Source organism: Spirillospora sp. NPDC000708, from assembly GCF_040299565.1.
Classification (GTDB): Bacteria; Actinomycetota; Actinomycetes; order Streptosporangiales; family Streptosporangiaceae; genus Spirillospora.
In genome coordinates this window covers 1-56154 of sequence record NZ_JBEPCJ010000004.1, presented here as the reverse complement: position 1 = coordinate 56154, position 56154 = coordinate 1, and the positions used below count along the sequence as shown (strand labels likewise).

General features: G+C 73.9%; 54 protein-coding genes, 1 tRNA gene and 1 riboswitch (1 of these 56 only partly in view). Of the genes, 33 read left to right on the top strand and 22 right to left on the bottom strand.

All coding sequences use genetic code 11. The features are described from left to right. Positions 1–242, bottom strand: the beginning of a protein-coding gene (locus ABT299_RS04580) for a putative cobaltochelatase (RefSeq protein ID WP_500249758.1). 1810 nt of this gene lie to the left of the window's left edge; 242 of the gene's 2052 nt are visible here — the first part of the coding sequence; the start codon lies at positions 240–242; its stop codon lies off the left edge, out of view. Between the two features lie 56 nt (positions 243–298). Beyond that, a riboswitch (cobalamin riboswitch) is annotated at positions 299–422 on the bottom strand. Between the two features lie 116 nt (positions 423–538). Between ABT299_RS04580 and ABT299_RS04575 the strand changes: the two genes are divergently transcribed. Next, complete coding sequence (locus ABT299_RS04575) at positions 539–1321, top strand: TetR/AcrR family transcriptional regulator (RefSeq protein WP_500249757.1); 783 nt, start codon at positions 539–541, stop codon at positions 1319–1321. On the opposite strand, the gene ABT299_RS04570 is transcribed toward ABT299_RS04575, so the two are convergent. Beyond that, positions 1232–1978: an ATP-binding protein gene (locus tag ABT299_RS04570; protein ID WP_500249756.1), complete on the bottom strand. Its 747-nt coding sequence runs from the start codon at positions 1976–1978 to the stop codon at positions 1232–1234. The two genes, ABT299_RS04575 and ABT299_RS04570, sit on opposite strands and share 90 nt — an antisense overlap. 193 nt (positions 1979–2171) lie before the next feature. On the opposite strand from ABT299_RS04570, the gene ABT299_RS04565 reads away from it, so the two are divergent. From ABT299_RS04565 to ABT299_RS04545, 5 genes are all read left to right on the top strand, one after another. Further along, the gene (locus tag ABT299_RS04565; protein WP_387029068.1) at positions 2172–3014 is read left to right on the top strand and encodes a helix-turn-helix domain-containing protein; all 843 of its coding nucleotides are present in this window, start codon (positions 2172–2174) and stop codon (positions 3012–3014) included. Continuing rightward, a complete protein-coding gene (locus ABT299_RS04560) occupies positions 3011–3211 on the top strand; it encodes a DUF397 domain-containing protein (RefSeq protein ID WP_190868450.1) in 201 nt (66 codons plus the stop codon). The genes ABT299_RS04565 and ABT299_RS04560 overlap by 4 nt, the downstream gene beginning before the upstream one ends. A 196-nt stretch (positions 3212–3407) precedes the next feature. Beyond that, the gene (locus tag ABT299_RS04555; protein ID WP_500249755.1) at positions 3408–4427 is read left to right on the top strand and encodes an LLM class F420-dependent oxidoreductase; all 1020 of its coding nucleotides are present in this window, start codon (positions 3408–3410) and stop codon (positions 4425–4427) included. 263 nt (positions 4428–4690) lie between these two features. Beyond that, positions 4691–6346: an acetolactate synthase large subunit gene (locus ABT299_RS04550; RefSeq protein ID WP_500249754.1), complete on the top strand. Its 1656-nt coding sequence runs from the start codon at positions 4691–4693 to the stop codon at positions 6344–6346. An 87-nt stretch (positions 6347–6433) separates the two neighbouring features. Then, positions 6434–7285 carry a hypothetical protein gene (locus tag ABT299_RS04545; protein ID WP_500249753.1) on the top strand — a complete coding sequence of 284 codons (852 nt, stop codon included), beginning with the start codon at positions 6434–6436 and terminating at the stop codon, positions 7283–7285. Positions 7286–7443: 158 nt separating this feature from the next. On the opposite strand, the gene ABT299_RS04540 is transcribed toward ABT299_RS04545, so the two are convergent. Further along, positions 7444–8688 carry an MFS transporter gene (locus ABT299_RS04540; RefSeq protein ID WP_500249752.1) on the bottom strand — a complete coding sequence of 415 codons (1245 nt, stop codon included), beginning with the start codon at positions 8686–8688 and terminating at the stop codon, positions 7444–7446. A gap of 89 nt (positions 8689–8777) precedes the next feature. Between ABT299_RS04540 and ABT299_RS04535 the strand changes: the two genes are divergently transcribed. Beyond that, on the top strand, positions 8778–9359 hold the full coding sequence (locus tag ABT299_RS04535; RefSeq protein ID WP_500249751.1) for a TetR/AcrR family transcriptional regulator: 582 nt from the start codon (positions 8778–8780) through the stop codon (positions 9357–9359). A gap of 41 nt (positions 9360–9400) precedes the next feature. On the opposite strand, the gene ABT299_RS04530 is transcribed toward ABT299_RS04535, so the two are convergent. From ABT299_RS04530 to ABT299_RS04510, 5 genes are all read right to left on the bottom strand, one after another. Continuing rightward, on the bottom strand, positions 9401–10207 hold the full coding sequence (locus tag ABT299_RS04530; RefSeq protein ID WP_500249750.1) for a methyltransferase domain-containing protein: 807 nt from the start codon (positions 10205–10207) through the stop codon (positions 9401–9403). Positions 10208–10433: 226 nt separating this feature from the next. Beyond that, positions 10434–10676: a hypothetical protein gene (locus tag ABT299_RS04525; RefSeq protein WP_500249749.1), complete on the bottom strand. Its 243-nt coding sequence runs from the start codon at positions 10674–10676 to the stop codon at positions 10434–10436. Between the two features lie 185 nt (positions 10677–10861). Beyond that, entirely contained in the window at positions 10862–12838 is a 1977-nt protein-coding gene (locus tag ABT299_RS04520; RefSeq protein ID WP_500249748.1) for an FtsX-like permease family protein, read from the bottom strand. Next, the gene (locus tag ABT299_RS04515) at positions 12838–13545 is read right to left on the bottom strand and encodes an ABC transporter ATP-binding protein (protein WP_500249747.1); all 708 of its coding nucleotides are present in this window, start codon (positions 13543–13545) and stop codon (positions 12838–12840) included. Before ABT299_RS04515 ends, ABT299_RS04520 begins: the two co-directional genes overlap by 1 nt. Next, positions 13542–13775 carry a hypothetical protein gene (locus ABT299_RS04510; protein WP_500249746.1) on the bottom strand — a complete coding sequence of 78 codons (234 nt, stop codon included), beginning with the start codon at positions 13773–13775 and terminating at the stop codon, positions 13542–13544. The genes ABT299_RS04515 and ABT299_RS04510 overlap by 4 nt, the downstream gene beginning before the upstream one ends. 120 nt (positions 13776–13895) lie before the next feature. Here ABT299_RS04510 and ABT299_RS04505 point away from each other — a divergent pair, with 120 nt between their 5' ends. From ABT299_RS04505 to ABT299_RS04490, 4 genes are all read left to right on the top strand, one after another. Further along, a complete protein-coding gene (locus ABT299_RS04505) occupies positions 13896–15140 on the top strand; it encodes a sensor histidine kinase (protein ID WP_500249745.1) in 1245 nt (414 codons plus the stop codon). A gap of 48 nt (positions 15141–15188) precedes the next feature. After that, entirely contained in the window at positions 15189–15836 is a 648-nt protein-coding gene (locus ABT299_RS04500) for a response regulator (RefSeq protein WP_190868439.1), read from the top strand. A 92-nt stretch (positions 15837–15928) separates the two neighbouring features. After that, complete coding sequence (locus ABT299_RS04495) at positions 15929–16261, top strand: hypothetical protein (protein ID WP_347257147.1); 333 nt, start codon at positions 15929–15931, stop codon at positions 16259–16261. A 120-nt stretch (positions 16262–16381) separates the two neighbouring features. Then, positions 16382–17059: a DUF4328 domain-containing protein gene (locus ABT299_RS04490; RefSeq protein WP_190868438.1), complete on the top strand. Its 678-nt coding sequence runs from the start codon at positions 16382–16384 to the stop codon at positions 17057–17059. A 3-nt stretch (positions 17060–17062) separates the two neighbouring features. Here the strand turns inward: ABT299_RS04490 and ABT299_RS04485 are convergent, their stop codons facing one another. From ABT299_RS04485 to ABT299_RS04475, 3 genes are all read right to left on the bottom strand, one after another. Next, positions 17063–20449, bottom strand: coding sequence for a DNA polymerase III subunit alpha (locus tag ABT299_RS04485; protein WP_500249744.1), 3387 nt, complete (start codon positions 20447–20449; stop codon positions 17063–17065). 1 nt (position 20450) lies between these two features. Then, the gene (locus tag ABT299_RS04480) at positions 20451–20726 is read right to left on the bottom strand and encodes a DUF6504 family protein (protein WP_190862441.1); all 276 of its coding nucleotides are present in this window, start codon (positions 20724–20726) and stop codon (positions 20451–20453) included. Between the two features lie 464 nt (positions 20727–21190). Continuing rightward, positions 21191–21493 (bottom strand): hypothetical protein, encoded by a 303-nt coding sequence (locus ABT299_RS04475; protein ID WP_190862443.1) that lies wholly within the window; start codon positions 21491–21493, stop codon positions 21191–21193. Between the two features lie 233 nt (positions 21494–21726). Between ABT299_RS04475 and ABT299_RS04470 the strand changes: the two genes are divergently transcribed. From ABT299_RS04470 to ABT299_RS04455, 4 genes are all read left to right on the top strand, one after another. Beyond that, positions 21727–22428: a TetR family transcriptional regulator gene (locus ABT299_RS04470; protein ID WP_500249743.1), complete on the top strand. Its 702-nt coding sequence runs from the start codon at positions 21727–21729 to the stop codon at positions 22426–22428. Positions 22429–22493: 65 nt separating this feature from the next. Beyond that, positions 22494–23456, top strand: coding sequence for a quinone oxidoreductase family protein (locus ABT299_RS04465; RefSeq protein WP_387029090.1), 963 nt, complete (start codon positions 22494–22496; stop codon positions 23454–23456). 54 nt (positions 23457–23510) lie between these two features. Then, on the top strand, positions 23511–24857 hold the full coding sequence (locus tag ABT299_RS04460) for a DUF4389 domain-containing protein (RefSeq protein WP_500249742.1): 1347 nt from the start codon (positions 23511–23513) through the stop codon (positions 24855–24857). Positions 24858–25004: 147 nt separating this feature from the next. Continuing rightward, positions 25005–26723: a serine/threonine-protein kinase gene (locus tag ABT299_RS04455; protein ID WP_500249741.1), complete on the top strand. Its 1719-nt coding sequence runs from the start codon at positions 25005–25007 to the stop codon at positions 26721–26723. 28 nt (positions 26724–26751) lie between these two features. On the opposite strand, the gene ABT299_RS04450 is transcribed toward ABT299_RS04455, so the two are convergent. Further along, positions 26752–27711 (bottom strand): alpha/beta hydrolase, encoded by a 960-nt coding sequence (locus tag ABT299_RS04450; RefSeq protein WP_500249740.1) that lies wholly within the window; start codon positions 27709–27711, stop codon positions 26752–26754. A gap of 174 nt (positions 27712–27885) precedes the next feature. Between ABT299_RS04450 and ABT299_RS04445 the strand changes: the two genes are divergently transcribed. Next, positions 27886–29289: an amino acid permease gene (locus tag ABT299_RS04445; protein ID WP_387029096.1), complete on the top strand. Its 1404-nt coding sequence runs from the start codon at positions 27886–27888 to the stop codon at positions 29287–29289. On the opposite strand, the gene ABT299_RS04440 is transcribed toward ABT299_RS04445, so the two are convergent. Then, a complete protein-coding gene (locus tag ABT299_RS04440) occupies positions 29286–29930 on the bottom strand; it encodes a LysE family translocator (RefSeq protein ID WP_190862457.1) in 645 nt (214 codons plus the stop codon). The two genes, ABT299_RS04445 and ABT299_RS04440, sit on opposite strands and share 4 nt — an antisense overlap. 43 nt (positions 29931–29973) lie before the next feature. After that, positions 29974–31005: a saccharopine dehydrogenase family protein gene (locus ABT299_RS04435; RefSeq protein WP_500249739.1), complete on the bottom strand. Its 1032-nt coding sequence runs from the start codon at positions 31003–31005 to the stop codon at positions 29974–29976. Positions 31006–31133: 128 nt separating this feature from the next. Here ABT299_RS04435 and ABT299_RS04430 point away from each other — a divergent pair, with 128 nt between their 5' ends. Together ABT299_RS04430 and ABT299_RS04425 are read left to right on the top strand one after the other, a co-directional pair. Further along, positions 31134–32081, top strand: coding sequence for an AraC family transcriptional regulator (locus ABT299_RS04430; protein WP_500249738.1), 948 nt, complete (start codon positions 31134–31136; stop codon positions 32079–32081). A gap of 38 nt (positions 32082–32119) precedes the next feature. Continuing rightward, positions 32120–33658 (top strand): glycosyltransferase family 39 protein, encoded by a 1539-nt coding sequence (locus tag ABT299_RS04425; protein ID WP_500249737.1) that lies wholly within the window; start codon positions 32120–32122, stop codon positions 33656–33658. Positions 33659–33687: 29 nt separating this feature from the next. On the opposite strand, the gene ABT299_RS04420 is transcribed toward ABT299_RS04425, so the two are convergent. Then, positions 33688–34890: an MFS transporter gene (locus tag ABT299_RS04420; RefSeq protein WP_500249736.1), complete on the bottom strand. Its 1203-nt coding sequence runs from the start codon at positions 34888–34890 to the stop codon at positions 33688–33690. Between the two features lie 134 nt (positions 34891–35024). Here ABT299_RS04420 and ABT299_RS04415 point away from each other — a divergent pair, with 134 nt between their 5' ends. Then, positions 35025–35492 (top strand): MarR family winged helix-turn-helix transcriptional regulator, encoded by a 468-nt coding sequence (locus tag ABT299_RS04415; protein ID WP_387029105.1) that lies wholly within the window; start codon positions 35025–35027, stop codon positions 35490–35492. Between the two features lie 12 nt (positions 35493–35504). Here ABT299_RS04415 and ABT299_RS04410 read toward each other — a convergent pair whose 3' ends face one another. Beyond that, complete coding sequence (locus ABT299_RS04410) at positions 35505–36155, bottom strand: DUF1444 domain-containing protein (protein WP_347256928.1); 651 nt, start codon at positions 36153–36155, stop codon at positions 35505–35507. Positions 36156–36310: 155 nt separating this feature from the next. Between ABT299_RS04410 and ABT299_RS04405 the strand changes: the two genes are divergently transcribed. The 4 genes from ABT299_RS04405 to ABT299_RS04390 are packed head-to-tail and all read left to right on the top strand — an operon-like array spanning position 36311 to position 39951. Beyond that, positions 36311–36958, top strand: a complete 648-nt coding sequence (locus tag ABT299_RS04405; RefSeq protein ID WP_190862470.1) for an ABC transporter permease subunit — start codon at positions 36311–36313, stop codon at positions 36956–36958. Then, positions 36951–38159 carry an ATP-binding cassette domain-containing protein gene (locus ABT299_RS04400; protein ID WP_500249735.1) on the top strand — a complete coding sequence of 403 codons (1209 nt, stop codon included), beginning with the start codon at positions 36951–36953 and terminating at the stop codon, positions 38157–38159. Before ABT299_RS04405 ends, ABT299_RS04400 begins: the two co-directional genes overlap by 8 nt. Further along, complete coding sequence (locus ABT299_RS04395) at positions 38156–38977, top strand: ABC transporter permease (protein WP_387029109.1); 822 nt, start codon at positions 38156–38158, stop codon at positions 38975–38977. The genes ABT299_RS04400 and ABT299_RS04395 overlap by 4 nt, the downstream gene beginning before the upstream one ends. After that, the gene (locus tag ABT299_RS04390; protein ID WP_500193759.1) at positions 38977–39951 is read left to right on the top strand and encodes a glycine betaine ABC transporter substrate-binding protein; all 975 of its coding nucleotides are present in this window, start codon (positions 38977–38979) and stop codon (positions 39949–39951) included. The genes ABT299_RS04395 and ABT299_RS04390 overlap by 1 nt, the downstream gene beginning before the upstream one ends. Positions 39952–39960: 9 nt before the next feature. Here ABT299_RS04390 and ABT299_RS04385 read toward each other — a convergent pair whose 3' ends face one another. From ABT299_RS04385 to ABT299_RS04375, 3 genes are read right to left on the bottom strand one after another with little or no spacing between them, the layout of a single operon-like run. Beyond that, positions 39961–41460 (bottom strand): cobyric acid synthase, encoded by a 1500-nt coding sequence (locus ABT299_RS04385; RefSeq protein WP_500249734.1) that lies wholly within the window; start codon positions 41458–41460, stop codon positions 39961–39963. Beyond that, positions 41457–42359 carry a cobalamin biosynthesis protein gene (locus ABT299_RS04380; RefSeq protein WP_387029114.1) on the bottom strand — a complete coding sequence of 301 codons (903 nt, stop codon included), beginning with the start codon at positions 42357–42359 and terminating at the stop codon, positions 41457–41459. Before ABT299_RS04380 ends, ABT299_RS04385 begins: the two co-directional genes overlap by 4 nt. Then, complete coding sequence (locus ABT299_RS04375) at positions 42334–43122, bottom strand: phosphotransferase (protein ID WP_500249733.1); 789 nt, start codon at positions 43120–43122, stop codon at positions 42334–42336. The genes ABT299_RS04380 and ABT299_RS04375 overlap by 26 nt, the downstream gene beginning before the upstream one ends. Positions 43123–43250: 128 nt before the next feature. On the opposite strand from ABT299_RS04375, the gene ABT299_RS04370 reads away from it, so the two are divergent. The 6 genes from ABT299_RS04370 to ABT299_RS04345 all read left to right on the top strand — a co-directional run bounded on the left by ABT299_RS04370 (position 43251) and on the right by ABT299_RS04345 (position 48410). Beyond that, positions 43251–43327, top strand: a tRNA-Arg gene (locus tag ABT299_RS04370). A gap of 209 nt (positions 43328–43536) precedes the next feature. After that, complete coding sequence (locus tag ABT299_RS04365; protein WP_500249732.1) at positions 43537–44004, top strand: MarR family winged helix-turn-helix transcriptional regulator; 468 nt, start codon at positions 43537–43539, stop codon at positions 44002–44004. A gap of 223 nt (positions 44005–44227) precedes the next feature. After that, on the top strand, positions 44228–45028 hold the full coding sequence (locus ABT299_RS04360; RefSeq protein WP_500249731.1) for an IclR family transcriptional regulator: 801 nt from the start codon (positions 44228–44230) through the stop codon (positions 45026–45028). 71 nt (positions 45029–45099) lie between these two features. After that, the gene (locus ABT299_RS04355; RefSeq protein WP_500249730.1) at positions 45100–45717 is read left to right on the top strand and encodes a TetR/AcrR family transcriptional regulator; all 618 of its coding nucleotides are present in this window, start codon (positions 45100–45102) and stop codon (positions 45715–45717) included. A 35-nt stretch (positions 45718–45752) separates the two neighbouring features. Then, positions 45753–47744 carry an NAD-dependent DNA ligase LigA gene (gene ligA / locus ABT299_RS04350; RefSeq protein ID WP_500249729.1) on the top strand — a complete coding sequence of 664 codons (1992 nt, stop codon included), beginning with the start codon at positions 45753–45755 and terminating at the stop codon, positions 47742–47744. Further along, the gene (locus ABT299_RS04345; protein ID WP_387029183.1) at positions 47745–48410 is read left to right on the top strand and encodes a metallophosphatase domain-containing protein; all 666 of its coding nucleotides are present in this window, start codon (positions 47745–47747) and stop codon (positions 48408–48410) included. 5 nt (positions 48411–48415) lie between these two features. Here the strand turns inward: ABT299_RS04345 and ABT299_RS04340 are convergent, their stop codons facing one another. After that, positions 48416–49231 carry an SAM-dependent methyltransferase gene (locus ABT299_RS04340; protein WP_190862489.1) on the bottom strand — a complete coding sequence of 272 codons (816 nt, stop codon included), beginning with the start codon at positions 49229–49231 and terminating at the stop codon, positions 48416–48418. 197 nt (positions 49232–49428) lie between these two features. Here ABT299_RS04340 and ABT299_RS04335 point away from each other — a divergent pair, with 197 nt between their 5' ends. Further along, entirely contained in the window at positions 49429–50436 is a 1008-nt protein-coding gene (locus tag ABT299_RS04335; RefSeq protein ID WP_500249728.1) for an ATP-dependent DNA ligase, read from the top strand. A 1-nt stretch (position 50437) separates the two neighbouring features. Here the strand turns inward: ABT299_RS04335 and ABT299_RS04330 are convergent, their stop codons facing one another. Both ABT299_RS04330 and ABT299_RS04325 read right to left on the bottom strand, forming a co-directional pair. Then, positions 50438–52465 (bottom strand): SpoIIE family protein phosphatase, encoded by a 2028-nt coding sequence (locus ABT299_RS04330; protein WP_500249727.1) that lies wholly within the window; start codon positions 52463–52465, stop codon positions 50438–50440. An 80-nt stretch (positions 52466–52545) separates the two neighbouring features. After that, entirely contained in the window at positions 52546–53466 is a 921-nt protein-coding gene (locus ABT299_RS04325; RefSeq protein WP_500249726.1) for a LysR substrate-binding domain-containing protein, read from the bottom strand. Between the two features lie 72 nt (positions 53467–53538). On the opposite strand from ABT299_RS04325, the gene ABT299_RS04320 reads away from it, so the two are divergent. The 3 genes from ABT299_RS04320 to ABT299_RS04310 are packed head-to-tail and all read left to right on the top strand — an operon-like array spanning position 53539 to position 56113. Next, on the top strand, positions 53539–54726 hold the full coding sequence (locus tag ABT299_RS04320) for a thiolase family protein (protein WP_500249725.1): 1188 nt from the start codon (positions 53539–53541) through the stop codon (positions 54724–54726). Further along, positions 54723–55418: a 3-oxoacid CoA-transferase subunit A gene (locus ABT299_RS04315; RefSeq protein WP_387029195.1), complete on the top strand. Its 696-nt coding sequence runs from the start codon at positions 54723–54725 to the stop codon at positions 55416–55418. The genes ABT299_RS04320 and ABT299_RS04315 overlap by 4 nt, the downstream gene beginning before the upstream one ends. Positions 55419–55420: 2 nt before the next feature. After that, entirely contained in the window at positions 55421–56113 is a 693-nt protein-coding gene (locus ABT299_RS04310) for a 3-oxoacid CoA-transferase subunit B (protein ID WP_500249724.1), read from the top strand. The last annotated feature ends 41 nt before the right edge of the window (positions 56114–56154 follow it).

Below are 56154 nucleotides of genomic sequence, written 5' to 3'. Positions count from 1 at the left end.
CAGGAGAACCGGCAGCCCGGCACGGCCGGCACCGGGGGCAGCAGCCCGGCCAGCGCGCGCACGATCGTCGACTTGGCGGTGCCCTTCTCGCCGCGGACCAGCACGCCGCCGACGCCCGGCGACACCGCGTTGATCAGCAGGGCGAGCTTCAGATCGGCCATTCCGACGACGGCGGAGAAGGGGTAGCGCGCGCGGGCGCGCCTCTCCGGCCGGCCGGTGTCCGGCGCCGACGCAGGTCGCACGTCTCGTCATCCTTCCTCGGGTGTCCACGCCCGTGGCGGTGCCTGTCCGACGGCCGGAGTCTCCTGGCTCCCGGATCACCGCTCCCCCTCGGCCTTCCAGCACCGCGTGCCGTGGCCGTGTCGAGGGGGGCTCCCCTGGTCACAGTTGCGGGACAGCCCCGGATTCGCACCGGGTTCCTCCGCGTCCGTCGCCCGCCCAGGATCGCACACCGGCCGGACGCGCTCGACCCGGCCATCTATCGGCGGAGTGCCGGTCAATGTTGGCGATACGCCAATGAGATGGTCTACTGGTCGGTATGGAGCGACGCGCAGCCCCGCGCGGCGAGGCCGCCGGAGCCGCGACGCCGCACCCGGGCGACACCAGGAGCCCGAAGGCCCGCTACCAGCGCCTGCCGCGCGACGAGCGGCGCGACCAGATCCTCGACGTCGCGCGCCGCATGTTCACCGAGCTGCCGTACGCGGAGGTGGCCACCGCGGCGATCGCCCGCGAGGCCGGCGTCCAGCGCGGGCTCATCCACTACTACTTCGGCACCAAGCGGGAGCTGTTCCTCAAGGTCGTCCAGGGCCTGACGGCCACCGCGGCGGTGCAGGCGCCGCCCCCTGACGAGCGGATGACGCTGCCTGAGACGGTCGAGCTGTGCGTGAACCTGTTCCTCGACACCGCCGAGCGGAACGCCACCACCTGGTTCGCGGCGCTGGACGCGGAGGGCTTCGGGCAGGACCCCGAGCTGCTCCACCTCGTCAACCGGTTCCGCGACCGGACGGTCGAGCACATGCTCGCCGTTCTGCGGGTGCCCGCGCCGACCGGCACGCTGCGGGCCGTCCTGCGCGTCTACTCCGGGCTCGCGGACGCGGCGACGCGGCAGTGGCTCCAGGAGCGGACCCTCGACCGCGCGCAGGTGCAGACGCTGCTGACCAGGTCGCTGCTGTCGATGGTCACCGACATCGCCCCCGCGCTGGAGGCCCAGGACGCGGCGGGCGGAGGGCGCCTAGAGGCCGGGGACCGGCTGCTTCACGCCGCCGCGCACCGGGACGGCGAACCAGACGGCCTTGCCGCGGACGCCCGGGCCGAGCCGTGACAGCGTCCGCAGCATGCCCCAGCGGCCCCGCGACAGCTCCCGGACGATGCTGAGACCGCGCCCGCAGTCCCCGGACGTCCACGAGTAGCCGGGCAGCGACGCGTCGACGTAGGCGTCGAAGACGGCGCACCGCACCTCGGCACCGACCGGAGCGCCCGCGAGGCCGGGACCGGCCAGGGCACCCGGGCTCGCCGGGGCGCCGGACGGCCGGGACTCGGCGCCGGGCGGGTCGCCCAGGTAGAGCCACAGCTCGTGCGGGCCGTGGTCGCCGGCGTGCTGGTGCGCGTTGGTGGCCAGCTCGCTCACCATCAGCTGCGCGTCGCCGATCGCCTCGTCCCGCACGCCGAGCGAGGCGAGCGCGTCGCGCAGCACGCGGCGGGCGTGGCTCGCGCAGCCGGGGCCGCCGGGGAGCGCCCACACCCAGCCCGGCCTGGCGCCGCCCGGCCCGCGCGCGCCCCCGGCGGCCATCGCGTCGGCCATGGCGGCGGCGTCGGTCATCATGTCCGCGGCGAGGTCGGCCGCCTGGTCGGAGGGGGCGCCGGGCGGCGCCGCGGGGTCGGCGGCCGGGGCGGCCGACCGGTCGTGCCCGGCGCGCGGCCCGGCGGTGCGCCGCGGCGCGCGCTGGCTCGCGTCGGTGGTCTCAGGCGGGGTCTTCACGAGTGCCTCCCGCGGGCCGCCTGCCGGGAGCGCGGTCCGGTCGCCGTCACTATCGGTCCCCGAGCAGTCACGCATTCAAGACTCTCGTGAGATTCTCACGTTCGCAAGCGCCTTGATGGAATTGCCCTGCCCTTCGTGCCGGGTTCGCCAATCGCGTTGTGGCGCGGCCCGAGAGCGGCGAGACTTCGCTCCCATGACCTACCGCCCCACCGTTCGTGGCCGCCGTCTGGCGCGGGAGCTCCGCAAGCTGCGCGAGGAGCAGGGACTCACCCTGCAGGAGGTGGCGGACCGCCTCGACTGGTCCCGGGCCACCGTCTCCCGGCTGGAGACCAGCCAGACCCGGCCGCGCCCCGGCGACATCGCCGACATCCTCGACCTGTACGGCGTTCCGAGCCCCGACCGCGACGCGCTGATCACGCTGGCCAGGCAGGCGGGGCAGCGCGGCTGGTGGACCGCCTACCAGGACGTCTTCGCGGGCAGCTACGTCGCGCTGGAGGACGAGGCGTCGCACATCCGCACCTGGGACCCGCAGCTCATCCACGGCCTGCTGCAGACCGAGGAGTACTCCCGCGCCGTCATCACGGCCGGCCGGCTGCTGCCCGCGCAGGAGGACATCGAGCGCCGCATCGCGGCCCGCAAGATCCGCCAGGCGCTGCTCGACCGCGAGAGCGCGCCCCGGCTCCAGGTGATCTTCGACGAGGCGGTGCTGCGCCGGCCCATCGGCGGCCGCGAGGTGATGCGCGCCCAGCTGGAGTCCCTGGTGGAGGCCGTGAAACGCCCGACGGTGACCGTTCAGGTCCTCCCGTTCACCCAGGGGGGACATGCGGGCCTTGACGGACGTTTCACCATTTTGTCGTATCCGGACCCCGCAGACCCCGATATCGCCTACGTAGAGGGGACCATGGGCGACGTTTACCTTGAGAGCAGCGAGGCAATAGCAAAACATAGGGACCGCTTCGATCGGATCGAGGCGGCCGCCTTGTCCCCCGAGGAATCCGCGCACCTCATAGCCGAGGCAGCAAGGAGCAGCCTGTGACCAACCTGCAGCGCGAACTCAACGGAGCCACCTGGCGCACGTCCTCCCACAGCGGGAGCGGCGACCAGTGCGTCGAGGTGGCCCCCCTCTCCAGCGATCTGCGCGCTGTTCGCGATTCGAAGGACCCCGGCGGACCGGCCCTGGTGCTGACGCCGGACGCCTGGCAGACCCTCCTCGACTCCATCCGGGAGGTCTGAGCACGATTCCGGAGGGCCGCGGCGCACGTCGCCGCGGCCCTTCGCCGTGCCCGCACGCCGTACCGCGCCCATGCCGGGGCCGGAACCGGGACCGGGGCGGTGACCCCGCCCTTCCCTGGAAAGTAGAACGTGTTCTAGTATCGCCCGTGCGGCGCCGACCCGGCGACGCGGCCCCGGCGACCCGGAGGATGGCATCGTGACCGCGGAACTCAAGCTCGGCATCAACGTCGGCTACTGGCAGCAGCACCCCGACGACCAGACCGAGACGGTGCTGGCCGCCGAGCGCTGCGGATACGACTCGGTCTTCACCGCCGAGGCCTACGGCTCCGACGCGTTCACCCCGCTCGCCTGGTACGCCGCCCGCACGTCCCGGATCAAGCTCGGCACCGCCGTCGTCCAGATGTCGGCGCGCACCCCCGCCGCCACCGCGATGCACGCGCTCACCCTCGACGCACTGTCCGGCGGGCGCGTGATCCTCGGCCTCGGCGCGTCCGGCCCCCAGGTCGTGGAGGGCTGGTACGGGCAGCCGTTCCCCAAGCCGCTCGCCCGCACCCGCGAGTACCTCGACATCGTCCGGCAGGTCTGGCGGCGCGAGGAGCCGGTCACCAGCAAGGGCCCGCACTACCCGCTGCCGTACCCGGGCGGCGCCGGCCTCGGCAAGCCGCTGAAGTCGATCGTCCACCCCGTCCGGCCGGAGATCCCCGTCTACCTCGGCGCCGAGGGGCCGAAGAACGTCGCGCTGTCCACCGAGGTCGCGCAGGGCTGGCTGCCGCTGTTCGTCGACCCCGAGCAGATCGAGCCGGTGTTCGGCGCGTCGCTGGCGAACCGCCCGGACGGCTTCGAGATCGCCGCGACCGTCACCACGATCGTCACCGACGACCTGGCGTCCGCGCTGGAGTTCGCCAAGATCCCCCTCGCGTTCTACATCGGCGGCATGGGCGCCAAGGACCGCAACTTCCACCTCGACCTCATCGGCCGGCTCGGCTACGCGGAGCAGGCCAAGCGCGTCCAGGAGCTGTTCCTCGACGGCCGCCGCGACGAGGCGATCAAGGCCGTCCCCGACGACCTCGCCGACTCGATCTCGCTGCTCGGCCCCCTCGGCCGGATCAAGGAGCGGCTCCAGCAGTGGCGCGACAGCCCGGTCAGCACCGTGCTGATCGCCGGGGTGAAGGACGAGCCGACGCTCCGCGCGATCAGGGAGATGGTCGACGGCTGAGCAAGAGGTTCGTACCTTTTCGCCCAGAATTATTACGTAACGGAAAGTTCCCGCCGTCGAGGCGCGGGTTCTACGTTCGTGATCAGACCACCCCGAGTGACCGGGGCATGGGGAGGGGCGGTCCGGTTCAGGCCGGGCCGCCCCTCCCCATTTCGGGGTGGGTCGCCCGTAACCGATCACACACGACGCGGTGGAATGGAGGCGGCGAACCGGGTGCTGCACCGAAGGCACCCGGAGATCAGAGACTGGAGATGGGACACACGATGTCCACGCAGGAAGACGCCGCCCGGCTGCTCGTGAGGACCCTCGAGGCGGAGGGCGTCGAATACGTCTTCGGCATACCCGGCGAGGAGAACATCCACTTCGTCCACGCCCTGAACGACTCCCCCATCCGCTACATCCTCGTCCGCCACGAGCAGGGCGCCGCGTTCATGGCCGAGATCTACGGCCGCCTCACCGGCAAGGCCGGCGTCGCCTCCGCCACCCTCGGCCCCGGCGCGATCAACCTGCAGCTCGGCGTCGCGGACGCCACCACCAACAGCACCCCCGTCGTCGCGATCTCCGCGCAGGTCGGCCTCGACCGCATCTACAAGGAGTCGCACCAGATCGTCGACCTGGTGTCGCTGTTCCGCCCCATCACCAAGTGGTCCGAGCTGGCCCCGACCGCCGAGGCACTGCCGGAGATGGTCCGCAAGGCGTTCAAGACCGCGCAGACCGAGCGTCCCGGCGCCGTCTACCTCGCCATCCCCGAGGACGTCGAGTCCGCGAAGGTCTCGGACGCGCTCAAGCCGCTGCCGGTCAACATCGTCCGGCCGCAGGAGCCGTCGCCGTCCCAGATCGCCCGCGCCGCCGACGTGATCGCCCTCGCCCGGCAGCCGATCGTCCTCGCCGGCCACGGCGCCACCCGCGACCGCGCGAGCGACGCGCTGATCCACTTCTCCGAGCGCCTCGGCCTGCCCGTCGCCACCACCTTCAACGGCAAGGGCGTCTTCCCCGACGACCACCGCAACGCCCTCGGCGCCGTCGGCTTCATGCGCCACGACTACGTGAACTTCGGCTTCGACGAGGCGGACGTCCTCATCGCCGTCGGCTACGAGCTCCAGGAGTTCGACCCCGTCAAGATCAACCCGAGCGCCGACAAGAAGATCATCCACATCCACCAGTCGCCCGCCGAGGTCGACGACCACTACCCCGTCACCGTCGGCATCCAGGGCGACATCTCCCGCTCCCTGCGCGCCCTCGCCGACAGCGTCCACCGCCGCTGGGACGTCAACGGCACCGGCGAGAAGATCCGCCGGATGATGCGCGACGAGCTCGCCGAGGGCGCCACCGAGGACGGCTTCCCGCTCTCGCCCCGCCGCATCGTCGCCGACGTCCGCTCCGCGATGGGCCGCGCCGACATCGTCCTCGCCGACACCGGCGCGGTGAAGATGTGGATGGCCCGCATGTACCCGACGTACGAGCCGAACACGCTCCTCGTCTCCAACGGCCTGTCGTCCATGGGCTTCGCCGTCCCCGGCGCCATCGCCGCCAAGCTCGCCCACCCCGACCGCAGGGTCCTCGCCGCCACCGGCGACGGCGCGTTCCTGATGAACTCCCAGGAACTGGAGACCGCCGTCCGCGAGAACATCCCGATCACCGTCCTGATCTGGGACGACTCCGCGTACGGACTGATCGAGTGGAAGATGGACCTCGACATGGGCACCAGCTCCCACATCAAGTTCGGCAACCCCGACTTCGTGAAGTACGCCGAGAGCTTCGGCGCCCGCGGCTACCGGGTGGAATCCGCCGCCGAGCTCCTCCCCACCCTCCGCAAGGCCCTCGCCGAGGACACCGTGTCCGTCATCACCGTCCCGGTGGACTACTCCCACAACCTGCAGCTGACCGACAAGCTGGGCGATCTGACCGGCCCGTTCTGATCACCCGCCGCCGCGTTCATGGTCTCGAATGACCATTCGAGACCATGAACGCGGCGTGACCGTTCGATTACCCTTAGCTTGTGCTCCATGCCCACAAGCGCACACGAGCTGCCGCTGGAGATGGTCCGCAACCGGCCCCAGCTCGTCCCGACCATCCTGCGGACCGTCTTCGGCCTGGACATCCTCGGCGAGCCCAGCATCACGTCCGAGTCCTTCGCGGATCTGAGCCCGGCCGAGCTCCGGTGCGACGCCACCGTCCTGTTCGACACTCGCGACAAGCGCACCCACGGCGTCATCGTCGAGTCGCAGCAGCGGTTCGACGACGGCAAGCGGTACAGCTGGCCCGCCTACATCGCCCTGCTCCGGCTACGCCACAAATGCGGGGCGACGCTGCTCGTCCTCTGCCCGGACGAGAACAGCGCCCGCAGATGCGCCGCCCCCATCGACATGGGCCATCCCCGCTGGGTGCTCGAACCCCTCACCGTCCACCCCGGCATGCTCCCCCCGATCACCGACCCCGACGAAGCCGCCCGCATGCCCGAACTCGCCGTCCTCAGCGCCCCCGCGCACGCCGACGGCCCGCACGCATCCGCCGTGGTCAGCGCCGTCGCGGCGGCCATCGACACGCTCACCGGAGACACCGGCCCTCTGTACCATGACTACCTGAGGACGCTGCTCTCCGACGCTGCCCGCAAGCTCCTGGAGGACACTGTGAAGACCGCCGGCTACGAGTGGCAGTCAGACTTCGCCAAGACCCACATCGCCGAAGGCCGAGCCGAGGGCGAGGCCGACGCGGTGCTGTCGGTGCTGGAGACACGAGGCATCACCGTCCCGAACGACATCCGCGACAAGGTCACCGGCTGCACCGACATCGACCAACTCAAGCGCTGGGTCCGGCGAGCCGTGGTCATCGACCACGCCAAGGAACTCTTCGACTGACGCCCCCGGCCGCCCCTGCCGTCGAGCGGGGGCGGCCTCTTCGATTGACGCGAATCCGGCCCCGTCCTGTTGGGCGGGGCTGGTTCGCGTGGTGGGGGCGGCTGATGATGGGGAGTGGCTGGTGTCGGACGAGGGGCGGTGGATCACCGGGCAGGTGATCAACTCTGCGGGGGGTTTTCGGGGGTGGAGCGGGTGAGGAGGAGGCCGGCGGCGGCGAGGAGGGCCAGGACGATCACCGCGCCGCCGTAGATGTCGGCGGTCTCGCGCAGGCCGATGTGCGTGGTGGCGAAGCCGGCGGCGATCGCGGGGAGGCTGAACGCGAGGTAGCTGAGGGTGTAGACGGTCGCGAACAGGGCGGCGCGGCGGGCCGGTTCGGCGAGGGACGCGGCGATGCGGAAGGCGCCGAGGAACGCGGCGCCGAAGCCGAGGCCGGAGATCACGGTGGCGGTGAAGAACAGCGGTGTGGACGCGGCGGCCAGCGCGGTGAGGGTGAGGGCGAGGCCGGCCGCGAGGACGACGGAGCCGCCGATCATCATGGGGCGGGGGCGGCGGGCGCCGGTCGCGATGACGGCGGTGGCGCTCGCGGCCATCAGCGCGAAGACGACCAGGCCGCCGACGAGGTGGCTGCGGACGCCGAGGACGCCGGCGGCGAGCGACGGGCCGAGCGACATGTAGAGGCCGACGACGCCCCAGGTGGCGATCAGGCTGGGGACGATCAGCAGGAACGTGCCGCGGGCGCCGCGGGGGACGCTGATCTGGGGGCGCAGCGACGCGAGGGCGCCGGGGCGGCGGGCGGACGTCTCCGGCATGAGCAGGATGCCGGCGACGGCGAGGGCGCACAGCGCGGCGAGCAGCCAGTAGACGAGGGTGGTCGGCGCGGGCGCGTACTGGACGAGCAGGCCGGAGCCGAGGGCGCCGGCGCCGAGGCCGATGCCGGGGGTGGCGCTGTTGACGAGGGAGGCGAGGCGCTGGTCGTGCGGGGGCTGCAGGTCGACGAGGCCCGCGCTGATCGCGCCGGTGGCGGTGCCGGTCGCGAGGCCCTGCAGGATGCGGGCGGCGATGAGCCAGCCGACGCCGTCCGCGGAGACGAACATCAGCATCGCGGCGACCTGGGCGACCAGCGCGGCGGCGAGCACGGGGCGGCGGCCGATGTGGTCGGAGAGGGCGCCGACGGTGACGAGCGCGGCCAGCAGCGCGAGGGCGTAGACGGCGAAGACGACGGTGAGCGTGGTCGCCGAGAACTTCCATTCGGCCTGGTAGACGACATAGAGGGGGGACGGTGCCGCGGCCGCGGCCATGAAGGCGAGGAGGGTGGCGGCGAGGGTCCAGAAGGCGGCGGCGCGGGGAAGCCGGCGGGCGCGCGGGCGCGCGGCGGGTTCGGCGGCCGGGAGGGCGGTGGTCACGGCGAACTCCTAAAGCAAAGTTATTGGCTTTAAGAGACCGTACCCGCCTCCCGGCTCTAAAGCAAAGAATATTGCGTTAACCTGACGTCATGACCACCGCCACCCGTCCCGCGTCGGCGCGGCCCGGCGGGCGCAGCGCCCGCGTCCGGGACGCGGTGCACCGCGCGGTCACCGAGCTGATCTGCGAGCGCGGCGCCGACCGTGTCACGATCCCGCTGGTCGCGGCGCGCGCGGGCGTCAACCCGACGACGGTCTACCGGCGCTGGGGCACCGTGCCCGCGCTGCTGGCCGACGTGGCCGCCAAGGAGCTGGACGCCGACGCGCCTCCGCCGCCGACCGGCGACCTGCGCGCCGACCTCGCGGCGTACGCCGAGTGGGACCTGGCGCATCTGTCGCGTCCCGGCGGCATCGCGTTCTTCCGCGCGGAGGTCGCGGACGACCTCGACGAGCGCAAGGCGGGCCTGCGCGAATGCCTGCGGCAGGTCGACGACGCCCTGGAGGCGATCGTCGCCGCGGCCCGCGCGGGCGGCGAGGCCGACCCGCCGCCGGTCGAGGAGATCATCGACCGGGTGGTGGCGCCGCTCTACTTCCGGGTCGTCTTCTCGATCCCGGGCACCGACGCCCGGTTCGCCCGGAGGCTGGCCGAGGAGTTCCTCGACGGGCGGTCCTGACCGGGACGCGGCCGCCCCCGGCGCCGCGTCCCGGACGCGGATCAGGCGCGGCAGACGATCTCGCCGTGCGTGACGGAGTACCAGCCGTCCTCGGCGGCGGCCCACTCCTTCCAGCCTTGATAGATGCGCTGCAGTTCCTCGCGGGTGGCGTGGCCGGCGGCGACGGCCTTGTCCGCGACGGACGAGTCCCGCATCCGGCCGCCCCACGACTCGCTCCACCACTCGCGCTCCTCCGGGGTGGCGTAGCACCAGGCCGACGCGGACGCGGCGACGTCGGTGAACCCGGCCCGCCGCGCCCAGGAGACCAGCCGGCGTCCGGCCTCGGGCTCGCCGCCGTTGCCGCGCGCCACCTTGTAGTAGATGGGCAGCCAGGGGGCCATGGCCTCGGGTTCCGGGTACCAGATCATGGTGCCGAAGTCGGCCTCGCGGGCGGCGACGATCCCGCCGGGCTTGGCGACGCGGCGCATCTCGGCCAGGGCCCGGACGGGGTCGGCGATGTGCTGCAGGACCTGGTGGGCGTGGACGACGTCGAAGGTGTCGTCGGGGAAGTCCAGGTCGTGGACGTCGGCGACGGCGAACTCGACGTTGGTCGCGCCCTTGGCCTCGACGTTGCGGCGCGCCTCGGCCAGAACGACCTCGGCGGCGTCGGTGGCGACGACGCGTCCGGGCGCGACCAGTTCGGCCATGCCGGCGGTGATGGTGCCCGGGCCGCAGCCGACGTCCAGCACCGAGAGCCCGGCGCGCAGGTGCGGGACCAGGTACGCGGCGGAGTTCTCGACGGTGCGCCACTGGTGCGCGCTCAGCACGGTCGCGTGGTGGCCGTGGGTGTAGGTCGCGTTCGCGGACATCGCAATCACCTCTCTGTCGATGCCCGCACCCTACGCCGACTTCTCAGATTTTGAGAACTGCATCTCATGATATGAGACGACAGTGCGCGGACATGCGAAAGGGGGCCGAGGCGTGATGCCTCGGCCCCCTTTCGGAGCCGGTTCGCCAGGCGGTCGCCGTCAGGCCGCCTCGCCCGTCACGCGGCCTTGCTCGTGAGGCCGCACCGCTCGTCGGGCCGCCTTCTCGTCATGCGGCCAGGGCGATGCGCCGGCCGGCGACGCGCCGCGCGGCGGGGACCGCCGGGACGGGCGCCGGGACGGGCACCGGGGCGGGCAGGGGTTCGATCACGGCCAGCGCCGGCGGAACCTCGGCGTAGGCGTTCAGCGTCGCGTGGGTGAGTTCGGTGAGCCACGGCTGCACGACGGTCCGCTCGGCGGGCCCGTCCAGCCGCGGGTGGGTGAGATGGAATGTGCCGGTCGCTTCGCTCACTGCCAACACCCCTTCCTTGACCCGGCGGCCCCGCGCCTGTGCGACGGCCACCGGTTGTCACATACCCCTAGGTACGTAGGCACAAGCCACTCGGTTCGGCGGCTGTTCCCAATCGCCCCAGGTTGTCCCCTAAGTCACATCCCAACCTAGAGCCCCCCTCGGACATTTCTCGAACAGATATTCGGTTAGTCCGGGGTGGGCGCGGGGTCGGTCGTCACCGAGCGGAGCAGCGGCCGGCTCAGCGCGCTCGCGCCGGCGATCCCGCCGAACCCCAGCGCCACGAAGGCGGTGAGCGTCACCGCCCCGGACGCGCCGAACCCGATCGCGAACGGCGAGGCGAAGAACAGCCCGGTCGCCAGCGAGCCGCCGCCCATCACCACGAGCGGGATGAGCGTCTCCTGCCGCCGCGCCCGGTCCAGCACCCGCAGCGGGGTGCCCGCGAGGCGCAGCATCGCGTAGGCCTGCCGCCGGTCCAGCACGGCCGACGCGCCGGTGATGCCCGCGCTGGTGATCGCGATGAGGAACGACACGGCCAGCACGGTGAGCGCCCCCGTCCTCAGGTCGGCGAGCAACTGGTCCCGGCTCCGCTCCTCGTCGGCGGGGGTGGTGGCGACGTGGCCGGGAACGGCCGCGGTGAGCGCCGTGCGGGCCCGGTCGACGGCGGCCGCACCGCCGCGCACGGTGATCGCCACGACGGCGGTGTCCGCCGCCGGGCCCCCGGCGGCGGGCGGCCGCACCGCGACGCCCGCGCCGGTCCCGTCCAGCCTGCCCTTGACCTGCTCGGCGACGGCGGCCGCGCGTCCGGGCGGGACGTTCAACCGCAGTTCGCCGGACGCCTTCGCCCCGGACGACGCCCCGCCGAGCAGGGCGAGGAACCCGGCGACGAACCCGGTCAGCGCGACGCCGGCGACCGTCCGCCAGGCCGAGCGCGGGTCGTCCATCAGCCGGCGCCCGGCCAGCAGCCGCGCCGGGCTCCGCGCGAGGCCGACCGTGATCCGGCCGATCAGCGCGACCACCCACGGCCCGGCGAGGTTGATCGCGAGGAACGCCAGCACCAGGAACGCCAGCATGATCACCAGGCCGAGCCGGCCGAGGCCGGTGAGCCCGCCGCTCGTCGCAGCGAACGCGACCACGACCGCGGCGAGCAGCAGCAACCGGACGGCGCGCAGCGCGGGCGGCGTCTCGCGCCGGGCCACGCCGAGCGGGCTCACCACGACGCGGCGCAGCCCGGCGACCGCGCTGACGCCGACGAGGACGGGCACCGCCGCGAGCACCGCCCCGGCGACGGGGAGGCCCGGCCACAGGTCGGAGGCGTACCAGCCGCCGCCCGCGATGGTGATGCGGGTGAGCGCCGGGATCGCCGCCGCGTACAGGGCGGTCCCGGCCAGCGCGCCCGCCGCCGCGGTGAGCACGGCCTCCGCGGTGGTGATCGCGACGACCTGCCCGGGGGTGGCGCCGACCAGCCGCAGCGCGGCGAGCCGCCGGTCGCGGCGCGCGACGGTCAGCCGGGCGGCGGCGCCGCCGAACACCAGCAGCGGCACGACCATCAGCACCGACGCGATCGCGACGAGCGCCTGGTAGACGCCGGAGAACGCGGTGGCGCCGGTGGAGTAGCGGGCGATCCGGGTGGGCGCGGCGGTGCCCTCCACACCCGAGAGGCCGTCGCGGTCCGCCGTCATCGCGGGGTCGCCGGGGGCGTGGCCGACCACGGCGACGAGCTCGCCCGGGTGGACGAGCGCGTCCCGTCCGAGGGTCCCGGCGCGGGCGGGGAACCGGCCGGCGAGCTGGTCGGACGGCAGGTCCTTCAGCAGCCGGGCGAGGGCGGGCGAGGTCCACGTCTCCCCCGGCCTCGGGAAGCGCGGCATACCGGGCGGCGCGGGTGCGTCCGGCTTCAGCGCCGCCAGGTCCACGACGGTGATCGGCTCGCCGCGGACGTGGTCGGTCGCGAGCGCCTCGATCATCACGGCGTCCGCGTCCGCCTTGCCGGGGTGCCGCCACGAGTCGGCATGGGTGCGCTGCGCGAACGCGAGGTTGGCCGTGACCGCGAACAGCAGCAGGCCCGTCGAGACGGCCACCGCGGCGAGGGTGAGCCCGGAGCCGAGCAGGTTGCGGCGGCCCCCGCCGCGCAGCAACCGCCAGGCGAGGTCCAGGGTGCCGGGCATCACACCGCCCCGGGGACCGGCTGCTGGACGCGGCCGTCGCGGACCTGCACCGTCCGGTCGCACCAGCGCGCCACGGACGGGTCGTGCGTCACGACGACCAGCGACGCGTCGTTGTGCCGGGTCGCCTCGGTCAGCAGCCGCATCGTCTCGTGGCCGGTGGCCTGGTCGAGCGCGCCGGTCGGCTCGTCGGCGAAGACGACCGCCGGGCGCGGTGCCAGCGCGCGGGCGATCGCGACCCGCTGCGCCTGCCCGCCGGACAATTCGCCCGGCCGCCGGCCTTCCATCCCGGCGAGCCCGAGCGGGCCGAACCAGCTCCGGGCGGCCTTGACGGCCTCGCGGCGCGGCGTGCCGTTCAGCATGAGCGGGAGCGCGACGTTCTCCTCGGCGGGCAGCTCGGGGAGCAGCTGCCCGAACTGGAACACGAACCCGAACCGGGTGCGGCGCAGCCCGCTGCGGCGGCGCTCGCCGAGCGCGTCGATGCGCTGCCCGAGCAGGTGCACCTCCCCCGCGTCCGGGCGCATGATCCCGGCGAGGCAGTGCAGCAGAGTGGACTTGCCGGACCCGCTCGGGCCCATGATCGCGACGGCCTCGGCGCGGCCGACCGCGAGGTCGACGCCGTCCAGCGCGACGGCGGCGCCGAACCGCTTGACCAGGCCGCGGCCCGCCAGGACCGGCTCCGGCCCGGCGAGGGGACGGGGCTCGCTCACGCGGCGGCCCTCCGCCGCTCCCCGGCCGACCGCAGCTCGATGACGCCACCGGACGCCGAGCCGGCCCCGGCGTCGGATCCGGCGTCGGGGCCGGGCTCGCCGCGGTCCGACGGGCCCCGGGAGCGCCGGTCCCGGATCGACTCGACGATCTCCCGTACGGGGATCACCAGCCCGCCGTAGATCACGAAGACGGCGAACACGACGATGAGGGGGGTGTAGATCGGTTCCATGGCTCCAGCGTGCGCGCGGCGGGGGCGCGCGCACATCGGGCACAGGTCCGGTCCCCGGCGGCAGCCCATCGGCCGAACGGCCGATCCCAGGATCCGCTCCGGGTCGTAACCTGCATAATCGTGAGCGATACGGGAACGGGGCTGGACCGCGTCCACTCGGTGGGCGGGTGCCTCATGCGCATCGCGTACGGCGGTTTCGCCTCGCTGTACCTGCTGGCCGGGCTGATCGCGGTCCACCACGAGCTGCCGCAGATCTGGCTGATCGCGTTCGCCGCGGTGGCCAACGCCGCGGCCCTCGCCCCGGACCGGTGGCGGATCCGCGCGGCGGTCGGCGCGGGCGCGCTGTCCCTGCTCGGCACCCTCTACATCAGCACCGCCGTCGACCTGCACCACAGCAACCCCGGCGTGGCCGCCGAGATCGGCGGGCTGCTCATCGTCATCGCCCGGGCGGTCTGGAAGGCGCCCCGGGACCGGCTCGTACCGCTCGCGGTGCTGCTCGGCGCGGCGGTGCTGGCCCTCCCGCTGCGCTGGGCACCGGTCGCCGCGCTGGTGTTCACGGCGCCGCTCGGCATCACGGTCGCGGTCGCCCTCGGCGTCGGGCTCTACCTGCGCGCGGTCGACGCCCGCCGGGCCCGGTCGCTCGCGGCGGCGCGCCGCGACGAGCGGCTGGAGCTGGCCCGCGACCTGCACGACTTCGTCGCCCACCACGTGACCGGCATCGTCGTCCAGGCGCAGGCCGCGCGGTTCGCGGCGCGGTCGGGCGCCGCGCAGTCGCCCGAGCGGCTCGACACCATGTTCGCCGGGATCGAGAAGGCGGGCACCGAGGCGCTGACGTCGATGCGGCAGATGGTGGGGCTGCTGCGGGACGCGCAGCACACCGGCGCCGCCGACGGCGAGGCGTTCGGCGCCGCGGGCACGACGGCGGGCGCGACGGGCACGGCGGGCGGGGCGGCGGGCGAGGCGGCGACCCGGCCGGTCGGCGACCTCGGCCGGCTCCGCGACCTGGTCGCCGGGTTCGCCGACCCGCCCGCCACCCTCGCACTCGCGCCCGACCTCGGCCCGCTGCCGCCCGAGGTCGCCGCCTCGGTGCACCGGGTGGTGCAGGAGTCGCTGACCAACGTGCGCAAGCACGCCGCGGACGCCGCGTCCGTCCGGGTCGCGGTCGCGCGGGCGGCCGGCGGGTCGGTCGAGGTGAGCGTCCGCGACGACGGGCAGGGCCGGGGCCGGCGGCTGCCGTCCTCGGGATTCGGGCTGGCCGGGCTGTCCGAGCGGGTGGACGCGCTCGGCGGCCGCCTGCGCGCCGGCCCCCGCCCGGAGGGCGGCTGGGAGGTCGTCGCGCTCCTCCCCGCCGCCGCGAAGGAGTGACCCGCGGCCGTCGGCCGCCCGGCGCCGAGAGCAAGGCAAAATGATCCCGTGACCATCCGCGTACTGATCGCCGACGACCAGGAGATGGTCCGGACCGGGTTCCGGATGATCGTCGACTCGCAGCCCGACATGGAGGTGGTCGGGGAGGCGGCCGACGGCGCCGCGGCCGTGGCGCTGGCCCGGCGGCTCCGCCCGGACGTGTGCCTGTTCGACATCCGGATGCCGAGGATGGACGGCCTGGAGGCGACCCGGCTCGTCGCGGGCCCCGACGTGGCGGACCCGCCGCGGGTGGTGATCGTCACGACGTTCGACATGGACGAGTACGTGTACGGGGCCCTGCGCGGCGGCGCGGTCGGGTTCCTGCTCAAGGACAGCGGGCCGGCGCTGCTGGTCGAGGCGGTGCGGGCGGCGGCGAACGGGGAGGCGCTGGTGTCGCCGTCGATCACCGTCCGGCTGCTGGAGAACCTGGCGCGCCCGCCCGCCGCGCCCGCGCCGCCCCGCGAGCAGCCGACGGAGCGGGAGCTGGAGGTGATCCGGCTCGTCGCGCGCGGCCGCACGAACGAGGAGATCGCCGGGGAGCTGTTCGTGTCGCTGTCCACGGTGAAGACGCACCTCGGCAGCGTGCACCGCAAGCTGGGCGCGCGGAACCGGGTCGAGGTCGCCGCGTGGGCGTGGGAGTCTGGCCTGATGGCCTAGCGGCTTCCGGACGGCGGCACGGCGCCGCGGCGCGCACATCGGAGGAGCACGGGGGAACGGCACTGGCACCGGAGTCGATCGACGGCATCCCCGTGACCGTGGTGGTCATCTGGATCCTGTGCGCGGCCGGCTGGGGCGTGGTCCTCGCGGGGCTGCGCCGCGGGCTGCGCGGCCGGGAGCGGGGCCCGGCGCTGTTCGCGCACACCGTCACCCCGGCGGGCGTCGTCCTGACGTTCGCGGTGCTCGGCTACGGGTCGCTGTACGCGACGATCGCACTGGCCGCGGAGTGGTGGTCGCTGGCGGCGGTGACGGGGTTCCGGCCGGCCCGGCTCGTGGCCGGTGGCGGCCTGCGGCGGCTGGCCGCGTGGCTGCTGGTGACCGCCGCCGTGACGTATGTGACGGGACGCCTCGTCCTCGGCCGGTAGCGGCGGGCCGCTCCTGAAGATCCCCTGGAAGAGCGCGAACCCTTCCGGGTCCAAGGCGGTCAAAGATACGTAGTATCCGAAGCAGCGAACGGTAAAAAAGGCCCCTCGGAGGTGAGAACCATGCCGTGTGCGCTATGCGGCGACATCATCCCGTCCGAGGTCGCCCGGTGCCCGGCATGCGGGGCCTGGGCGCGGCGCCGCGACTTCCGCGCCGTCGGGGTGGCGGTGTTCATGCTGCTGGGCTTCGACGCGTTCGTCTCGCTCGGGTCGGGGATCAGCCTGCTGCGGATGGCGCGCCCGCTGCACGACGCGACCCATGACACCTACAACGCGTCCGTGACGGACAAGGCCCTCGCGCCGTACCAGGACGTGTTCCTGATCGGCGCGATCATGGCGGCGGTCACCGGGATGCTGTACCTGGCGTGGCTGTGGCGCGCGTACGGGCAGTCGCCGGGGCCGCACCGGCATCACCGCGCGTGGGTGCTGTTCGGCTGGTTCTGCCCGGTGGTGAACCTGTGGCTGCCGCCGCGCATGGTCTACGAGGTGTGGGTGAACAGCGGCCGGTACCGGACGACGGAGCGGCACGCGGCGGGCCTCGTCGTGGCCGGCTGGTGGGCGTGCGCGCTGGTCGCCCTGCTGCTCGCCCGGATGTTCGGGCACGGCAGCGTCGACACGCTCGCCGACGCCCGGTTCGACGTGCACGTGGGCGTCGCCGCGTCCGCGTTCCAGGCGCTCGCCGCCGCGCTGTGCATGGCCACCGTCTTCCAGATCACCCGCCTCCAGGTGAAGAGCGACTAGCGGCTAGTTCGGGGGCGGGCCGGACGACCCTCCGCTGGTGTGCCAGAGGGGCGCGCGCGGGGGACGTTTGACGGCGGGTCCGGCATGGCCGATGTCGGAGTACGGGGACATCGCGAAACCGGTCGGCTGGACGACGCGGCGGCCGACCGGGCGGGCCTGCGGTCCGCGGCGGGCCATGGCGGCGCGGACGGCGTCCGGGCCGCCGCGCCGCCACTCCTCGGCGAGGGTGTTCAGGTCCCAGCAGGCGGTCGCGGTGATCGAGACGGCGCGGGCCCCGGCGCGCCGGACGCGGCCCCGGACGACCAGCAGCCACGAGCCGAACACGGTCGCGGCGCAGCGCTCCTGCACCGACTCGAAGAAGGCCAGGTCGACGGGGCCGGTGGAGTCGTCCAGCGTGGCGAAGATGACACGCTGGCCCGACCGGACCGCCGGGGTCTGCGTCGCGACCTTCACCCCGGCGACCAGGACGTCGGATCCGGCGGGACGGTCCGGCAGCGCGGCGGCGCGGACGATCCCGAGGCCGTCGAGGAGCCCGTCGTAGAAGCCGAGGACGTGTCGGCTGACGTCCATGCCGAGGACGTCCAGCTCGGCCTCGACGATCTCGGCGGGCGTCATCGGCGGCAGCTCGCCGAGGGGGACGGGTTCGGCGAGGCCGAGCTCGACGCCGGACAGGTCGCCGTCGCCGTCCTCGTGGCCGAGCGGCAGCTGCCCCTCGACGGGCGCGGCGCCGGAGCGGCGGGGCCGGGAGGTGACGCGGTCGAGGGCGCCGACCCGGCAGAGCAGGTCGCGGCGGGGCACCGGCCCGCCGCCGGGGCCGGACGGGTACAGCGCGTCGAACGCCCCGGCGAGGACGAGCCGCTCGGCGGTAGGGCGGGACACCCGGGCGCGCCGCCAGAAGTCGGTCAGCGACGCGTATGGCCGCGCGCCGACGATCGCGCCGACCTCGGCGTCGCTGATGCCCCTGACCTCGTTCAGCGCGACGCGGATCCCGGTGGCGCCGCCCGCGGAGACGGGTTCGGCGTGCCATTGCGGCGCGGACCGGTTGACGTCCAGCGGCAGGATCGGGACGCCGAAGTGCCGCGCGTCGTCCAGGATGACCCGCTTGGGGTACATGCCGGGGTCGTGGGTGAGGACGCCGGCGTAGAACGCGGCGGTGTGGTGCCGTTTCAGCCAGGCGGACTGGTAGGTCGGCAGCGCGAACGACGCGGCGTGCGCCTTGCAGAACCCGAACGCGCCGAACGCGGTGAGCGTCCGCCAGACCCGTTCGACGGTCGGCTCGTCATAGCCGCGCGCGAGGGCCTTCTCGCGGAACCAGGCGCCGACGACGGCCTGGCCGCGCTCGTGGTTCAGGCTGCGCCGCGCCGCCTCCGCCGTCGACAGCCCGCAGCCGGTCATCACGTCGAGGACGCGCAGCACCTGCTCGTGGAAGACGACGACGCCGAGGCTCTCCCGCAGCACCGGTTCGAGGTCGGGATGCGGGTAGTCCGGGGCGCGGGTCCCGGCGCGGGCGTCCAGGAACGGCGACACCATGTCGGAGTTGACCGGTCCGGGGCGGAACAGCGAGATGTCGATGACGAGGTCGTCGAGGTTCCACGGCTGGAGCCGGCCGATCAGCTCGCGCTGGCCGGGCGACTCGATCTGGAAGCAGCCGAGCGTGCGGGACGTGCGGATCAGCGCGAAGGTGTCGGGGTCGTCGCGAGGGACGGCCTCCAGGTCGATCTCCTCGCCGGTGGTCCGCGCGACCTCGGCGACCGCGTGCGCCATCGCCGACTGCATCCGGACGCCGATGACGTCGAGCTTCAGCAGGCCCATCGCCTCGACGTCGTCCTTGTCGAACTGGCTCATCGGGAAGCCGAGCGCGCTCTGCTCCACCGGCACCCGGTCGCGGAGCGTCGCGTTGGACAGCAGCACCCCGCACGGGTGCATCGCGATGTGCCGGGGCAGGCCGTCCAGGCGCTCGGCGATGCGGAACAGCACGTCGAGGCGGCCCTGCGACAGGTTGCTCTGCCGCAGCTCCGGCAGGTCCCGCAGGGCGGCGCCGATCTGGCTCGCGCGGATGTGCGGGAACGCCTTGGCGATCGCGTCGATCTCCTGCGGCGGCAGCCCGACGGCGTTGCCGACGTCGCGGATCGCGCTGCGCGCCCGGTAGGTCTCCATCATCGACACGCACGCGGTGCCGTCGGCGCCGTACCGGTCGAACAGCGCCTCGTACGCCTCCAGCCGCCGCGCCGACTCCACGTCGAGGTCGATGTCCGGCAGGCCCTCGCGGCTGTCGGCGAGGAACCGCTCCATGACCAGGTCGTGCCGGAGCGGGTCGAGGTCGCCGATGCCGAGGAGGTGGTTGACCAGGCTGCCCGCGCCCGAGCCGCGGATCGCGCAGCGGATGCCGCGCGACCGGATCAGCGCGGCGGCGTCGGCGACCGTGAGGAAGTACGAGGCGAGCCCCTTGCGGGCGATCACGCCCAGCTCGTCGGCGAGCCGCGCCTCCGCCCGCCGGGACCCTTCGAGCCCGCGCCGGGCCATCCCCTCCGCGCAGCAGGCGGCGAGCCGGGCGTGCGGGTCCGCGCCCGCGTCGGGCAGATGCACCGCGTCCATCCCCAGGTCGCGGCCCGGATCCAGGACGCACCGCTCCGACAGCCGCCGCGTCTCGGCGAGCAGCTCGTCCGCCTCGTCCGGGCCGCAGGCGAGCTCGGCGACCCGGCGCATCTGCGGCACCGACTTCAGGTAGGCGTGCCCGGTGCGGTCGTCGAGGTGCCGGCGGTCCAGCGGGACGAGCCGCCGGGTCACGTCCAGCACCTGCGCCACCGGATGGTCGGCGGGCTCCAGGTACCGGACGGCGTTGGCGAGCACCGCGGGCACCCCGGACGCGCGGGCGAGCGCGAGCGTCCGCGCCGCCCGGTGCCCGTCCCCCACGTCGTGGTGGTCCACGATCTCGATCACCGTCTCGGCCGTCGCGCGCCAGGCGTCGAGGAGCCGGGACGCGAGGTCGGGGCGCCGCGCCGCGACGGCCTTTCCCACGTCGGAGGCGGGGCCGAGGAGGACCACGAGGCCCTCGGCGTGCGCGCCGATCATCTCCCGGGTCGTCACCGGGTGCCCCCGCTCGCCCGCCGCGTGCGCCGCGGTGACCAGCCGGCACAGCGACCGCCATCCGGCGCGGCCCTCGGCCAGCACCACGACCCGCTCGCCGCCGGCGAGGCCGAGGTCGGCGCCCACGACCGCGCCGATCCCCGCGGCGTCGCACGCCTGGACGTGCCGCACCGCGCCGTACAGGCCGTCCCGGTCGGTCAGCGCGAGCGTCTCCAGGCCGAGGTCGGCCGCGCGCGCGGCCAGCGCGGCGGGCGGCGCCACGCCGTACCGGAGCGAATACGCCGAAGCGACGTGAAGGTGCACGTCAATCCCATACCCGGGATAGCAGCCAGCTGTCGGACGCCGCGTCGTAACGCAGCTCGTAGACCCCGATCTCCCGGTCCGGGGTCGCCTCGACCCGCCAGAACTCCCGCTCGCCGGTGGCCTCGCCGTCGGGATGCTGCTCCCGCCACCAGTCGCGGGTCGTGACCCAGTGCTCCAGGACCCGCCGGACGCGGTAGAGCCGGCCACGCCAGACGAACCGGACCGGACGCCCGTCGCTCACCCAGACGTCCACCGGGTCGCCGAACACGCGTGTCATCTGCCTCCCCCTCGTGCTCGCCGCACGGGGGAAGGAGCATGCGGCCGTTCGAACATACGTTCGCGACCGAGTCTAGAGACCCCGGCGACCACCGGGCAAGGCGGGGTCCGCGCGACCGCCGGCACGGCCCCCGGCCGACGCCCTGGTCACGCCACCGACGCGCTCCACCTCGACCGATGATCCGGCCCCGCGCCACCAAGGCCCGACGCGCTCCCGGCCCGCCGCCGAGGCCGGCGCTCCCGGCGCCCCCCAGCCAGCGATCCCGACACAACCACCTAGACCGGCGGACCGGCGGACCGGCGGGACCACCTCAGCCGGCAGCCCAGCCACGCGGCGACCAGAACCGTCGCGATCGCGAGCGAAGCCGGATTCGAGCGGAGCGAGAATCCGATCGCGCAGCGAGCCCCCAGGGCGAGTCGAAGCGATGCAGCGATCGCACGCAGCGCCCGTTGAAGGAAGGCCCTCTAGGGCCTGACGCCAAGGGCGATGCAAATAGACACAGCGACGTCGGGGGCGGTGGTGACGTCGGCCATGCCGCCGCCGGGCCAGAGGTAGGACCAGCCGGTGCCGACCGGGGTGGCGACGACCATGACCTGCCGGTCGGCGCCCGCGCCGTGGACGCTGAGCACGCTCTCGCCGGGTCCGGCGAACCGGCAGGTCAGACCCCGGGCATGGAGTTCGCCCGCCAGGGCCGCCAGGTGCCGGCGACGCACCTCGGCGATCTCTCGTCCCTCGACTACAGACACCCGTATCAGCCGCCTCAGCATGGACCGGACCGTCTTGCCGGGCGACCTTGGGCGATCGGGCGGCGACGGTTGGTGACCGGCTCTCAGGATGACCCGAACCGGCGCGCCGCGCAGGGAAACACAGAGAGTCGGACGGTGTTCTCCCTGTACGGGTTCCAGCGAACGGAACCCGGTTCGGATCCGGAGGGTACGTCCGTGATAGAAGCCTCTCTGAGACGGGCGTCCGGCGCCCGGCCCGGATAAGGAGTCAGCCGATGACCGCCGCCCCCGCCGGCGAGGAGCCGGATCCACCGGAAGGCGATCCGCCGGAGCACGAGGACGCCCCGCACCGCGCCGGGCACGAGCTGTCCGGGCTGCGCGAGCGCAAGAAGCAGCGGACCAGGCTCGCGCTGATCGACGCGGCGCTCGAGCTGTTCCTCGCGCAGGGCTACGAGGCCACGACGATCGACGAGATCGTGGCGGCGGTGGAGGTGTCGCAGCGCACGTTCTTCCGCTACTTCGCCACCAAGGAGGACGTCGTCACGAGCTTCCTCGCCGAGCACGACCAGGTGCTGGAGGACGCGCTGGCGGCGCGGCCGCCGGAGGAGCGCCCGTTCACCGCGTTGTTCGAGTCGCTGCGGGTGGTGCTGCGCACCATCGCGGGGAGCGATCCGGCCGACAGCGAGCGGTTCCGCCGGGTGCGGCAGGTGATCGAGGCGACGCCGACGCTGATCTCGGCGCAGATGGCGCGGTACAAGGCCGCGGAGAGCAAGCTCGCCGACGAGATCGCGCGGCGGGAGGGCGTCGACCCGCTCGCCGACCTGCGGCCCCGGATCGTCGTGGCGTTCTACTCGTCGGCGACGCGCGTCGCGTTCGAGGACTGCGCGCGGCAGGACATCTGGGACCCCGAGACGGTCGCGGCCCGGGTCGAGGAGGCGGTGGCGCTCGTCGAACGCACGATGCGCGACTGGGTCTGACGGAATAGCCCGCGCGGGCACCGGGTTCGCCGTTGTCGTAGGTTCCCCGAACGGCAGGAGTGGAAATGCGTGCGATCGTCGTCTCCGAGAGCGGCGGCCCCGAGGTGCTGGTGCCCGGCGAGCGTCCCGACCCGGTGCCCGGCCCCGGTGAGGTGCTCATCGACGTGGCGGCGAGCGGCGTCAACTTCATCGACGTGTACTACCGGACGGGCGCCTACGCGCAGCCGCTGCCGTACGTGCCGGGCGTGGAGGGCGCGGGGACGGTCGCGGCGGTCGGCGAGGGCGTCGGCGATGTCGCGGTGGGCGACCGGGTGGCGTGGTCGAACGTGCAGGGCTCGTACGCGCAGAAGGCCGTGGTCCCGGCTGACAAGGTCGTGCCGGTCCCGGACGGCGTCGGCCTGGACGACGCGGCCGCCTCGCTGCTGCAGGGCATGACGGCGCACTACCTGACCCGTTCGGTGCACGAGGTGAAGCCCGGCGACACCGTCCTCGTGCACGCGGCGGCGGGCGGGATGGGCCTGCTGCTCACCCAGGTCTCCAAGGCGGCGGGCGCGCGCGTCATCGGGACCGCCTCGACGCCGGAGAAGAAGCGGACGGCGCGCGAGGCGGGCGCCGACGAGGTGCTGGACTACGACGGTTTCGCCGACCGGGTGCGGGAGCTGACCGGCGGCGAGGGCGTCGCGGTGGTGTACGACGGTGTGGGCGCGCCCACGTTCGACGGCAGCCTGGCGAGCCTGCGGCGGCGCGGCGTCCTCGCGCTGTACGGCGCGGCGGGCGGGAAGGTGCCGCCGTTCGACCCGCAGCGGCTGAACGCGGCCGGGTCGCTGTTCCTGACCCGGCCGACGCTGGCGCACTACACCGCGACCCGCGAGGAGCTGCTGGAACGCGCCGCCGATGTGTACGGCTGGATCGCGTCGGGCGCCCTGGAGCTGCACATCGGGAAGCGGTACGACCTCGCCGACGCGGCCACCGCGCACGCCGACCTGGAGGCGCGCCGCACCACCGGGAAGCTGCTCCTCGTCCCCTGACGATCATCCCCTAATGATGATCAGCGGGCCGCCGGCTCCCCTAACCTTGCCTCCATGACGACTCAGACCGCCGACCCCCTCGATCAGGACGAGCCCCGCGTACTCGGGCCCTACCGCCTGCTCGGCAGGCTCGGCCGCGGGGGCATGGGCACCGTGTACCTGGCCGCCGAGCCGGACGGGCGCCGGGTCGCGGTCAAGGTCGTCAACCGCGAGCTGGCCGGGGAGCCGGCGTTCCTCGCCCGGTTCCGCCGGGAGGTCACGGCGGCGCGCCGCGTCCACCGGTTCTGCACCGCGCCCGTGCTGGACGCCGAGCTCGACCAGGACCCGCCGTACGTCGTCACCGAGTACATCGACGGCCCCAGCCTGGAGGCCGCCGTCCGGGAGCGGGGTCCGCTGCCCGGCTCCGACCTGGAGGGTCTGGCGGTCGGCGTGGCGACGGCGCTCGCGGCGATCCACGGCGCCGGGATCGTGCACCGGGACCTCAAGCCCGCCAACGTCCTGCTGTCGTCCACCGGCCCCCGCGTGATCGACTTCGGCATCGCCCGCGCCTTGGACGCCCCCGACGGCCCGACCCGCACCGGCCAGTTCGTCGGCACCCCGTCCTACATCGCGCCCGAGGTGCTGCACGGCGGGCCGGTCGAGCAGGCGTCGGACGTGTTCGCCTGGGGCTGCGTCATCGCGTACGCCGGGACGGGCCGCCCGCCGTTCCAGGGCGAGTCGGTCGCGGACACGTTCCGGCGGATCGGCGCCGAGGAGCCGGTGCTGGACGGCCTGGACCCGCGGCTGCGCGCGATCGTCGGGTCCGCGCTCGCCAAGGACCCGCGGAGGCGGCCGACAGCCGAGCGGCTCCTCGCCCGGCTCGTCGGGCAGGAGGCGGCCGATCCGGCGCGGACCGCGGAGACGGTCTCGGCGGCCTGGCGGCGTCCGGAGGGGGCGCCCGCCCCGCCGCCGCCCGCGCCCGCTCCCGTTCCCGCACCGGCGGAGGTCCCGGAGCCGCGTCCCGCCGAACCGTCCGACGGCGGAGCGCTCGGCGACGGCGCGCCCGCCGCCGCGCCGCCCGCGAAGGCCGCCGCCTCCCCCGGGCCGGACGAGGAGACCGTCGTGGTCGACCTGCCGTTCCCGGAGGTGTGGCGCGGGCCGCGGCGCTGGTTCACGCTGCTGCGCGGGCTGCTGGTGATCCCGCACCTGCTGGTGATGCTGCTCATGTACACCGCGCTGGTGCTGGTCATGCTGGTGAGCTGGGTGGTCATCCCGTTCACCGGCCGGTACCCGCGCCCGCTCTACGGCCTGGCCGTCGGCTGCCAGCGCTGGTCGAGCCGCGTCGTGGCGTACGCGTTCGGGCTCACCGGCGAGAAGATCCCGCCGTTCCGCACGCTGCCCCGCGCGCGCCGGGGCCGCTGACCCGCCGGGCCCGCCGGGCCCGCCGGAACCGCCTGGACCGGGCGAACCCGGCCGGTCCTTCGCGCGTCTGAAACGTCGGCGGCCACTAGGGTGCTACCCGAAACCACCGGCAACGTCCGGAAACCTCCTCCCAGGAACTTCACACCAATGACCACGCACGCAGGAGAGAACGGCGAGGCCCTGCGCCCCGACGACCCCACCGGGCTCGGGCCCTACCGGCTGGTGGGACGGCTCGGCCGCGGCGGCATGGGCACGGTCTACCTCGGCGAGGAGGCCGGCGGGCGGCGCGTCGCCGTCAAGGTGATCAACCGCGAGCTGGCCGGGGAGGCGCCGTTCCGCGACCGGTTCCGCCGCGAGGTGACGGCCGCGCGGCAGGTCCGCCGGTTCTGCACCGCGCCCGTGGTGGACGCCGAGCTCGACCGGGACCCGCTGTACGTGGTCACCGAGTACATCGACGGACCGAGCCTGGAGAGCGCCGTCCGGGAGCGGGGCCCGCTGCCCGGCTCCGACCTGGAGGGCTTGGCGGTCGGCGTGGCGACGGCGCTCGCGGCGATCCACGGCGCCGGGATCGTGCACCGCGACCTCAAGCCCGCCAACGTCCTGCTGTCGTCCACCGGGCCCCGCGTGATCGACTTCGGCATCGCCCGCGCCCTCGACGCGGCCGACGGCCCGACCCGCACCGGCCAGTTCGTCGGGACGCCGAACTACCTGCCGCCCGAGCTGCTGCGCGGCGAGCCGGTCACCCCGGCCTCCGACGTGTTCTCCTGGGGCTGCGTCGTCGCCTACGCCGGGACGGGCACCGCGCCGTTCTCCGGAAGCACCGTCCCTGAGATCTTCTACCGGGTCGCGCACGACGAGCCGAAGCTCGACGGCCTCGACCCGGGCCTGCGCGACATCGTCGCCGCCGCGCTCGACAAGGACCCGCGGAACCGGCCGTCCGTCCAGGAGCTGCTCGGCCGCCTGGTCGGCGCCGGGCAGACGCCCGACCCGGCCGTGCTCGCGCAGACCGTCCAGGCGAGCTGGCACGGCGCCGGGACGGACCAGACCGTGCAGGCGCCGCACGCTCACCCGGCCCCCGCCACGCTGTTCGAGGCGGACGCCACGCGCCGCGACCCCGGTCCGGCCGGGGGGCCGGGCAGCGGGCCGGGCGGTTCCGGCGGCGTGCCGAAGCGCCCGCTGATCATCGCGGGCGCCGCCGTCGCCGCGCTGGCCGTCGTCGCCGCGGTCGTGGCGTTCACCGTGCTCCGCCCGGACGGCCCGCCCGACAAGCTCGCCACCGTGTTCAGCGACGACTTCTCCAGCCAGGACTCCGGCTGGAGCGGCGGCGCCTACACCAGCCAGTACGGCTACCAGGACGGCAAGTACTGGCTCGACGTCGACAACTACAGCTCCTCGCGGTCGCGGGACGTGCCCAAGGACCCCAAGGACGTCCCGGAGAAGATGCTGATGACCGTCACGGTCACGGTCTGGCAGGGCGCGCCGGACGCGCACTACGGCATGGCGTGCCGGTCGGGCGACGACGGCAAGCAGCAGTACACGTTCCTCGTCCGGCACGACGGCAAGGGCGCGACGCTCCGCAAGACCAGCGCCGCCCTCGGTTCCAAGGAGCTGGCCTCGCCCGACTCCGTCCCTGGCTTCGCCAAGAAGGGGCCGAACAAGCTGCAGGTCGCCTGCGAGGGCGAGGACGGCGGCAAGAAGGTCCGGCTGCGGCTCTGGGTGAACGGGAAGCAGGTCGTCGACAAGACCGACGCCGACCAGCCGCTGCCGAACGGCGGGGCGAGGCTGCAGATCGAGCGGGGCGGCAACCAGGCCGACAAGAGCGTCGTCGGCTTCGACGACTTCGACCTCTCCAAGATCACCGGCTGACCGGGGGCACCCGGCCGGGCCGGCGTCGTCACCGGTCGGCGGGCAGGTACCCGGCGATCCACCGGGCCAGCTCGGCGAACACCTCGCCGCGGGCGGGCTCCGCCGACAGCGTCAGGTCGTGCAGCCCGCCGTCGATCCGGACGAGGGTGACGTGCGGGCCGAGCCGGGGCGCCCACTTCGCCATGTGCGCGACGTCCAGGACGGCGTCGGCGCCGGTGACGTCGAGCACCTTGCGGGTGGGCCGGACGCTGCGCGCGGACGCCATCACCAGGACGGGCACGTCGATGTCCAGCCCGCGGTGCGCGCGCAGCTGGCCGCGGCGGATGGCGGCGAGCCACGCCGCGCGCACCGGGAACCCCTCGATCGGCTTCCAGGCGAGGTCGAAGTCCCACTCGCCCTCGTGGTCGCGGTGGATGCTGCGCGGGTACCGGTCGCTCACCCCGGCGGGCAGCGCCGCCTTCGGGAACCGGGGCCGCAGCGCCCGCGCCAGCCCGGCACCGATCGTGCGCATCGGCGCCGACTCGTTGATGTCGAGGAACGGGCTGTTCAGGAACACCCCGTCGACCAGGCCCTTGCCCTTCGCCCGGTCGGCCCAGAGCGCGGCGATGAGCCCGCCGGTGGAGTGCCCGTTCAGCAGCAGCGTGCCGTGCCCGTCCACGTCCCGGACGATCCGGACGGCCTCGTCGATCTCCGGGAAGTACTCCGTCAGGCTCTCGACGTAGTTCGGGGTCTGGTGCGGCCGCAGCGACCGCCCGTACTTGCGCAGGTCGAGGGCGTAGAAGTCGAAGCCGAGGCCGAGGTAGAAGTCGGCGAGGTGGGCCTGGAAGAAGTAGTCGACGAACCCGTGCAGGTACAGCACGGCCCGGCGGGACGGCTCCGCGCCGCGCCGCCGGACGAGGGTCGCCACGACCTCGCCCTCGGCGTCGTGTCCCATCGGCAGCTCGATCGCCTCGTATCCGGGGCCGAGCACGTCCTCCGTCACGTCCATCGCGTCTCCTTCGCCGTACCGCCCGCCCACAGCGTACGGCCAGGGCGCGTGCCGCTCGGAGCCCCCTATCCGGACGTCCGATATGTCGGTCGCAGAGGTCCGGAAGTCCCCTAAGGTGAGTGACGACCCCGTCACGGGTCGCGACCCCCGGCAGCGGACACGGAACCAGGAGCGATGACCGACACCACCGACGACCGCTCGACCCGGCTGCGGACGGGACTGCGCCGCCGCCACATGACGATGCTCGCCATCGGCGGCGCGGTGGGCGCGGGCCTGTTCGTCGGCAGCGGCGCCGTGATCGGCACCGCCGGGCCCGCCGCCGTCGTCTCGTACGCGGCGGCCGGCGTCCTGGTGCTGTGCGTGCTCCGGGCGCTCGGCGAGATGGTGGTGGCGCGGCCGGTCGCCGGGTCGCTCGCCGAGTACGCGCGGATGGCGCTCGGCCCGTTCGCGGGATTCACGATCGGCTGGCTGTACTGGTACCTGTACGTGATCCTCGTCGGTGCGGAGGCGACGGCCGGCGCGGCGATCCTGGCGGGCTGGATCGACCTGCCGCAGTGGTTCCTCGCCGCCGCGCTGCTGGTGGTGATGACGGCGGTCAACCTGGTCTCGGTCCGCTCGTTCGGCGAGTTCGAGTTCTGGTTCGCCTCGATCAAGGTCGCCGCGATCCTGGTGTTCCTCGTGCTGGGCGTGCTCTGGGTCGCCGGCCTGTGGCCCCACTCCCCCGGCGGCCTGGACGTGCTCACCGGGCACGGCGGCTTCGCCCCCAACGGCGTCAAGGCGATCTTCACGGCGATCGTGGCGGTGATGTTCGCGTTCGGCGGCACCGAGATCGTCACGGTCGCCGCCGCCGAGAGCGAGGAGCCCGGCCGCGCCGTCGCGAAGGCGACCGGCAATGTGCTGTACCGCGTCGCGCTGTTCTACGTGCTGTCCATCCTGCTCGTCGTGTCGATCCTGCCGTGGAACGACGCCAAGGTGCTGACCAGCCCGTTCGTCAGCGCCCTGGACCGGCTGGACGTGCCGGCCGCCGGCACCGTGATGCAGGCGGTGATCCTCACCGCGGTGCTGTCGGTGCTGAACTCGGCGATCTACGTCTCGTCCCGGATGCTGTACGTGCTGACCCGGGACGGGGACGCGCCCGCCGGGCTGGTGCGGCTGAACCGGCGCGGCGTCCCCGTCCGCGCGATCCTGCTCGGCACGGTCGCGGCCTGGGCGGCGGTGATCGCCTCGTACACCTCGCCCGACCAGGTCTTCAAGTTCCTGATGAACTCGATCGGGGTCATCCTCGCGTTCGTCTACGTGTCGATCATGCTGTCCGAGCTGCGGCTGCGCGCCCGGCTCCGGCGCGAGGACCCGGGCAGCCTCACCTACCGCATGTGGCTGTACCCGTACCTGTCGTGGCTGGTCGTCGCCGCGCTGCTGGCGGTGCTGGTGTCGATGGCGTTCATGCACGCCCAGCGGTCGCAGCTGATCGCCTCGCTCGTCAGCCTCGCGGTGGTCGCCGCCTGCTACCCGCTGCGCGCGCGGTTCGGCCGCAAGCCGCCCGTCACCGCTCCCCCGGCCCTCACGAAGGCGCCCTAGTCCTTCCTGCCGGTCGCGGCGATGGCGACGCCGAGGCCGATCATCATCAGGCCGCCGGTGCCGCCGATCGCGGCGAGCCGGCGCGGCGACCGGGCGAACCAGCCGCGCGCGGCGCCGGCGGCCAGCCCCCAGCAGCTGTCGCACAGCAGCGCGATCACCACGAAGATCAGCCCGAACACCAGCATCTGCAGCGGCACGTGCCCGCGCCCGCGGTCCACGAACTGCGGCAGCACCGCGGCGAAGAAGACCGTCGTCTTCGGGTTGGTGGCCCCGACGACGAAGCCCTGCCACAGGTCGCGGGCGCGGCTGCGGCCGGACGCGCCGCCCGCGCCGCCGATCGCCTCGGTCAGCGACCGGCGGTGCCGGAACGCCTGGACGCCGAGGTACACGATGTAGGCGGCGCCCGCGAGCTTCAGGGCGGTGAACACCACGACGGACCGTTCCACGATCGAGCCGATCCCCAGCGCGACGGCGGCGACCAGCGCCAGCGCGCCGATCTCGTTGCCGACGACGCTGGTCAGCGCGGTGCCGCGGCCGTGCGCGAGGGCCCGGCCGACCACGAACAGCACCGTCGGGCCGGGGATCACGATGATGGCCAGCGCCATCGCGGAGAAGGCGAGCAGGTGCCCGGTCGACATCATGGACGAACAGTACGCACCGGACTTCCCGCCCGCCCACCGGTTTTCACGCGGTCTCGACCCGCCAGGTCGCGCCGGACGCCTCCAGGAAGCCGAGGAGATCGGCCGGGTCGAACGCCTCGGCGGGCGTGCGGGTCCCGGCGGGCGCCCCGTCCGCGACGAGCCGCCGCGCGCCCTCGACCGCGATCACCGCGGTGGTCCCGTACGCGTCCGTCCCGGTGACCACGCCGCGCACGGTCCGTCCGGACGGGTCGGACGCCTCGGCCAGCATGAGCCACCTGGCGCCCGCCCGGGACGCCTCGTCCGGACGCTCCGGGACGCTCTCCACCGCTTCGCTGGTCAGGCTCCCGAACAGGGCGGCGACCTCGGTGCGGATCGCGGCCCGGACGCGCCGCGCCCGCACATGGCGCGGGACGGTGACGACGCCGGGCAGCGCGAAGGGCGCGACCGCGACCTTCTCCGGCTCGCCGGGCAGGGCGATCGTCCGGCCGGTATCGCCGGTGGGCGCGGGGACCCAGTCCCCGTCGCGGAACTCCAGCGGCGCCGCGCCGTCGGCCGCCGCCATCGACCGCGCGGTGCCGCGCGACACCGCGCCGGGCCGCCGCAGGTCGGCGACCAGCAGGTCGTCGACGTCGTCGAGGCGGGCGGCGACGAGCGCGGCGATCAGGTCGCCGGGCCCGCCGTCGTCGGCCAGGCCCGGGACGACCGTCACCCCCGCGCGCGCGGCGTCCGCGCCGAACGCGTCGAGGACGTGCCGCAGGTAGCCCTGCTCGCCCGTGGTGTCGACGTAGTGGCATCCGGCGGCGATCGCGGCCCGCACGACCGGTTCGCCCCACAGCGCGAACGGTCCCGCGCAGTTGATCACGGCGTCGCAGTCGCGGAACGCCTCGGCGAGGACGGCGTGGTCCCCGAGGCCCGCGATCCGGAGGTCGGTGTCCGGCGCGCCGGCGCGGTCGGCGGCCGCGCGCAGGCGCTCGCGGTCGCGTCCCACGGCGACGGCCGCGATCCCCCGGCGGCGCAGTTCGGCGAGCGCCAGCCCTCCGGTGAACCCGCTCGCTCCGTAGACGGCGATTCTCATGGTGCCTCCCTGTCGATGTGCTCTCTGCGATCACCGTAGGGAGAGCGTGAGAGACTCCCCATGCCCGAGGATCCAGCCACCATGTCCATTCGTCTCGCTGCTGATTGTCTCGCGATACGGTCGGACACATGGACGTGCTCAGCGACGCGATCTCCGCCATGCGGCTCGGGCGGCCGCACTCCTCGCGCACCGTCCTGGACGCGCCGTGGGGCGTGCGGTTCGAGCCGCAGAAGGGCGCGGGCTTCCATGTGCTGCTCAGGGGCGCCTGCTGGCTGATCCCCACGGTGGGCGATCCGGTCCGGCTCGGCGTGGGAGACGTCGCGTTCCTGCCGCGCGAGCTGGGCCACGGCCTCGCGGACGTCCCGGACCGCCCGCTGGCCGACGCGCGCTCCCTGATCCGCCCGCAGGCCGCAAGCGGGCTTGATACCGACGGCCACGGCACGGACGGCCGTACGGAGATGCTGTGCGGCGCGTACCGGCTCGACCAGTCCCGGGTGCATCCGCTGCTCGCCGAACTCCCCGACGTCGTCCACATCCCGGCGCGGATCGGCAGGCATCCGTCGCTGCGCGGCGCGATCGAGCTGCTCGGCCGCGAGCTGGACGGCGGGACGCGGCACGGCGGTGACGCCGCGCTGCCCGCGCTGCTGGACATCCTGCTGCTCTACATGGTGCGCGCCTGGTACGAGGACCGTCCGGCGGACGAGGCGACGGGCTGGGCGGCGGCGCTCCGCGATCCGGCGGTCGCGGCGGCGCTGCGGGGCGTGCACGACGAACCGGGCCGGCCGTGGACCGTCCGGTCGCTGGCCGAACGGGCGGGGCTGTCCCGCGCCGCGTTCGCGCGCCGCTTCACCGCCACGGTCGGCGCGCCTCCGCTGGCGTACGCGACGTGGTGGCGGATGACGGTCGCCGCGCGGCTGCTGCGGGACACCGACCTGCCGCTGCGGGCGGTCGCGGAACGGGTGGGGTACGCGTCGGAGTTCGCGTTCGCGAAGGCGTTCAAGCGGGAGTTCGCGGAGGCGCCGGGACGGTTCCGGGACGCGGCGAGCGGAGATGACCGGCCCTGGCCGGACGAATGATCGTGACCTAGGCCATATTCCCGGCATACGGTGATCGCATGTCCGCCCCCGCCGGCGCCGCGTCCGGGCCCGTAGGCGTCACGTCCCCGCACGGCCCGGCGCAGGTCGCCTGGCGGCCCGTGCTGCTGATGGCCGGCGCGCTCGGCGCGCTGCTGCTCGCGGTCGCCGCCCGCTACGGCTACCACCGCGACGAGCTGTACTTCCGCGTCGCCGGACGGCACCTGGCCTGGGGCTACCCCGACCAGCCGCCGCTGCTGCCGCTGCTGACCCGCGCCGCGACCGCGGCCTTCGGCGACACGCTCGTGGCGCTGCGCGTCCCCGCGGCCGTCTTCGCCGCGGCGGGCGTCGTGGTCGCCGCGCTCACCGCGCGGGAGATGGGCGGCGGGCGCCGCGCCCAGCTCCTCACCGCCGCCTCCTACGCGGTGTGCCCGTTCGCGGTCGCGGTGGGCCACAGCTTCTACACCGCGACCCTCGACCTGCTGCTGTCGACGGCGCTGGTATGGCTCGTCGTCAGGTGGGTGCGGACGTCCGACCAGCGGATGCTGCTCGCGGCCGGCGCGGTCGCCGCGGCGGCGCTGAACGTCAAGTACCTGGCCGGGTTCCTGCTCGCCGCGATCGTCGCGGGCCTGCTCGTCTCCGGGCCCCGCGACTTCCTGCGCCGCCCGATGCTCGCGGCCGGCGCCGCGGTCGTCGCCGTGGCGGTGCTGCCCGGGCTGGTGTGGCAGGCCCGGCACGGGTGGCCGCAGATCGACATGGCCGGGAAGATCGCGGACAGCGGCGACTTCGCCGGGCGGCCCGGCTTCGTCCCGTTCCAGATACTGATGACCGGGATCGTGCCGTCCTGGCTGTGGATCTACGGGCTGTGGCGGACGTACCGGTCGGACGCCCTGCGCCCGTTCCGCTTCCTCGGCCACGCGTACCTGCTGCTGAACGTCGTGTTCATCGCGACCGGCGGCAAGCCGTACTACCTGGCCGGGCTGTGGCCGGCGCTGTGGGCGGCGGGCGCCGTCGAGGTCGAGCGGCAGGGCGCGCCGCGCGGGTGGGGCTGGGCGGCGACGGTCCCGGCGTACGCGGTGACGGCGGTGTGCAGCGTCGCGCTGACGCTGCCGGTGTACCCGGTGAAGTGGCTGGCCGACACGCCGCAGCCGGTCATCAACGCCGACTCCGCCGAGACGGTCGGCTGGCCCCGCTTCGCGCGGGAGGTCGCGCGCGTCTACCGGACGCTGCCGCCGGACGAGCGCGCCGAGGCCGTGATCGTGACGGGCAACTACGGCGAGGCCGGGGCGCTCGACCGGTACGGCCCGAAGCTCGGCCTGCCCCGCGCCTACAGCGGGCACAACGGGTTCTGGTACTTCGGCCGCCCGCCCGACACCGGTGGCCCCGCGATCGTCGTCGGCCCGGACACCGTCGCCGACGGCTCGTCCCTGAACCGCTACTGGGCGGACGTCCGCCCGGTGGGCCGCATCGACGACGGTGTCGGCCTCGACAACCAGGAGCAGGGCAAGCCGGTATGGGTGTGCCGGGGGCAGCGCGCGCCCTGGACCCGCCTGTGGCCCGAGTTCAAGAAGCTCAGCTGACCCGGGACGTCAGCACGGCACGCGGGGCGTCAGCACGGCACGCGGCTCGCATCGGCGGCGGGAGCGGCCGACGGCACCGTCCGGTCGCGGCGGTCGCGGCGGTCCAGCGCGCCGCCCACCAGCGCGGACGCGAGCCCGGCGGCGCCGAGCAGGGCGGCCACCCAGAGTGCGGAGGTGTACCCGAGCCCGGCCCCGATCGCCAGCCCGGCGAGCGCGGGGCCGACCGCGTTGCCGAGGTTGAAGGCCGAGACGTTCGCGGCGGACGCCATGGTCGGCGCGGCGGCCGCCCGCTGCACCACCCACACCTGCAGCGGCGGGATCGTGGCCGAGGCGACGACGCCGAAGACGGTCAGCGTCGCCACCGCCGCGATCCGGTCGTGCGAGGTCACCAGCAGCACCGCCGACAGCGCGGTCAGCCCGGCGAGCGCCGCGAGGACCGTGGGCAGCAGCGCCCGGTCGGTGTAGCGGCCGCCGAGCGGGCCGCCGACCAGCATCCCCGCGCCGAGCAGCGTCATCACCACCGGGACCGCCCCCTTGCCGAACCCGGTGACGTCGGTCAGCAGCGGCGCCACGTAGGTGACGACGGCCAGCACCGGCGCCCAGCCGAGCGCGGTGGTGGCGAGCGCCAGCCACATCCGGCCGCTGCGGAACACCGCCATCTCGTGCCGCAGCCCGCCCTGCGGGCGCGGACCGGACGGGACGAGCAGCGCGATCCCGGCGAGCGCGACGACGCCGATCCCGGCGACCGTCCAGAACGTGGCGCGCCAGCCGAGCTGCTGGCCGAGGAACGTGCCGAGCGGGACGCCGAGCACGTTCGCCAGGCTGATCCCGGTGAACATCAGCGCGACGGCCCGCGCGCGGCGCTCCGGCGCGACGAGCTCGGCGGCGACGACCGCGCCGACGCCGATGTAGGCGCCGTGCGCGAACGAGGCGACGATCCGCGCCGCGAGCAGGACGCCGAAGCCCGGCGCGAGCGCCGACAGCAGGTGCGCGGCGACGAACAGGGCCATCAGGCCGACGAGCATCGTCTTGCGGGGCAGCCGCGCGCCGAGCGCGGTGACCAGCGGCGCGCCCACCACGACGCCGAACGCGTAGCCGGACACCAGCAGCCCGGCGGCGGGGATCGAGGTGTGGAAGTCGGACGCGAGGTCCGGCAGCAGCCCGGCGATGACGAACTCGGTCGTGCCGATGCCGAAGGCGCCCAGCGCGAGGGCCAGCAGCGCGAGGGGCATGAGGGATCTCCTCGGGTAGAGTAGGCGGCGCCTGCAACAGCAAGCGCATGCATTTATTGCACAAGCATGTATTTGCAGACGCCTGCTATATCACCATGCAAGTACCTGGCGCGCAACACGAGGAGGCGTGAGCCATGTCACCCGCCCAGCCGTCCGGCGCCCCCACCGGCACGGGCGACCGCGCCCAGGGCTGGCGGACCCTCGCCGCCCTGCACGCGCGCATCGAGGACGAGATCGAACGCGCCCTCCAACGGCGGCACGGCCTGAGCGTCAACGAGTTCTGCGTGCTGCACCACCTCGCCGGACCCGACGGCCGGCACGTCCGGATGCAGCAGCTCGCCGACAAGCTCGTGCTCAGCCAGAGCGCGACGACCCGCCTGGTCGCCCGGCTGGAGAAGCGCGGCCTGCTCACCCGCGTGCTGTCGGAGGAGGACCGGCGCGGCATCTACGCCGAGGCCACCCCCGAGGGGCACGAACTGCACGCCGAAGCCGCCCCGACGCACAACGCCGCGCTCGACGACGCGCTGGCCGCGGCGGCCCGGCTGCCGGAGCTCGCGCCGCTGGTCGCGGCGCTGGAAGGGCTGGCGAATCTGAAGGTGTGACGGCGGCCGGGCTCAGCCCGTCAGGATCTCCCAGGCCGTGCCGCGGCGGACCAGCAGGTCATGGGTCAGCAGGCTCCCGGCGGGCACGTCCCACGCCGGGTCCGCGACGCCGTCGCCGCGGTTCTCCGCCCACACCTGGCCGACCGCCCAGCGCAGCTTGTCGACGCCGTCCGGGTGCCCGGTGCCGGACGCCACGAACACGTCCCGCGCGGGGGCCGCGACGACGAGGTCCCCCTCCACGTCCTGCGCGAGCTTGTCGAGGAACCCCTCGTCCAGCAGCAGCGCCGCCTCCAGGCCGCCCCGCCGCGACGGCGCGCCCATCGGGCCGGGCTCGCCGAGCGTCACCGTCACCGCGCGCACGTCCGGGTACCAGCTGAGGCCGAGCTCCGGCCTGCGGTCCCGCAGGTTGATCACCGCCTGCCGGCGCAGGTCACCGGCCGCGACGCCGAGCTCGGCGCAGTGCCGCGGCGCCACGTGCTCGTAGCGGCGGCCCGCGACCGCCGACTCGTCGGCGATCTCCAGCGCGTAGGTGACGTACAGGTCGCCGGCGAACGCGTCGCGGACCGGCTCCTCGTCCGGCGGCAGCGGGAACTCCAGCTGGATCTCCGCCGGAACCCGCGCCTTCATCAGCGGGACGATGAGACTGGACCGCTCGTCCGTCACCGACATTCCTCTCGTACCGACTGCCTCGCACGCGATCGCAACGCTGAGGTCGTTGAGGCTCGAGCTTAGTACGGGTGCGGGAGGGGCCGGACTGCCAGGCGCGGCGCGGGTGTGATCGCGCGGGCACGGTGGGTAGTGATCGTGGCGGAGGGGACGTGAACTTCTGGGAGTACCTGGGCAGCCGGCGCGAGCGGCTCCAGTTCGAGACCTGGCAGCACGCCAGCATGGTGTTCCAGTGCGTGCTGGCCGCGCTGGTGCTCGGGCTGCTGATCGGGCTGGCCGTCTACCGCAGCGGCCGGCTGTCGGCGGTGGCCACCAGCACCGCCGGGGTGATCTTCACGATCCCGTCGCTGGCGCTGCTCGGCCTGCTGATCACGCCGCTCGGCCTCGGGGTGGCCCCGAGCGTCGTCGCGCTGACCCTGTACTCGCTGCTGCCGATCGTACGGAACACCGTCGTCGGGCTGGCCGGCGTCGACAGGACGCTGGTGGACGCGGCGCGCGGCATCGGGATGACCCGCACCGCGATCCTGCTGCGGATCGAGCTGCCCCTCGCGTGGCCGGTGATCCTCACCGGCGTCCGGGTGAGCACGCAGCTCGCGATGGGGATCGCGGCGATCGCCGCGTACGTGTCCGGGCCGGGGCTCGGCGAGCAGATCTTCTCCGGGCTGGCCCGGCTGGGCGGCGCCAACGCGATCAACATGACGCTCGCCGGGACGGTGCTGATCATCATCCTGGCGCTGCTGTTCGACGGGTGCTTCGTCCTGATCGGGCGGCTGACGACCCCGCGGGGCGTCCGTGTCTGAGGGCGGCGTGCGGGAGGCCGGCGGCACGGCGGCGGCCGCGGGCGACGACGACGCCGGGCGCGGCGGGATCCGGCTGATCAACGTCACCAAGCGGTACCCCGGGCAGGCCGCCGCGGCCGTCGACGACGTCACGATGACGATCCGGAGCGGCGAGATCGTCGTGCTGCTCGGCCCGTCCGGCAGCGGCAAGACCACGATGATGCGGCTCATCAACCGGCTGATCGAGCCGACGTCCGGGAAGATCTTCGTGGCGGGCCGGGACGCGATGGGCCTCGACCCGACGGAGCTGCGCCGCCACATCGGCTACGTCATCCAGAACGCCGGGCTGTTCCCGCACATGACGGTCGCGACGAACGTCGGCCTCGTCCCGCAGATGCTGAAGTGGGACAAGAAGCGGATCGCGGCCCGCGTCGACGAGCTGCTCGACCTCGTCGACCTCGATCCCGCCCAGTACCGCGACCGGTACCCGCGCGAGCTGTCCGGCGGCCAGCAGCAGCGCGTCGGCGTCGCGCGCGCGCTCGGCGCCGACCCTCCCGCCATGCTGATGGACGAGCCGTTCGGCGCCCTCGACCCCATCACCCGCGGGAACCTCCAGGACTCGCTGCTGCGGCTCCAGGAGGAGCTCGGCAAGACGATCGTGTTCGTCACCCACGACATCGACGAGGCGCTCAAGCTCGGCGACCGCATCGCGATCCTCGACAAGGGCTCGCGCGTCGCGCAGTACGCGACCCCGCAGGAGATCCTGCTGAACCCGGCCGACGCGTACGTCGAGCAGTTCCTCGGCGGCGGGCAGGCGATGCGGCTGCTGCAGTTCAGCCGGGTCGCGGACGTGCCGCTGCAGGAGGTGCCGCGGGCGCGGACCGGCGACGACGCGGCGGAGGTCCGGCGCCGGATCGAGGGCGGCGAGACCGGCTTCGCGATCGTCCTGGACGAGCGGGACCGGCCCGTCCGCTGGGCCCACCCCGAGGACCTGGAGGGCGTCACCGGGCCGATCGGCGAGCGCGGCATGGCCGTCGCGACGCCGATCCGGGCCCGCGACACCCTCCAGCAGGCCCTCGAATGGCTGATCCAGATCGAGCACGAGTGGGTGCCGGTCGTCGGGCCGCGCGGCGTCTACCGCGGCACCGTCACCCTCGGCACCCTGCAGAACGCGATCAAGGAGATGAAGGACCGCGCGCGGACCCGGAGGCGGACCCCGTGAGCGCACCGCCGCCCGCCGCCCCGGCGCCGTCCGGGGAGGCGCCGGCGGAGAACCCGAGCGCCGCCGCCGAGCCGCGGCAGTCGCTGCACACCCCGACCGGGCGGTCCTGGCGGTCGTGGCTGGAGCCGGTCGCCATCGTCCTCATCGGCGCCGCCTGGCTGCTGTACGTGGAGAACTCGAACCTGGACAGTATCGCCGCCCGCAGCCTCGCGACGCGCTACGTCGGGCGGAAGACGTGGGAGCACATCGAGCTGACCGTCGTGTCCACGCTCGTCGTGCTGGTGATCGCGATCCCGCTCGGCGTCCTGCTGAGCCGCTCGTGGGCGCGTCCCGCCACGCCGTTCGTGCTGGCGATCGCCAACGTCGGGCAGTCCGCGCCCGCCATCGGCGTGGTGGTGCTGCTCGCGGTGATCTGGGGCATCGGCTTCTGGACGGCCGTCGTCGCGCTCGTCGCCTACGGGGTGCTGCCCGCGCTCCGCAACACCATGGTGGGGCTCCAGCAGGTCGACCCGACCCTTACCGACGCGGGGCGGGGCATCGGGATGTCGCCGGGCACGGTGCTGCGCCGCGTCGAGCTCCCGCTGGCGGTGCCGGTCATCCTGGCCGGCATCCGCACCACGCTGGTGCTCATGGTCGGGACGGCGAGCATCGCCGCGTTCATCAGCGGCGGCGGGCTCGGCGACCTCATCACCAGCGGCGTCAGCACCCAGCGCACCCCCGTGCTGCTCACCGGCTGCGTCCTCATCGCGCTGCTCGCGCTGCTGATCGACTGGCTCGGCGGGATGGCGGCCCGGGCCCTCGCCCCGAAGGGGCTGTGATGCGGCGCGGGCTGCTGGCGGCCGGCCTGGCGCCGGTGCTGCCGCTCCTCCTCGCCGGATGCGGGCTCAAGCCGGCGTCGGCGTTCCTGCCGCACATCGAGCCGGGCAGCATCCGCCCCGTCCCGGACCTGAAAGACGCGACGATCCGGGTCACCTCGAAGGAGTTCACCGAGCAGATCATCCTCGGCAAGATCGCGGTGCTGGCGCTCACCGCCGCCGGCGCGAACGCGGTCGACCACACCAACGTGCAGGGCAGCGTCACCGCCCGCAAGTCCATCACCAGCGGCGACAACGACCTCGCCTGGGAGTACACCGGCACCGGCTGGATCACCTACCTCGGGCAGGAGAACCCGATCCCCGACCCGCAGAAGCAGTTCGAGGCCGTCCGCGACCTCGACATGAAACGCAACCACATCGCCTGGCTGGCGCCTCCGGCACCGCTCAACAACACCTATGCGATGGCGGTCACGACCGCCAACCAGAAACGGTTCGGGCTCACCGACCTCTCCGACATGGCGAAAGTCCCGGCCGGCCAGCGGACGTACTGCGTCGACCCCGAATTCTTCGCCCGCAACGACGGGCTGCGCGGGATGCTCCAGGCGTACGGACTGTCCTACGGGTCGAGCGTCCCCGCCGGGAACGTGCGGCAGATGTCGTCGGGCGTCGTCTACAGCGCGACGTCGAGCGGGAAATGCACCTTCGGCGAGGTGTTCACCACCGACGGCCGCATCCAGGCACTCCACCTGCACGTGCTCGGCGACAGCAAGCACTTCTTCCCGAACTACAACCCGGCCATCACCGTCCGCGAGACGGTGCTGCGCGCGCATCCGGAACTCACGGGGCTCTTCGCGAAGATCAGCCCGCGACTCACCACCGGCGTCATGCGGAACCTGAACAGCAAGGTCGACGTGAACGGCGACGACCCGGTGCTCGTCGCCCGCGACTGGATGCGCGAGCAGGGGCTCATCAAATAGCCCCGCTCGTCAAATGACAGGGGCGCCCCCCGGCGGCACCACCGGCAGGCCGTCCGGCGCGCCCTTCTCGATGAGCCGCCACACGGCGTCGGTGTCGAGATGCCGCTCGACGAGGTCGCCCAGCGCGTCCAGCGTCGCTTCCCGCAGCGCGGCGAACGACACGTCCGGCGCCGGGGCGAAGTCGCGTCCCGCCGTCTCCGCGACGTCCTTCAGGAAGGCCCGCCGGAATCCGTCGTTCTCCATGGCGCCGTGCCAGGTCGTCCCCCAGACGGCGCCCACCCGGCACCCGTCGAGGAACGGCTCGCCGCCTTCCACGGACACGATGCCGTGGTGGATCTCGTAAGCGTCGACATTCTCGCCATAAGCGCTTCCCGTGGGCCGCCCGAGGGTCTTCTCGCTCTCGAAGACGACCCTTGTCGGCAGCAGGCCGAGCCCCTCGACGCACCCGGTCCCCGATTCGACGCCGTCCTCGATCTCCCGCGCGAGCATCTGATGGCCGCCGCAGATGCCGAGCACCGGACGCCCTTCCCGGGCCCGCCGCACGATCTCGTCCGCCATTCCCCGCTCGCGCAGCCACGCCAGATCGCTGACCGTCGCCCGCGTCCCCGGCAGCACCACGAGATCGGCCTCCGCGAGGTCGCCGGCGCTGGCGGCGTACCGCACCACGACGCCCGGCTCGCAGGCCAGCGCGTCCAGGTCGGTGAAATTCGAGACGCGCGGGAACCGCACGACCGCGATCCGCAGCGTCTGCCTCCCGAAAGGCGCGGCGGCATCCGGACGCGGCGCGTCCAGGGCGAGAGTGTCCTCGGAATCCAGATACAGCCCGAGCGTCCACGGCAGCACGCCCAGAACGGGACGCCCGGTGAGCCGCCGCAATTGCTCCAGGCCTGGCTCCAGCAATTCCTTCGCGCCCCGGAACTTGTTGACGACGAATCCCGCGATGAGCGCCTGATCGGCCGGCTCCAGCAGGGCGACGGTCCCGAACAGCGACGCGAACACCCCGCCGCGGTCGATGTCCCCGACCACGACGACCGGCAGGTCCGCCATTCTCGCGAGGCCCATGTTGACGATGTCCCCGGCGCGCAGATTGATCTCCGCCGGGCTCCCCGCGCCCTCGCAGACCACCACGTCGTACTCGCTCCGGAGCTGGTCCAGGCTCTCCTGCACGACCCCGCGGAGCCGTTCCTTGTGGTCGCCGTACTGGAGCGCGTCCACCTCGGCGACCGGCCGGCCCAGCACCACGACCTGGCTGCGCCGGTCGCTGCCCGGCTTCAGCAGCACCGGGTTCATCACCGCGCGCGGCTCCACCCCGGCCGCCTGCGCCTGCATGTACTGCGCCCGCCCGATCTCGGCGCCGTCCGCCGTCACCATCGAGTTCAGCGACATGTTCTGCGCCTTGAACGGCGCCACCTTCACGCCCCGCCGCGCCAGCCACCGGCACAGCCCGGCGGTCACCACGCTCTTGCCCGCGTCGGACGTCGTCCCCGCGACCAGCAGACCGCCGCTCACCGCGCCGCCCACACCAGCGCCGCCGCCGCGGCCGTCACCGCCGCCGACAACCGCACCGCCCGCCCGATGTCGCGGACCTCCGGAGCCCGCCCGTCCCCCATCTCGGGCCGCCGCTCCACCGCGCCGCCGTACGAGTTCGTCCCGCCCAGCCGGACCCCCAGCGCGCCGGCGAACGCGGCCTCGCACCGTCCCGCGTTGGGGCTCGGGTGATTGCCGCCGTCCCGCCGCAGCACGCGCCACGCGTCCCGTCCCGAACAGAGGACGACGAGCATCCCCGTCACCCGCGCCGGAACCCAGTTCGCCGCGTCGTCCAGCCGCGCCGCCGCCCATCCGAACCGCTCGTAACGCGGATTCCGGTAGCCGACCATCGCGTCCAGGGTGTTGACGGCCCGATAGGCCAGCAGCCCCGGAATGCCGCCCACCGCCCCCCACACCAGCGGGGCTATGGCCGCATCGGACGTGTTCTCCGCCACCGATTCCACGGTCGCCCTGGCCAGTGCCGCCTCGTCCAGCCCCTTGGGGTCCCGCGCGCACAAGTGCGGAAGCCGCCCCCGCGCGGCGTCCAGATCGCCCTCGTTCAGGACCCGCTCCATGGCGAGCCCTTCACGTCCCAAAGACGTCCCGCCCAGAACGGCCCACGTGGCGGCCGCCGTCAGCACGACCCTCAAAGGCCCCCGCGCGGCCCGTTCCAGCAGCAGCCCCGCGGCCACGGCGCCGCCCACGAGAACCCCGGTGTAGACGACGCCCGCCGCCCGCGAATCCCGGTACACCAGCCGCTCGAACCCCGACGCCAACCGCCCGAACCCCGCGACCGGATGCCCCCTCCTCGGATCCCCGAGAAGCGCGTCCAGCGCCACCCCCAGAACCAGCCCTTCAGCAGAGCCGCGCATCAAGCTCATCCCAGTGACGCTCCAACCAGTCCTGCGCCCGCCGGATCCGCGGGCCCGCCCCACCCTGCCAGATCCGCGCCCAGCCGCCGCCCCGGGCCGCCCTCGCCCGCATCGCCTCGTACGACCGCTCGAACCGCACCCGCGCCGCCGGCAGCACCTCCCGCCGCCGCTCCCGGTCCAGCCCGTACGCGTCGCAGAAGATCCGCACCCGGCGCGCGACGTCCGCCCCGTAAAGGAGCGCGTCCCTGTCCGCCGGATCGGCGATCGGCGCCCAGTGCCGCAGCGCCGTCACCACGTCGTACAGCCGCGTCGTCGGCCGCGCCAGATCGAAGTCGATCAGCGCCGCCGGCGCACCGTCCCGGAACACCACGTTCTCTGGCGTCACGTCGCAGTGCCCGATCAGCTCCGGAGGCCCGTCCAGATTGGACGCCTCCCGGTCCCAGTCCCCGTCGGGCACCCCGTACGAGACCACCGCGTCGTGATACCGCCGCAGCAGCACGCCGACGCCCCGCAGCGCGTCCTCCGACACCGCGTACCGGGGCAGCGGCCGGTGCGGCACGTCGCCCGGGACCCAGCTGAGGATCTCCCGCCCGCGCTCGTCCACCCCGAGCACCCGCGGCGCCCCGTCGAACCCGGCCGCCTCCAGGTGCCGTAGCAGCCCGTGCACCGCCGCACTGTGCGCCCGAAGCGGCCTGCGCACCGTGTTCCCCACCCGCACCACGCCCTCCGTCACGTCTCCGCCGGAGAGCGGCACCTCGCTGTCCACCGCCACAGCACCCCAAGATATGGCCCTCCGCCCACCGCCCGGTCCCGACGCGTCCCCTGGTGGCCGCGTTATGGATGTGGAGCCGGAGGACGCTCCGCCTTACACTGTGTCCCGGCGTCCCGCCGGGCCGCCGAGCGCCCGTAGCTCAGCTGGATAGAGCATCGGTCTTCTAAACCGACGGTCGCGGGTTCGAATCCTGCCGGGCGCGCCACCCCCCACCAGCGCAAACGTGCGCTTACAAGCCAAGATCCGTGCGGTCGCCCGCATGTCGCGGCCGTGTCCCATCGCGGTGAGACGCCGGTGCCCGCAGCGTCCAGGTGATCATCTTCTTGATCTCAACCGAACTCGAGGTCATACGGTCCCCCGCATGACCTGCACGCCGTGCAGGGCTCGTACCGCACGTGTTAGAGGGGGACCCCTATGACGACCGAGCAGCTTTCCGACGCCGAACTCGCCGGACAGCCCGCCGCGTACTGGACCGGTGTCGCCTACGAGGCGCTGATCGCCTACATCCGGGCCCGGCAGGCCGAAAAGGGCTACACCCAGCCCCAGTTCTGGCTGCTGCGCAACCTGTCGGCGAACGACATCTCGCCCACCGGCGACGGGATGACCCTGTCCGAGCTGCGAGCGGCCATGGCCTCCTACATCCGTCCCGAGGACGACCTGGCGGCCGAGGCCGAGGTGCTCGTGGAACGGGGCTGGCTGCGCCGGGACGCCGAGGACCGGCTGTGGCTGACCGAGGAAGGGGAGCAGGCGCGCGTGGAGCTCGCGCGCAACGCCCCCGCGATCCGCGCCGCCCTTCACGAGGGCATCGACGACGCGGAGTACGTCACCACGATCAAGGTGCTCCAGCGGTTGATCCGCAACGCGGGCGGAACGGTCGCCTGACGCGGATCCCGTGCGCCTCAGCCCGGGCGGCCTCGCTTCCGCGGCCGTCCTCCCGGGGGGCGGTGCGGGGGTGAGGCTTCCCTTCTGCGCACGTGGGCGCTACCTTGCGAGACAGAAACCAGAATTCACTTCAGTTTCGGAGGTGGTCGGGTTGACGTCAGCCGCCACGGCCGGGCGACCCGGGTGCCGTCCGCGGGAGCTACCGCCGTCCATGGTCGAGCGGATGACGCTCATCCTGGACGCGTTCCGCGGTACGACGACGCGGCTGACCCTCGAGGAGGTCGTCCACGCGACGGGGCTGCCGAGGTCCACCACGCACCGGATCCTCGACCAGCTGGTGCGGGCGGCGTGGCTGGAGCACGCGCCTCCCGGGTACCTGCTCGGGCGGCGCTCCCTGCGGCTCGGCAGCGACGCCCAGGGGTTCGTCGACCTGCGGTCGGCCGCCGCCCCGGTGCTGCACGAGTTGCAGCTCAGGACCGGGATGGTCGTGCACCTCGCCGTGCTGGAGGACACCCGCGTCCGCTATCTGGACAAGATCGGGGGCCGGTTCGCCGCCCGGGTGCCCTCACGGGTGGGCGGCAGCGCCGTGGCCCACTCCACCGCGCTCGGCAAGGCGATGCTGGCCTGCCTGCCGGCGGAGGAGGTCGACGGACGGGTCGGCGCCCCGATGAGCCGGCTGACCCAGCGCACGATCGGCGACCTGCGGACGCTGTACCAGGAGCTGCACCGGATCCGCGCCCGCGGCGGGGTCGCCTACGAACGCGGCGAGCACACCCCCGGCATCTCGTGCGTCGCCGCGGCCGTGCGCGGTCCGGAGGGTCCGCTCGGGGCCGTCTCGCTCGCCGGCGAGGCCGGGTGCCTGCTGGAGACCGCCGCCCCGCTGGTGGCCGCCGCGGCGCGGACGATCTCGGTGGAGCTCGTCTCGGCGGTCGAGAGGCATCCCGGTGACGCGCCGGCGGAGACCTGGTCGGCCGAGACGCTGGCCCGTCTCGCGGCGATCGGCCGGGACGGCGCCTGGGTCTGAGCGCGGCTGCGCGGGTGCGGTCCGGCGGGTGCGCACGGCACAATCGACCGCGTCGAGACGAAGGAGAAGCAGTGCCACGCATCGCCGATCCACGGCCGGCGGCCGAGCCCAGGTCGCCGCACCAGAAGGACCGCCACGAGCGCATCCTGCGGGCGGCGCGGAGGCTCGGCGGCGTGCACGACCTCGATCGGGTCCAGATGCAGGACGTGGCCAACGAGGCCGGGGTCGCGATCGCCACCCTGTACCGCTACTTCCCCTCGAAGACCCACCTGTTCGCCGCCGTGAAGCGCAAGCAGGTCGAGCTGTTCGCGGAGGAGGTGGCCCGGCTGAGGGCGGCGTCGGAGAACCCCCTCGACGCGGTGGTGAGGACCCTCGTGCGGGCCAGGGAGGAGATGATGCGGCGGCCGCAGCTGTCGCGCACCATCCTCCAGGCCGACCAGACCGCGCAGGCCACCGCGAACGGCCCATGGTCGTCGGACCGCACGTTCCGCGACATGCTGCTCGCGGCGGCCGGGATCGACGCCCCGGAACCCGCCGACGAGCGGTTGGTGCGGCTCCTCGAATCGTGCTGGTACGGCGTGTTGCTGTCCTGCCTGAACGCGAGGCTCTCCCCGGCGGAGGCGGACGTCGACATCCGGGTCTCGTGCGAGATGCTGCTCGGCGCGCGGCTGGGCGGCACGACGGACTGACGAGCAATGTCGGTGGTGTCGCGTTTAATCGAGGGGTGGACGTCGAAGAGCGCATCACGGAGCTGACCGCCGAGGTCAGGCGGCTGAACGACCTGTACTACGGCACCGGCGACAGCCCGCTGCCGGACGCGGACTACGACGCGCTGAAGGACGAGCTGGCGGCGCTCGTCGCCGAGCACCCCGAGCTCGAACCGGCGGACAGCCCGCTCGGGAAGGTCAACGCGCCGGCGGAGCTGACCGGCCCGACCGTCCGGCACGCGCGGCCGATGCTCTCGCTGGCGAAGGCGACGAGCGAGGAGCAGATCCGCACGTTCTGCGAGCGCTTCGGCGGCCAGGTGTTCCGCGTGTCGGAGAAGCTCGACGGCCTCTCGCTCAGCGTCGTGTACACCGACGGGCGGCTCGACTACGTCGCCACCCGCGGCACCGGCGCGGTCGGCGAGCTGGTGACCGAGAAGGTGCGCCATGTGATCCCGGGGCTGCCGACCGCGATCCAGGAGCCCGGACGCGTCGAGGTCCGGGGCGAGGCGGTGATGCTGCGGTCGGTGTGGGCCGCCTACAACGAGGCGCACCCGGACAAGACGCTGACCAACCCCCGGTCGGGCGCCGCAGGGACGCTCGTGCTGAAGGATCCCGAGGCGGCGGCGAAGGCCGAGCGGCTGCTGCGGTTCTACGCGTTCGGCGCCGACCGCGACGGCGTCGCGATGGACCTCCCGGCGGGCTTCGAGCCGGTCGCCCAGTACGTGTGCGCGTCCGCCGGCGAGGTGGTGGACGCGATCGCCGAGATCGGCGGCCGCCGCGACGGGCTGGACTACGACATCGACGGCGCCGTGGTGCGGCTGCACGAGCCCGCGGCGTTCGACGCGGCGGGCTTCAACAGCGCCGAGCCGCGCGGGGCGATCGCGTTCAAGTACCCGCCGGAGGAGAAGCTGACCACGCTGCTGTCGGTCGAGTGGCCGGTCGGCAAGATCGGCCGCGTCCCGCCGCGCGCGAAGGTCGCGCCGGTGTTCGTCGGCGGCGTGACGGTGGAGAACATCACCCTGCACAATCCGCGCCTGATCCGCGAGCGCGACCTGCGGATCGGCGACACGGTGGCGGTCGTGCGGCGCGGCGACGTGATCCCGTTCGCGGGCCGGTCGCTGCCGGAGCGGCGCGACGGCGGCGAGATCGAGATCGTCCCGCCGACGCACTGCCCGTCGTGCGGTTCGGAGCTGGAGGTCCGCGGCACCGGCGAGGAGCGCTGGTGCGTGAACCTCCAATGCCCGGCGCAGGCGACGCGCCGGCTGATGCACTGGGCCTCGCGCCAGGCGGCCGACATGGAGGGCGTCGGCGACGTCTGGATCGAGAAGCTCGCCGAGGACGGCGTGCTCAAGCGCCGCAGCGACCTGTACGACCTGACCGCCGAGCAGCTGCTCGGCTACGAGCGGATGGGCGAGGTCAGCGCCCGGAACATGGTCGACTCGATCGCGTCCTCCAAGGGCATGGGGCTGCGCCGCGCGCTGATCGGGCTGGCGATCCCGATGGCGTCCGAGGGCACGGCGAAGCGGCTGTGCCTGGCCGGCTACGAGCGGGTCGAGGACGTCGCGGCGGCGACCGTCGAGGACCTGGTGGCGATCCGCGACATCGGGCCGAAGGCCGCCGAGAGCATCGTGGCGTTCTTCGCCCGCGCGGACGTCCAAGAGGAGATCGCGGCGCTGCGCGAGCGCGGCGTGAACCTCGACGTGCTGGACGAGGACCGGCCGGTCGACGCGGCGGCCGCGGGCGACTCGCCGCTCAAGGGCGCGTCGGTCGTGATCACCGGCGCGTTCACCGACCCGCGCTCGGGCGCGAAGATCAGCCGGCCGGACGTCACGCGGCTGGTCGAGCAGGCGGCGGCGACCGCCGCCTCGTCGGTCTCCGCCAACACCGACTACCTGCTCGCGGGCGCCAACGTCGGGGCCGCGAAGACCGGCAAGGCCGAGAAGCTCGGGGTCACGGTCGTGCAGCAGGACGAGCTGTGGCGCTGGCTGGCCGAGGCCGGGGTGATCTGAATGCGCATCGTCGCGGTGGCGGACACGCACACCTACCACCACGACCTCGCCGTGCCCGACGGCGACGTCTTCGTCCACGCGGGCGACCTGTGCCGGCGCGGCGAGGACCTCGCGGAACTCCGGGAGGCCGCCGACTGGCTGCGCGCCCTCCCCCACCGGACGAAGATCGTCGTCGCCGGCAACCACGACCGGATGCTGGAGGACCGGCCCGACCGGGCGCGGGCCGTCCTGGCCGAGCGCGGCATCCGCTACCTGCAGGACAGCGGGACCGAGATCGACGGCGTCACGTTCTGGGGCAGCCCCTGGCAGCCGGCGTTCAACGACTGGGCCTTCAACCTTCCGCGCGGCCGCCGGCTGGCCCGCAAGTGGGCCCTGATCCCCGAGCGGGTCGACGTCCTGATCACGCACGGCCCGCCGCTGGGCATCGGCGACGCCGGCGCCCCGCCGGGCCGCCACGGCTGCGCGGACCTGCTGGCGCGGGTGCGGCAGGTCCGCCCCAGGCTGCACCTGTTCGGGCACATCCACCAGGACGGCGGCCTCTGGCACCACGACGGGACGGCCTTCGCGAACGTCACCACCTGGGAGTGCGAGCGCGGCCCGACCGTCATCCGGCTGGACGCCGCGGGCGCCGTCGGCGAGGTCGTCCCTCCGGCACGCAGCACCTAGCCGGTTCAGGGCTTCAGGGCGACGCCGCTCCACATGGTGGACGGGGTGGAGGCGAGGGCCGGGACGTCCGGGCGCCATTCGGGGGCCCGGACGAGGCCGGGCTCGACGAGGTCGAGGCCGTCGAGGAACGCCGCCACCTGGTCGCGGCTGCGCAGCGTGATCGTCTGCGCCATGGCCTCGTTGAGCCGGTCGGCCATGGTCGCCATCCTGGCGGCCTGGATGTCGGTGGCCGGATGGGAGATCGCCACGTAGCTGCCGCTCGGGACCGCGTCGACCAGCGTGCGGACGACCCCGTACGGGTCGGACTCGTCCGGCACGTACTGCATGATCGCGATCAGCATCACCGCGACCGGCCGCTCGAAGTCCAGGATCTCGCGCGCCGCGTCCAGGACGGTGCCGGTGTCGCGGACGTCGGCGTCGATGTAGGAGGTGGCGCCGGCCGGGGTGCCGTTGAGCAGGGCGCGGGCGTGCGCGAGGACGACCGGGTCGTTGTCGACGTACACGACGCGGCTCTCGGGGGCGGCGGCCTGCGCGACCTCGTGGGTGTTGTCGGCCGTGGGGATGCCGGTGCCGATGTCCAGGAACTGCCGGACGCCCCGCTCGGCGGCCAGGAAGCGGACGGCGCGGGCCAGGAACGCCCGGGTGTTGCGCACCGAGGCGACCATGTCGGGCAGCGCCGCGATGGCCTGCTCCGCGGCCTCCCGGTCGGGCTCGTAGTTGTCCTTGCCGCCGAGCCAGTAGTCCTGGATGCGGGCGATGTGCGCAACGCTGGTGTCGAACGAGGGCGTGTCCGGCGCCCTGTCGTGCGTCTCCCCGGCCATCGTGGGACCTCCAGACCTCCCGGCGCCGAGTCGCCGCCCAGCCTAGACCGGCAAGATCCGCGGAGTGGGGGCTTTCGGGCGGCTCGCCCGGCGCACGGCCCGGGGCAATGACCCGGCCATGCGGTGTCCAAGAATCCCGTTGCCGCGCTGTCACCGGCGGGGTCGCGGGTAGCCGCACTTCACGGGGGGTGGCGGCTATGCGCATCGGTGGGCCCGTCGTCCCGATGGCGGCGACGGCGATCGACCGCGTCCCGGACGAGGCGGCCTGTCCCGGCGGGTGCCGGTACGAGCCCAAGTGGGACGGGTTCCGCGCGCTGGCGATCGTGAACGAGAAGGGCGGCGTGCGCCTGTGGTCGCGGCGCCTGAAGAGCTTCAACGACGCGTTCTCCGAGGTCGTGCCGGCGGTCTTCGACGCGCTGCCGCCGGGGACGGTGGTCGACGGCGAGATCGTCCGCTGGGGACGCGACGGGCGCCTGGACTTCGCGGCGTTGCAGCGCCGGCACGTCGCCGGGCGCCGCCGCCGCGAGCTCGCGCTGACCGAGCCGTGCCATTACGTGGTGTTCGACGTCCTGGAGGCCGGCGGGACCGACTACCGGCCCAGGCCGCTGTCCGAGCGCCGCGAGGCCCTCGAACACCTCCTGTCCGGCGTGCCGGACACGTCCCGGATCGTGCTGTGCCCGCAGATGCGCGACGTGGGCGAGGCCCGGGTGTGGTTCGAGATCCTGCCCGCGCAGGGCATCGAGGGCCTCGTCGTCAAGGCCGCCTCGGGCCGCTACCAGGAGGGCAAGCGCGGCTGGTGGAAGGTCAAGCACCGCACCACCACCGAGGCCGTCGTCGGCGGCGTCACGGGCGGTGCCGCCGCCCCGGAGACCCTGATCCTCGGCCGGTACCGGCCGGACGGGCGGCTGCGCGTCGTCGCCCGCTCCGGTCCCCTGCCCCCGGCCGCGCGCCGTGAGCTCGCCGGCCTGCTGGCGCCCGCCGGGGACGACCACCCGTGGCCGGCGGTCCTGCCCGCCGGATGGGCCGGCGGGATGCCCGGCGCGGAGGCGCCCACCCCGTACGTCCGGGTCGTCCCGGACGTCGTCGTCGAGATCAGCGTGGACGCCGCGACGGAGCACGGCCGGTGGCGCCACTCGGTCCGGTACGTCCGGACGCGCAGGGACCTGCACCCGACGGACGTTCCCCAGGGCCTCGATCTGGAGTGACTCAGGACGGCACGAGGGTCCGGGCCAGGAGGAGCGTCACGTCGTCCTCGGCGGTCCTCGTCACCATGGTGTCGACCACGCCGGCGCAGAGGCGGTCCAGCGGGACGTCGGGACGGGCCAGGGCCGCGCCGAGGCGCCGCATGCCCGCGCCGAGGTCGTCGTCGCGGCGCTCGATCAACCCGTCGGTGTACATGGCCAGCAGTGTCCCCGGGGCGAGCTCGACCTCGGCGGACCGGTGCGCGCCGAACCCGAGCCCGATCGGGGTGCCCGCGGGAAGGTCGGGGAAGGAGACGCCGCCACCGGGATCGACGATCGCGGGCGGGAGGTGCCCGGCCGAGGCCATGGAGCAGCGCCGGGCGGCCGGGTCGTAGACGATGTACAGGCAGGTCGCGGCGATGGGCGACAGGGCGCTGCCCTGCTCCTCCTCGTCCTGGCGCGCGTACAGCTCGTCGAGGCGGGCGAGCAGTTCGGCCGGAGGAAGGCCGAGGTAGGCGAGCGTCCGCATGGCGGTGCGCAGGCGCCCCATGCTCGCGGCGGCGTTGATCCCGTGCCCGGTCACGTCGCCCACCGCGAGGGCGAGGCGGGAGTCGGGCAGCGGGATCGTGTCGTACCAGTCGCCTCCCACGCCCTGGTGGACGTCGGACGGCAGGTAGCGCGAGGCCAGCTCCATCATGTCCCCGCCGCACAGCCTGCGCGGCAGGAGCTGCCGCTGGAGGGCGAGGGACGCGTCGTGCTCGCGGGTGTACTGGCGCGCGTTGTCCAGGCTCAGCGCGGCGCGGGCCGCGAGCTCCTCGGCGAGCACCAGGTCGTCCCGGGTGAACGGCGCCTTGTTGTCGGTGCGGACGAACACGGCGATGCCGAGGAGGCTGCCGCGGGCCCACAGCGGGACGATGATCAGCGTGTGCATGCCCATGGCGTCGATGACCCGGGCGCGGTCGGGGTCGGCGTCGAGCCAGCTCCCCGGCGAGGTGTCCATCTCGGGTTCGAAATGGGCGCGGCCGGACTCCAGGACCAGGGTGAACGGGGACCGGGGCGGCACGTACACCGGCTGCCCCTGCGGCCACAGGGACTCGGGGATCCCGGTGTGGATCGAGGCCAGGCCCGCGCGGCGGAACACGGGGATGCCGCTGTCGCCGGCCTCCAGCCGCTCCAGGGGTTCCGTCCCCGGCAGGACGGCCTCGGTGAGGTCGACGGTGGCGTAGTCGGCGAACGCCGGGACGGCGAGGTCGGTGAGCTCCTGGGCGGTCCGCTGGACGTCGAGGGTGGTGCCGATCTGGACGCTGGCCCGGCGGAGCAGGGCCAGCCGCTCGCGCGCCCGGCTGTGGGTGATGTCGATGGCCATCAGGCACACGCCGAGGGGGCGCGAGTCGAGGGCCTCGACGCGGAACAGGAACGTCGAGAACGTGCTCTCCCCGCCGGTGCCGCCCCACCGGGACTCGCGGTCCAGCACCGGGACGCCGTCGGCGAGCACCTCGCGGATCAGCTCCGGCGGGACGAGGGGTTCGAGCTCGCCGGGGCTCTCGGGCAGCGGCCGGCCCACCCGGAAGCAGGGGAAGGCCTCCTCCAGCCGCTGCGCCCGCTCGTTCCGCCAGACCGACCGCAGGTCGGTGTCCCAGGCGACCATCACCACGGGCGCGGCGCTGAGCAGCGGCTCCAGCACGGACGTGCCGAGGGTGAACACCGAGGCGGGGATCGCCGCCACCACCCAGGCGGGCGCCCCGCCCGGGGTGGTGATCCGGATCCGCTCGAGGTGCGTGACGATCTGGCCGCCGTCCTCGTGGCGGAGGTCGACCATGCCGACCCGGTAGTCGTCGTCGCCGTGGCCGCCGTTCCACGTCCAGATGCGGCGTGCGCGGTCGCGCTCCATGCGCAGGTCGGTGCCGGGGCGGCCGAGGATCCCCTCCGCCGGATAGCCGAGCAGCTCGCCGGCCGCCTTCGACCATCCGACCACGTCGCCGCGGGCGTCGAGGAGGGCGACCGCCGGGACGGGAGCGTCCCTGCCGTGCTCCCAGATGTTGCTCCGCGCCATGGAGCCATACAACCACGCGACCATCCGCCTGACGTGCGGAGCATCACCATGTGAACAAGATTAGTCACGAACAGTGGTCATCATCCGACCGGCGAGGAACCGCCCGTGCGGCCGGTTTCCTGGACGATCCGCCGGACGACGGAGACGGCGCGCGCCAGGTGGGGTTCGGTGCGGTCGGTCCGGTGGGCGATGGCCAGGTCGACGCCGGCGGCGGGACGGGCCAGGGGGCGGAAGACGACGCCGTCGAGGGCCAGGGCCGTCACCGGTTCGGGGACGACGGCTACGCCGAGGCCGCCCGCGACGAGGGTGACGAGGGTCGAGGTCTCGCCGACCTCGTGCCGGATCCGGGGCTCCACGGCGGCGTCGCGGAAGAGGCCGAGCACCACGTCGTACATCACGGAGCGGCGGTCGGCGGAGTGCACGATGAGGTCGGCGCCGGCCAGGTCGGCGACCTCCACCCGCCGCTGGGCGGCGAGCGGGTGGTCGGCGGGGACGGCGACGACGAGCCGGTCCCGGCGCAGCGGCAGGACGGTGAGGGACAGGTCGGCGATCGGCGGGCGGAGCAGCGCGAGGTCGATCTCGCCGGTGCGCAGCGCGGCGGCCTGGTCGGGCACGAGCATCTCGCCGCGGAAGGAGAAGTCGACGCCGGACAGTTCGAGGGAGAGGCCCCGGGAGAGCGCGGGCAGGAGGCTGTAGGTGGCCGAGCCGACGCAGCCGATCGTGAGGTGCCCGACGGCGCCGGCCGCGATCCGGCGGGCCTCGTGGGCCGCCTCGTCCACCTCGCCGAGGATCCTCCGTGCGCGCGCGAGGTAGCCGCGGCCCGCGTCGGTGAGGTCGACCCGGCGCGTGCTGCGGTGGAGGAGCTCGACGCCGAGGTCGGTCTCCAGCCGGCGGATCGCCTGCGACAGCGGCGGCTGGGCCATGTTGAGCCGTTCGGCGGCGCGGCCGAAGTGGAGTTCCTCGGCGACGGCGACGAAGTAGCGCAGGTGACGGAGATCCATATGGAGCAAGTATCAATCAGTACGAATATTGATACTTCACTGTATCAAGGGAGGCCACCTAGCCTCGGTGGCATGAGCACCTACCTGTACTCGGCCGTCCGGACGCCGTTCGGGCGGTTCAACGGCGCCCTGGCGGGCGTGCGGCCCGACGACCTCGCGGCGGGCGTGATCACCGCGCTGCTGGAGCGGGCGCCCCGGCTGGACGCCGCCGCGATAGGCGAGGTCGTCTGGGGGAACGCGAACGGCGCGGGCGAGGAGAACCGCAACGTCGGCCGGATGGCCGCGCTGCTCGCCGGGCTGCCGACGAGCGTGCCCGGCACGACCGTCAACCGGCTGTGCGGGTCCAGCCTCGACGCGGCGATGATCGGGTCCCGGACGATCGAGACCGGCGACGCCGACGTGGTGCTGGCCGGCGGCGTCGAGTCGATGACCCGGGCGCCGTGGGTACTGCCGAAGCCGGCGAAGGGCTTCCCCGCCGGGAACGTCACCGCGGTGTCGACCACGCTCGGCTGGCGGCTGGTGAACCCGCGCATGCCGGAGGAATGGACCGTCTCCCTCGGCGAGGCCAACGAGCTGCTCCAGGAAAGGTACGGCGTCGGCCGCGAGCGCCAGGACGCGTTCGCCCTGCGCTCGCACCGGCTCGCTGCGGCCGCCTGGGACGAGGGCTTCTACGACGACCTGGTGGTCCCCATCGAGGGGCTGAAGCGCGACGAGGGCATCCGCGCGGACACGTCGCTGGAGAAGCTGTCCGGCCTCAAGCCGAGCTTCCGCCCGGACGGCACCATCACCGCCGGCAACGCCTCGCCGCTGAGCGACGGCGCGTCCGCCCTGCTGCTCGGCTCCGCCGAGGCCGCCGGGCGGATCGGCCTGGAGCCCCTCGCGCGCATCGCCGGGCGGGGCGCGTTCGCCCTCGACCCGCAGGACTTCGGGTACGCCCCGGTCGAGGCGGCGAACCGCGCCCTCGCGCGGGCCGGGATCGGCTGGGACCGGGTGGGCGCCGTCGAGCTGAACGAGGCGTTCGCCGTGCAGTCGCTCGTCTGCGTCGACGCCTGGGGCGTCGCCCCGGAGATCGTCAACACCCGGGGCGGCGCGATCGCGATCGGCCACCCGCTCGGGGCCAGCGGCGCCCGCGTCCTCGGCACGCTCGCGAAGGTGCTCCGCGAGCGCGGCGAGCGCTGGGGCGTCGCCGCCATCTGCATCGGCGTCGGGCAGGGCCTCGCCGTCGTCCTCGAGAACACCGACACGGAGGCCGGGGCGTGAGCCGCACGGAGATCCTGGAGAGCATCGACGAGGCCGTCCGCGGGATCGAGGACGGCAGCACCGTCCTGGTCGGCGGCTTCGGCTTCGCGGGCATGCCGTTCGACCTCGTCGACGGGCTGATCCGGCAGGGCGCGAAGGACCTCACCATCGTGTCCAACAACGCCGGCAACGGGGACGTCGGGCTCGCCGCGCTGCTCAAGGCCGGGCGGGTGCGCAAGGTGATCTGCTCCTTCCCCCGGCAGAGCGACTCCTACGTCTTCGACGAGCTGTACCGGGACGGGAGGATCGAGCTGGAGATCGTGCCGCAGGGCAACCTCGCGGAGCGGATGCGGGCGGCGGGCGCGGGCATCGGCGCCTTCTACTGCCCGACCGGCGTCGGCACCCCGCTGGCGGAGGGTAAGGAGACCCGGACGATCGACGGCCGCGTCCACGTCCTGGAGTACCCGATCCGGGGCGACGTGGCGCTGATCAGCGCCCACCGCGCCGACACGCTGGGCAACCTCGTCTACCGCAAGACCGCCCGCAACTTCGGCCCCGTCATGGCGACCGCCGCGGCCACCACGATCGTGCAGGTGGGCGGCGTCGTCGCCGCCGGGGACCTCGACCCGGAGGCGGTCGTCACGCCGGGCATCTACGTCGACCGCGTGGTGCGGGTCGAGGAACGCCACTACACCGTCCAAGGAGCGCGCTGACGATGTCCCCCACCACCGAGTCCTCCACCACGGAGGCCGGCGCCGCCGAGTCCTCCACCACCGGGCCCCTCACCCCGGACGAGCTCGCGGCGGTCGTCGCCCGCGACATCCCGGAGGGCTCCTACGTCAACCTCGGCATCGGCCGTCCCACCAAGGTCGCCGACCACCTCCCGGACGGCTCGGGCGTCGTGCTGCACACCGAGAACGGCATGCTCAACATGGGGCCCGCCGCGACGGGCGACGAGATCGACCCGGACCTCACCAACGCCGGGAAGGTCCCGGTGACGGAGCTTCCCGGCGCGTCGTACTTCCACCACGCGGACTCGTTCGCGATGATGCGCGGCGGCCACCTCGACGTGTGCGTGCTGGGCGCGTTCCAGGTCTCGGCCACCGGGGACCTCGCGAACTGGAGCACCGGCGCCCCCGGCGCGATCCCGGCCGTCGGCGGCGCGATGGACCTGGCCATCGGCGCCAAGCAGGTGTTCGTGATGATGACGCTGTTCGACAAGCAGGGCCGGTCGAAGCTGGTGCCCGCGTGCACCTACCCGCTGACCGGCGTCGGCTGCGTCAGCCGCGTCTACACCGACGTCGCCGTCATCGACGTCGGCCCGGACGGCGCGTCGGTCCGCGAGACCTTCGGCATCACGCTCGACGAGCTCCGCGAGCGGGTGCCGGTCCCCCTCAAGGCCGCCTGACACCGGAGCGGCCCGGCGGCCGCGGTCCATCGCGGACCGCG

Bases quoted from the DNA above. Each gene is read 5' to 3' on its own strand.
- ABT299_RS04575 (WP_500249757.1), top strand. From the start codon at position 539: ATGGAGCGACGCGCAGCCCCGCGCGGCGAGGCCGCCGGAGCCGCGACG.
- ABT299_RS04565 (WP_387029068.1), top strand. From the start codon at position 2,172: ATGACCTACCGCCCCACCGTTCGTGGCCGCCGTCTGGCGCGGGAGCTC.
- ABT299_RS04550 (WP_500249754.1), top strand. From the start codon at position 4,691: ATGTCCACGCAGGAAGACGCCGCCCGGCTGCTCGTGAGGACCCTCGAG.
- ABT299_RS04545 (WP_500249753.1), top strand. From the start codon at position 6,434: ATGCCCACAAGCGCACACGAGCTGCCGCTGGAGATGGTCCGCAACCGG.
- ABT299_RS04535 (WP_500249751.1), top strand. From the start codon at position 8,778: ATGACCACCGCCACCCGTCCCGCGTCGGCGCGGCCCGGCGGGCGCAGC.
- ABT299_RS04530 (WP_500249750.1), bottom strand. From the start codon at position 10,207: ATGTCCGCGAACGCGACCTACACCCACGGCCACCACGCGACCGTGCTG.
- ABT299_RS04520 (WP_500249748.1), bottom strand. From the start codon at position 12,838: ATGCCCGGCACCCTGGACCTCGCCTGGCGGTTGCTGCGCGGCGGGGGC.
- ABT299_RS04510 (WP_500249746.1), bottom strand. From the start codon at position 13,775: ATGGAACCGATCTACACCCCCCTCATCGTCGTGTTCGCCGTCTTCGTG.
- ABT299_RS04490 (WP_190868438.1), top strand. From the start codon at position 16,382: ATGCCGTGTGCGCTATGCGGCGACATCATCCCGTCCGAGGTCGCCCGG.
- ABT299_RS04480 (WP_190862441.1), bottom strand. From the start codon at position 20,726: ATGACACGCGTGTTCGGCGACCCGGTGGACGTCTGGGTGAGCGACGGG.
- ABT299_RS04475 (WP_190862443.1), bottom strand. From the start codon at position 21,493: ATGCTGAGGCGGCTGATACGGGTGTCTGTAGTCGAGGGACGAGAGATC.
- ABT299_RS04470 (WP_500249743.1), top strand. From the start codon at position 21,727: ATGACCGCCGCCCCCGCCGGCGAGGAGCCGGATCCACCGGAAGGCGAT.
- ABT299_RS04465 (WP_387029090.1), top strand. From the start codon at position 22,494: ATGCGTGCGATCGTCGTCTCCGAGAGCGGCGGCCCCGAGGTGCTGGTG.
- ABT299_RS04460 (WP_500249742.1), top strand. From the start codon at position 23,511: ATGACGACTCAGACCGCCGACCCCCTCGATCAGGACGAGCCCCGCGTA.
- ABT299_RS04455 (WP_500249741.1), top strand. From the start codon at position 25,005: ATGACCACGCACGCAGGAGAGAACGGCGAGGCCCTGCGCCCCGACGAC.
- ABT299_RS04450 (WP_500249740.1), bottom strand. From the start codon at position 27,711: ATGGACGTGACGGAGGACGTGCTCGGCCCCGGATACGAGGCGATCGAG.
- ABT299_RS04445 (WP_387029096.1), top strand. From the start codon at position 27,886: ATGACCGACACCACCGACGACCGCTCGACCCGGCTGCGGACGGGACTG.
- ABT299_RS04440 (WP_190862457.1), bottom strand. From the start codon at position 29,930: ATGATGTCGACCGGGCACCTGCTCGCCTTCTCCGCGATGGCGCTGGCC.
- ABT299_RS04435 (WP_500249739.1), bottom strand. From the start codon at position 31,005: ATGAGAATCGCCGTCTACGGAGCGAGCGGGTTCACCGGAGGGCTGGCG.
- ABT299_RS04430 (WP_500249738.1), top strand. From the start codon at position 31,134: ATGGACGTGCTCAGCGACGCGATCTCCGCCATGCGGCTCGGGCGGCCG.
- ABT299_RS04425 (WP_500249737.1), top strand. From the start codon at position 32,120: ATGTCCGCCCCCGCCGGCGCCGCGTCCGGGCCCGTAGGCGTCACGTCC.
- ABT299_RS04420 (WP_500249736.1), bottom strand. From the start codon at position 34,890: ATGCCCCTCGCGCTGCTGGCCCTCGCGCTGGGCGCCTTCGGCATCGGC.
- ABT299_RS04415 (WP_387029105.1), top strand. From the start codon at position 35,025: ATGTCACCCGCCCAGCCGTCCGGCGCCCCCACCGGCACGGGCGACCGC.
- ABT299_RS04390 (WP_500193759.1), top strand. From the start codon at position 38,977: ATGCGGCGCGGGCTGCTGGCGGCCGGCCTGGCGCCGGTGCTGCCGCTC.
- ABT299_RS04380 (WP_387029114.1), bottom strand. From the start codon at position 42,359: ATGAGCTTGATGCGCGGCTCTGCTGAAGGGCTGGTTCTGGGGGTGGCG.
- ABT299_RS04365 (WP_500249732.1), top strand. From the start codon at position 43,537: ATGACGACCGAGCAGCTTTCCGACGCCGAACTCGCCGGACAGCCCGCC.
- ABT299_RS04360 (WP_500249731.1), top strand. From the start codon at position 44,228: ATGACGCTCATCCTGGACGCGTTCCGCGGTACGACGACGCGGCTGACC.
- ABT299_RS04345 (WP_387029183.1), top strand. From the start codon at position 47,745: ATGCGCATCGTCGCGGTGGCGGACACGCACACCTACCACCACGACCTC.
- ABT299_RS04340 (WP_190862489.1), bottom strand. From the start codon at position 49,231: ATGGCCGGGGAGACGCACGACAGGGCGCCGGACACGCCCTCGTTCGAC.
- ABT299_RS04335 (WP_500249728.1), top strand. From the start codon at position 49,429: ATGCGCATCGGTGGGCCCGTCGTCCCGATGGCGGCGACGGCGATCGAC.
- ABT299_RS04330 (WP_500249727.1), bottom strand. From the start codon at position 52,465: ATGGCGCGGAGCAACATCTGGGAGCACGGCAGGGACGCTCCCGTCCCG.
- ABT299_RS04325 (WP_500249726.1), bottom strand. From the start codon at position 53,466: ATGGATCTCCGTCACCTGCGCTACTTCGTCGCCGTCGCCGAGGAACTC.
- ABT299_RS04320 (WP_500249725.1), top strand. From the start codon at position 53,539: ATGAGCACCTACCTGTACTCGGCCGTCCGGACGCCGTTCGGGCGGTTC.
- ABT299_RS04310 (WP_500249724.1), top strand. From the start codon at position 55,421: ATGTCCCCCACCACCGAGTCCTCCACCACGGAGGCCGGCGCCGCCGAG.